Raw genomic sequence first — 57,671 nt, 5'->3', positions numbered from 1 at the left:
AATTCCATACGCTCAAGAATGATCTTGTTGTTAGGATCACACAGCGTGTCACCGGTCGTCACGTCTTTAAGACCAATCAATGCCGCGATATCACCCGCGCGCACTTCTTTGATCTCTTCACGGCTGTTTGAGTGCATTTGAACCATACGGCCCACGCGCTCTTTCTTGTTCTTAACTGGGTTAACAACACCGTCACCCTGGTTAAGGACACCCGAGTAAACACGAACGAACGTCAGTGTACCCACGAACGGGTCAGTTGCGATTTTAAACGCAAGCGCAGAGAATGGTTCTTCGTCAGATGACTTACGAACACCTTCAGACTCATCATCAAGGATACCAGTAATCGCTTTAACTTCAGTCGGCGACGGAAGATATTCGATAACTGCGTCAAGTACCGCTTGAACGCCTTTGTTTTTGAACGCTGAACCAGCTGCAACCAAGCAGATTTCGTTCGCCAATGTACGCGCACGAAGACCTTGTTTGATTTCTGCTTCAGTCAACTCACCTTCTTCAAGGTATTTGTTCATCAACTCTTCGTTGGCTTCAGCCGCAGCTTCTACCAAGTTGTTGTGATATTCCTCACACTCGTCAACCATGTCAGCAGGGATATCTTCATAAGTGAATGAAGTACCCATGTCTTCATCGTTCCAGTTGATGAATTTCATTTTGATCAAATCAACCACGCCGCGGAAGTTGTCTTCTGCGCCAACAGGCAGTTGCATAGGCACTGCTTCTGCTGCCAAGCGGGTTTTCATTTGATGAACAACTGACAAGAAGTCCGCGCCTGCACGGTCCATCTTGTTCACGAATACCATACGTGGTACTTCGTATTTGTTCGCCTGACGCCATACGGTTTCAGTCTGAGGCTGAACACCTGACGAAGCACACAATACAACGACTGCGCCGTCAAGAACACGCAATGAACGCTCTACCTCAATGGTAAAGTCAACGTGTCCTGGGGTGTCGATGATGTTGACACGGTGCTCAGGGAACTGCTTGTCCATACCTTGCCAGAAACATGTCGTTGCGGCAGAGGTGATGGTGATACCACGCTCCTGCTCCTGTTCCATCCAGTCCATGGTAGCTGCACCATCGTGCACCTCACCAATCTTGTGAGACAGACCAGTGTAGAACAACACACGTTCAGTAGTGGTTGTTTTACCAGCGTCTACGTGAGCGCAGATACCGATATTACGATAGCGCTCAATGGAAGTTTTACGAGCCACAATAAACTCCTTAGTCGGTTAACTGTGAAATTACCAGCGATAGTGAGCAAACGCTTTGTTTGCTTCAGCCATGCGGTGAACGTCTTCACGTTTCTTCACAGCAGACCCTTTGTTTTCAGATGCGTCTAGCATTTCTGCTGCCAAACGCTGCGACATTGATTTTTCACCACGGGTGCGCGCTGCATCAACCAACCAGCGCATTGCCAGTGCATTACGACGCACAGGACGAACTTCGACTGGAACCTGATAGGTAGAACCACCTACGCGACGAGATTTAACCTCGACCGTTGGGCGAACGTTATCAAGCGCATTTTCGAAGATGTCTAAGTGTTCTTTACCAGATTTCTCAGCAAGAATGTCTAGTGCACCGTAGATAATCTTTTCAGCGACTGCTTTTTTGCCGTCAACCATGACGACATTAATAAATTTGGCCAACAACTCTGATCCGAACTTAGGATCTGGAAGGATTTTACGTTGACCTATGACGCGTCTTCTTGGCATCTCAATATTCTCCGATTAATTCAGGGTATTACCCAAAACGTACAAACAGTTTGGCCTTACTAACGGAGAACCGTTAAGATTTAGGCCGCTTCGCGCCGTATTTAGAACGGCCTTGTTTACGATCGTTTACACCTGAACAGTCAAGTGCGCCACGAACGGTGTGATAACGAACACCTGGCAAGTCTTTTACACGACCGCCACGGATCAATACGACCGAGTGCTCTTGCAAGTTGTGGCCTTCACCGCCGATGTACGAAGATACTTCGTAACCGTTAGTAAGACGCACACGACACACTTTACGCATCGCCGAGTTCGGCTTCTTTGGGGTTGTTGTGTAAACACGGGTACAAACACCGCGTTTTTGTGGGCACGCTTCAAGAGCCGGAACGTTGCTTTTCACAACGGGCTTTTGACGGCCTTTACGCACCAGCTGGTTAACTGTTGCCATTAAATACTCCTAGTTTTGTTGATGTCGCTTACACCAGTGAAAAATCACTTGGTTTCTGACCAGTAAATGGACCAGATCCCGAAATTCGGGAGCGGGAATTTTAATGGTCATATTTTCACCTGTCAAGGTTATATAAGAAAGCCGGCACTCAATGAGCACCGGCTTAATCACTGAATTGTGGCTCAATCGAGTAAATTACTCAGATGTCGACCCACTATCACCACCCGCATTTAGCGCATCGGCTAATTGCTGTTCGGCTTCTTCAGCTGTCATCTTAGGTGTTGTGTCTTCAACGCCTTCAAGCTCAGCTTGGCGACGCTCCATGCGTTCTTTATGGTACGAGTAACCTGTACCGGCAGGGATCAGACGACCTACGATAACGTTTTCTTTCAGACCACGTAAGGTATCTTTACGTCCAGCAACGGCCGCTTCTGTAAGCACGCGTGTTGTTTCCTGGAACGATGCCGCTGAAATGAATGATTCAGTCGACAACGATGCCTTGGTAATACCCAATAGCTGACGCTCAAACGTAGCTGGCTGTTTGCCTTCAGCTTCTGCTTTCGCATTGGCTGCCAACACCTCGGCCATTTCTACCATTTCGCCTTCAAGCAAGTTGGTATCGTTAGCGCGCAAGATAAGCGCTTTACGTAGCATTTGACGAACGATAGTTTCAATGTGCTTATCGTTAATCTTAACACCTTGTAGACGGTAAACTTCTTGTACTTCGTTAACGATGTAGTTAGCGACTGCGCTAACGCCACGTAGACGCAAGATGTCATGCGGTGCTTCTGGACCATCGGCGATAACTTCACCTTTTTGGACCTGTTCACCTTCAAACACGTTCAACTGACGCCATTTCGGAATCATCTCTTCGTGCTGATCAGTACCGTCGTTTGGCGTGATAATCAGGCGACGTTTACCTTTAGTTTCTTTACCAAAGGATACGGTACCTGTCTTCTCTGCCAAAATTGCAGGTTCTTTCGGGCGACGAGCTTCGAACAAGTCTGCAACGCGTGGAAGACCACCCGTGATGTCGCGCGTTTTTGAACCTTCTTGTGGGATACGAGCAACCGTATCACCTACTCTAACTTCAGCGTTATCTTCAAGGTTAATGATCGCGTTACCTGGCAAGAAGTATTGCGCAGGGATGTCAGTGCCTACGATGTTGACATCGTTGCCCTGCTCATCGACCAATTTAACCATTGGACGCATGTCTTTACCGGCACTCGTACGTTGACCTGTTTCGAGAACAACGATGCTTGATAGACCGGTAAGTTCGTCGGTTTGACGGGTCATCGTTACGCCATCAATCAGGTCAACGAACTTCAAGCGACCTTCTACCTCGGTGATAATTGGGTGCGTATGCGGGTCCCAGTTTGCAACGGTTTCGCCGCCGTCAACACTGTCGCCTTCGCCTTTCTTCAACACCGCACCGTAAGGTACTTTATAACGCTCACGCTCACGACCAAACTCGTCGATTAGCGTTAACTCGGTTGAACGTGAAGTAATTACTGGACGATTGTCGCTGTTTACAACCCATTTAGCGTTGTGCAGCTTCAATGTACCCGGGTTCTTCACCTGAATATTGTTTTCTGCTGTCGCACGTGATGCCGCACCACCGATGTGGAAGGTACGCATGGTCAGCTGTGTACCCGGCTCACCGATTGACTGTGCCGCGATGACACCAACCGCTTCACCTTGGTTAACCATATGACCGCGTGCTAGGTCACGACCATAACAGTGTGCACAGACACCAAAGTCGGTATCACAGGTAATCACCGAGCGCACTTTAACTTCGTCGATTGAGTTTTCTTCAAGAACGTCACAGTTCTTTTCGTCAAGCAACGTGTTACGTGGCAATAGCACGTCTTTATCGCTGCCTGGCTGCATGACGTCTTCACACAGAACACGACCTAATACACGCTCGCGAAGTGGTTCTACAACATCACCACCTTCGATCAACGGCTTCATGTACAAGCCTTCGTGTGTACCACAGTCTTCTTCCATGATGACAACGTCTTGCGAAACGTCGACGAGACGGCGTGTCAGGTAACCTGAGTTCGCTGTCTTCAATGCGGTATCCGCCAAACCTTTACGCGCACCGTGAGTCGAAATGAAGTACTGAAGTACGTTCAAGCCTTCACGGAAGTTCGCAACGATTGGGGTTTCGATGATTGAACCATCCGGCTTAGCCATCAAGCCACGCATACCCGCCAACTGACGAATCTGTGCGGGGCTACCACGAGCGCCTGAGTCCGCCATCATAAAGATTGAGTTGAACGACGCTTGTTCTTCGTCTTCACCGTCTTTATTTTTAACGATCTCTTTCGATAAGTTTTCCATCATCGCTTTCGAGACTTTCTCGTTAGCGGTTGACCAGATATCGATGACTTTGTTGTATTTTTCACCAGCGGTGACGAGGCCTGATTCAAACTGTTCTTGAATCTCGGCGACTTCTTCTTCCGCAGCGGCTACGATTTCTTTCTTCGCATCAGGAATAACCATGTCGTTAATACCGACAGATGCACCTGAGATCATTGCGTAATGGAAACCGGTATACATGACTTGGTCAGCAAAGATAACCGTCTCTTTAAGGCCGATATCGCGATATGCTTGGTTAAGCATACGTGCGATAGGCTTCTTACCCATCGCTTGATCGATCAGTTCGAACGGCAAGCCTTCAGGCATGATTAACGACAAGATAGCGCGACCTACAGTCGTATCACGCAACATCAAACGCTTCTCGCGTGTGCCGTCTTCATGAATAATAGTGTCTGCAATACGTACTTTAATGCGTGTGTGCAATTCAACTGCACCATTGCGGTAGGCTTTCTCAACCTCTTTAGGGTTTTTGAACGCCATACCTTCGCCTTTGCCGTTAATCTTCTCTTTGGTCATGTAGTACAGACCTAAGACAACGTCTTGCGATGGAACGATGATCGGGTCACCGCTCGCAGGCGATAGTACGTTATTCGTTGACATCATCAACGCACGCGCTTCAAGCTGTGCTTCGAGCGTCAATGGTAAGTGAACCGCCATTTGGTCACCGTCAAAGTCAGCGTTATAAGCCGCACACACCAATGGGTGCAACTGAATCGCTTTACCTTCGATCAGTACCGGTTCGAATGCTTGAATACCCAATCGGTGAAGTGTTGGCGCACGGTTCAATAGTACCGGGTGCTCTTTGATTACTTCATCCAAGATATCCCAAACTTCTGAGGTCTCACGCTCAACCATCTTCTTAGCCGCTTTAATGGTGGTCGCTAAACCACGACGCTCAAGCTTACCGTAGATAAATGGTTTGAACAGTTCGAGTGCCATTTTCTTAGGCAGACCACACTGGTGCAAACGTAACTTAGGACCAACGGTGATAACCGAACGACCTGAGTAGTCAACACGTTTACCCAATAGGTTCTGACGGAAACGACCTTGCTTACCTTTGATCATGTCGGCAAGTGATTTAAGTGGACGTTTATTAGAACCCGTGATCGCACGACCGCGACGACCGTTATCCAACAGCGCATCAACGGCTTCTTGCAACATACGTTTTTCGTTGCGCACGATGATGTCAGGTGCGGCTAGGTCAAGTAGACGCTTAAGACGGTTGTTACGGTTGATGACACGACGGTATAGGTCGTTCAAGTCTGAGGTTGCAAAGCGACCGCCATCAAGTGGTACCAACGGACGCAAATCAGGTGGTAGCACAGGCAACACGCGCAAGATCATCCACTCAGGTTTGTTACCTGACATTTGGAACGACTCGAGCAATTTCAAACGTTTGCTAATCTTCTTACGCTTGGTTTCAGAATTTGTTTCTGGCAACTCTTCGCGTAACTGCTGAATGTCACCATCGATATCGATAGTGCGCAGCAGATCAAGTACACCTTCAGCACCCATCTTCGCATCGAACTCATCGCCGTGCTCTTCAAGTGCATCAAGGTACTCTTCTTCTGTCAGGATCTGGCTACGTTCAAGCGTAGTCAGACCTGGTTCTGTCACGACATATGATTCGAAGTACAACACGCGTTCGATATCACGCAATGTCATATCAAGCATCAAACCAATGCGTGACGGCAATGATTTCAAGAACCAAATGTGCGCCACTGGGCTTGCCAGTTCGATGTGGCCCATACGCTCACGACGTACTTTGGTTAACGTAACTTCTACGCCACACTTCTCACAGATAACACCACGGTGCTTCAAGCGCTTGTACTTGCCGCAAAGACACTCGTAGTCCTTCACTGGACCAAAGATACGCGCACAGAAAAGACCATCACGTTCAGGTTTGAACGTACGATAGTTAATGGTTTCCGGCTTTTTCACTTCACCATATGACCAACTACGGATCATGTCAGGTGATGCTAACGCAATACGAATTCCATCAAATTCTTCGGTTTGGTTAGCCGGCTTTAAAAACTTAAGCAAGTCTTTCACGATTTATCTCCTGTCGGAGTTCAACCACGGGGAGTGCGAGCACTCCCCAAATTCAATAACAAAAAGCTCGATTAGCCTTCTTCCAACTCGATATTAATACCGAGCGAACGGATTTCCTTCAGCAATACGTTGAAGGATTCAGGCATACCCGCTTCCATCTGCAAGTTGTTATCCACGATGTTCTTGTACATCTTCGTACGACCGTTTACGTCGTCCGACTTAACGGTCAACATCTCTTGCAAGGTGTAAGCTGCGCCATATGCTTCGAGTGCCCACACTTCCATCTCACCGAAGCGCTGACCACCGAACTGAGCTTTACCACCCAGCGGCTGTTGCGTAACCAAGCTATAAGAACCGGTTGAACGTGCGTGCATCTTATCGTCGACCAAGTGGTTCAATTTCAGCATGTACATGTAACCAACAGTTACATCACGCTCAAAACGTTCACCTGTACGACCATCAATCAACGGAATCTGACCTGATTCAGGGATATCCGCTAACTTAAGAAGCGCTTTAATTTCTTCTTCAATCGCACCGTCAAATGCCGGTGTTGCTGTCGGTAGACCTGCGCGCAAGTTACCTGCTAGACGAAGCACTTCGTCATCGCTGAACTCGGTCAAGTCAACTTTCTGGCGACCTTCACCCAAGTCGTAAACCTGCTGGATAAAGTCACGCAACTCCGCCATTGCACGTTGTGCTTTAAGCATCTTGTCGATCTTAGTACCAATTCCACGAGCCGCCATACCTAAGTGGGTCTCGAGAATCTGACCAATGTTCATCCGCGATGGTACACCCAATGGGTTAAGTACGATATCGACCGGATTACCCTCTTGGTCATGTGGCATATCTTCATTTGGGATGATAGTCGAGATAACACCTTTGTTACCGTGACGACCTGCCAATTTATCACCCGGTTGGATACGACGACGCACGGCGAGGTAAACCTTAACAATCTTAAGGACACCTGGTGCCAAGTCATCACCTTGGGTGATCTTACGGCGCTTCATCTCAAACTTCTGATCGAAGTCTTCGCGTGTCTGCTGGTATTGCTCAGCGATCTGCTCGAGCTGCTCTTGAGCACTCTCGTCAGTTAAGCCCTGAGTCAACCAGTTAGAACGATCCATGCTCGCAAGCTTGGCTTCGTCAAAACCGTTGTTTAACAGCAAGCTACGCGCACGTCCGAAGATGCCATCTTCAAGAATCTTAAATTCTTCGGTTAAATCTTTCTTAACCTTAGCTAATTGCATTTCTTCAATGGCAACTGCGCGTTTATCTTTCTCAACGCCATCACGTGTGAAGACTTGAACATCAATTACAGTACCGTTTACACCGTTAGGTACGCGCAACGAGCTGTCTTTTACGTCTGACGCTTTTTCACCGAAGATCGCACGCAAGAGCTTCTCTTCTGGTGTTAACTGGGTTTCGCCTTTCGGTGTAACTTTACCTACGAGGATATCGCCGCCTTTTACTTCGGCACCTACGTAAACTACACCGGCTTCATCCAATTTGCCTAATGCCGATTCACCAACGTTAGGAATATCGCTGGTAATCTCTTCAGCACCGAGCTTGGTATCACGAGCAACACAGTTCAACTCTTGAATGTGAATCGTGGTTAAACGATCTTCTTGCGCAACGCGCTCAGAAAGAAGAATCGAATCCTCAAAGTTGTAACCATTCCATGGCATGAACGCCACGCGAAGGTTTTGACCCAAGGCCAACTCACCTAAATCAGTCGATGGACCATCTGCTAATACATCACCGCGCATCACCGGCTCGCCTAAGCGAACGGTCGGCTTCTGGTTGATACAAGTATTCTGGTTCGAACGCTTGTACTTCGTTAAGTTGTAAATGTCGATGCCCGCTTCACCTGGGACCATTTCTTCTTCATTTACCTTAACAACGATACGTGCTGCATCAACGTAATCTACAACACCGCCGCGTTTAGCGACGATCGTTACGCCAGAGTCAACAGCGATAGTGCGTTCGATGCCCGTACCGACTAACGGCTTATCAGCGCGTAAAGTAGGTACTGCCTGACGTTGCATGTTCGAACCCATCAAGGCACGGTTAGCATCATCGTGTTCTAAGAACGGAATCATACTCGCAGCAATCGAAACGATCTGTTGCGGTGCAACGTCCATGAACTGAACTTGTTCACGGTTCATCAAGGTGAATTCGTTTTTATGACGGCACGGTACGAGATCGTCAACGAGCTCACCTTGGTCGTTCAATGCAACGTTTGCCTGAGCGATAACGTAGTTACCTTCTTCAATTGCAGAAAGGTATTCAACATCATCAGTCACAACGCCATTTTCGATACGACGGTAAGGCGTCTCAAGGAAACCATACTCATTGGTGCGCGCAAAGGTCGACAACGAGTTAATCAAACCGATGTTTGGACCTTCAGGCGTTTCGATTGGACATAAACGACCATAGTGGGTCGGATGTACGTCACGTACTTCGAAGCCCGCACGCTCACGTGTCAAACCACCTGGACCCAATGCAGAGATACGACGCTTGTGCGTAACCTCTGACAATGGGTTGTTTTGGTCCATGAACTGTGACAATTGGCTTGAACCAAAGAACTCTTTAACCGCTGCACTGATTGGCTTAGCGTTAATCAGGTCCTGTGGCATGGTGTTATCAAGATCACCCAGTGATAGGCGTTCTTTGACTGCACGCTCGACACGTACCAAACCAACACGGAACTGGTTCTCGGCCATTTCACCGACTGAACGAATACGACGGTTACCCAAGTGGTCGATATCATCGACTTCATCAAGACCGTTACGAATCTCGATAAGCTTCTTCATCACTTCGATAATGTCTTCATTTGTCAGCGTGTTAGCACCCGACAAATCATCACGACCCAAGCGACGATTGAATTTCATACGGCCCACAGTCGACAAATCATAACGTTCTTCGCTGAAGAACAAGTTGTCGAATAGTGCTTCTGCTGCTTCGCGTGTTGGTGGCTCACCTGGACGCATCATGCGGTAGATTTCAACAAGTGCCTCAAGGCGATTCGTTGTCGAGTCTACACGCAAGGTTTCGCTCATATACGGACCGTGGTCAAGATCGTTAACGAACAAGGTTTCGATCTTCTTCACGCCGGCTTCGCTTAACTTAGCGATCAGTTCAAGTGTGAGTTCGTCGTTAGCGTTCGCTACAACCTCACCGGTTTCCTTGCTGATATAATCTTTAGCAAGGACTTTACCGACCATGTATTCAACAGGTACTTCGAGCTCTTTCATCTCCGACTTTTCTAATTGACGGATATGACGAGCGGTTACGCGACGGCCTTTTTCAACAACAACTTCGCCGCTGCTGTCTTTAATATCGAACTTAGCAGTCTCACCACGTAGACGTTCTGGTACCAATTGCATTTTAACTTTGGTCTTCAGAATTTCGAAATACGTCGTTTCGAAGAACATCTCAAGGATTTCTTCGGTGGTGTACTCTAATGCACGCAGAATGATCGACGCAGGTAGTTTACGGCGACGGTCAATACGTACGAACACGTTGTCTTTAGGATCGAACTCAAAATCGAGCCAAGAACCACGGTAAGGAATAACACGCGCGTTATATAAAACTTTACCTGACGAGTGCGATTTACCTTTATCGTGGTCAAAGAACACGCCTGGCGAACGGTGCAACTGAGAAACAATTACACGCTCGGTACCATTGATGACAAAAGTACCGTTTTCTGTCATCAATGGGATCTCGCCCATATAGACTTCTTGTTCTTTAATGTCCTTGACTGTGCCAGCGGCCGCTTCCTTATCAAACAACACTAAGCGAAGTTTAACGCGCAGCGGTGCCGAATAAGTGATGCCACGGATTTGACATTCTTCAACATCGAAAGCCGGCTCACCTAAGTGGTAACTGACGTACTGCAGTTCCGCATTACCGGAATAGCTGGCAATCGGAAAGACCGAACGGAAAGCCGCTTCCAGACCATTATTAGCCTCTGGATCGACTTCAATAAATTTTTTGAATGAATCAAGCTGCATTGACAGCAAGTAAGGCACTTCTAAAACCTGAGGTCTTTTACCAAAGTCCTTACGAATACGTTTTTTCTCTGAGTAGGAGTACGCCATGGGGTTCCTCAGCTAGCTGATTGATGACCCTAACCAACGAGTGGTTCGATGGTTAAAAACAGATAAACAAAAATCTGTCGTTCCCGTTTTATTTTATTCACGCGACTGCAACGAAATACGGGCAAAAATCGTACAAGCGTTAAAGCGCGAAAAGGCTGGTGGTTATTTAACCACCAGCCTGCGGCCGTTAGGCCAGATTTCGTGCAACAGTTGAATTACTTAACTTCAACTTCCGCACCAGCTTCTTCAAGCTGCTTCTTCAACTCTTCAGCGTCGTCTTTGCTGATGCCTTCTTTAACAGCAACAGGTGCAGACTCAACCATAGCTTTAGCTTCTTTCAAGCCAAGGCCAGTTGCGCCGCGAACAGCTTTGATAGCTGCAACTTTGTTGCTACCAGCGCCTTTCAAGATAACGTCGAATTCAGTTTGCTCTTCAGCTGCTGCTTCGCCACCAGCCGCTGGGCCAGCTGCTACTGCTACTGCTGCAGATGCGTCAACGCCGAATTTTTCTTCAGCTGCTTCGATCAATTCAACCAGTTCCATTACTGGCATTTCAGCGATCGCGTTTAAGATATCTTCTTTAGTCAGAGCCATTACTCTAAACTCCTGGGTTGATAATTACAAAAAACGGTTTAAAAACCAACGAATTATTTAGCGTCTTTAATTGCTGCCAACGTACGCACGAACTTAGCAGGTACTTCGTTAACAGTTCTAACGAATTTGCTAACCGGTGCTTTGAAGGTGGCGAGCAATTTAGCCAATGCTTCATCACGAGTCGGAAGTGATGCAACTGCGTCCAATTTTTCAGGACCCATGATGCCATTACCGATAGATAGAGCAGTTACTTGCAAGTTCTTGTTTTCTTTTGCAAAATCTTTGAACAAGCGAGCAGATGCGCCCGGTGCGTCCAAAGAGAATCCATAAACAAGAGGTCCTTTAAGTGCTTCGCTCATATCCTCAAACTGCGTGCCCTCGAAAGCGCGTTTTGCAAGTGTGTTACGTACTACTTTAACAAACACACCTTGCTCACGTGCTTTTTTGCGCAACGCGGTCATATCGGCTACTTCGATGCCTCGATATTCAGCAACGGTGACGGCTAGCGCATTTGAAGCGACGTCGTTAACTTCTTTAACGATTGCTTTCTTTCCGGCTAAACCAATTGCCACTGATATCACCTCGTTTTCTTTTGGGGCCTAAGCCCCTCGTTACAATTAGGTGAGCCTAGACTCACCACGTTGTCACGGTGATTCTCTACCCAGAGAGCCTGAGTCGGATATCACCATCTGCGTAGGACATTAAGTGCCGCAAATTTCCTGCGGTACACCTACGGTCTTGGATGGGAGCCATGCTTCATGCCTTTTGAGCAATCGGCCGCAGCTCCAACCCACAAACCTTTATTAACCAGCGCTGACAGAACCCTGGTCAATCGCTACACCAGCACCCATCGTAGTTGAGAGGCTAATGCGCTTGATATATACGCCTTTAGCTGAAGAAGGCTTCGCTTTCTTCAACGCAGCTAACAACGCTTCTAAGTTTTCTTTCAACTTGTCGTTGTCAAAATCTACACGACCGATAGTCGCGTGGATGATGCCGTTTTTATCGTTACGGTAGCGAACCTGACCTGCTTTTGCATTCTTAACTGCAGTGGCAACGTCTGGTGTTACAGTACCCGTTTTAGGGTTAGGCATCAGACCACGTGGGCCCAAGATTTGGCCTAACTGACCAACAACGCGCATTGCATCAGGAGAAGCAACAACTACGTCGAAGTTCATTTCGCCTTTCTTAACTTGTGCAGCTAAGTCTTCCATACCAACGATGTCGGCACCTGCTTCTTTCGCTTTATCAGCGTTAGCGCCAGAGGTGAAGACAGCAACGCGAACGTCACGACCTGTACCGTTAGGCAATACAGTTGCGCCACGAACGTTTTGGTCCGATTTACGAGCATCAATGCCAAGGTTAACAGAAACATCAACACTTTCAGTAAATTTAGCAGTCGCCAATTCTTTCAATAGCGTGATCGCTTCGTTTACTTCGTAATCGCGGGCTTCTACTTTCTCACGGATAATGCGAGCGCGCTTAGTTAATTTAGCCATGTCTTAGCCCTCCACGTTCAAGCCCATCGCGCGAGCAGAGCCGGCGATAGTGCGTACAGCTGCGTCTAAGTCAGCAGCAGTTAGATCGGGTTCTTTAGTTTTCGCGATTTCTTCTAATTGCGCGCGAGTTACCGTGCCCACTTTTTCAGTGTTAGGACGGCCAGAACCACTCTTGATGCCAGCTGCTTTCTTCAATAAGAAAGATGCTGGTGGAGTTTTAGTGATGAACGTGAAAGAACGGTCTTCAAACACAGTGATTTCAACTGGAACAGGCGCGCCTTTTTCCAAGTTGTCAGTCTGTGCGTTGAACGCCTTACAGAATTCCATGATGTTCACACCATGTTGACCCAACGCAGGACCAACTGGCGGTGACGGGTTAGCTGAACCAGCAGCTACCTGCAATTTAATAATGGCTGATACTTTTTTCGCCATGATATTTACCTCTGTTGTGGGTTTAACGCCTCGTAACGTTTCAGAGTCACGTTACTCAATCGGCTTCCCGTTAAAAAAGGACGCGAATTATACGATAATTCGCGTACTCGATCAATCAATATTGCTGATTTTTTGATCAGGATTTTTCGATCTGGCTAAACTCAAGCTCGACAGGGGTCGCACGACCAAAAATCGAGACCGATACGGTTAAGCGGCTTTTCTCGTAATCCACTTCTTCGACAGTACCATTGAAGTCGGCAAATGGACCGTCGTTGACACGTACCACTTCGCCTGGCTCGAACAATGTTTTTGGTTTCGGCTTGTCTTGCGAATCTTGAAGTCTATCAAGAATAGCATCGGCTTCTTTCTTAGAAATCGGCGTAGGACGATCGCTGCTACCACCAATAAAGCCTAGTACACGCGGAACACTCTTAATCAAGTGCCACGTTTCGTCATCCATAACCATCTCAACGAGCACATAACCTGGGAAGAATTTACGTTCACTCTTGCGACGCTTTCCGCCACGCATTTCAACGACTTCTTCTTTAGGTACTAAGATCTCGCCGAATTTGTCTTCCATGCCATGCATCTTGACATGTTCTTTAAGAGATTCAGCTACGCGCGCCTCAAAACCGGAAAATGCTTGTACAACGTACCAACGTTTATTATCGCTCATGCGTTAAATCTCCAAACCGGTGATGAAGCTGACTAGTCTAACAAGAATTCCATCTAGACCCCAAAGAACTAAAGCAACGATGACGGTTGCTACTACAACGATAAGTGTAGTTTGAGTGGCTTCCTGACGCGATGGCCAAACCACTTTGCGCACTTCGGTACGGCTTTCTTTGGCGAATGATAAAAATCGTTTACCTTTAGCGGTCGCTGCAGCAGTAAAGCCAGCTAAAGCAACCAGTACTACCACGGCAATCGCGCGATACAGTACGGATACTTCTTCAGTGTAATAGTGGTTACCGATCACTGCTGCTGCAAGTAACAGAACCGTGACAATCCATTTTACACTATCGAATGAACTGCTTTGCGTATCTTTGTTTGCGCTCATTATTTATTCCCAATTTGCGATTGGCCATTTCGCTCTTACGAAACCATTTGAATTCGTTTGGCAGGGGTGGAGGGATTCGAACCCCCAACCGTCGGTTTTGGAGACCGCTGTTCTACCAATTGGAACTACACCCCTTTTGTCCTGGTGAGACGAACTCGACACAGGATTGGACGCGGTATTATACCTAAGACTGCGCTCGGCGCAAGCTCAGCGTTTATGGTTTTGGTGTGGATTGACAACAAAAAACCCGGCCGAAGCCGGGTTTTGTTAAACGTCTAAACGTTTAATTAGTCGATGATCTTAGATACAACGCCTGCACCTACAGTACGACCACCTTCACGGATTGCGAAACGCAAGCCTTCGTCCATTGCGATTGGAGCGATTAGCTCTACAACGAACTTCAAGTTGTCGCCTGGCATGACCATTTCTACGCCTTCTGGCAATTCTACAGCACCTGTTACGTCCGTTGTACGGAAGTAGAACTGTGGACGATAGCCTTTAAAGAATGGCGTGTGACGGCCACCTTCGTCTTTGCTCAGTACGTAGACTTCTGCTTCGAACTTAGTGTGCGGAGTGATTGTACCTGGCTTCGCCAATACTTGACCACGCTCTACTTCGTCACGCTTAGTACCACGCAACAAGGCACCGATGTTCTCACCTGCACGACCTTCGTCTAGCAACTTACGGAACATCTCTACACCGGTCACTGTGGTCTTCATGGTATCTTTCATACCTACGATTTCACACTCGTCACCTGTGCGAACGATACCACGCTCGACACGACCAGTTACTACTGTACCACGACCTGAAATCGAGAATACGTCTTCGATTGGCATGATGAACGGCTTATCGATATCACGCTCTGGCTCTGGGATGTAGTTGTCTAGCGCGTCAGCTAGTTCTACAATCTTCTTCGACCACTCTTCGTCGCCTTCTAGCGCTTTAAGTGCTGAACCTTGGATAACTGGCAAGTCGTCGCCTGGGAATTCGTATTCTGATAACAGTTCACGAACTTCCATTTCTACCAATTCCAACAACTCTTCATCGTCTACCATGTCACATTTGTTCATGAATACTACGATGAAAGGTACGCCTACCTGACGTGACAACAAGATGTGCTCACGCGTTTGTGGCATTGGGCCGTCTGTTGCCGCTACTACCAAGATCGCGCCGTCCATCTGAGCAGCACCAGTGATCATGTTTTTAACGTAGTCAGCGTGTCCAGGACAGTCGACGTGCGCGTAGTGACGAGTTGGGGTGTCATACTCAACGTGTGAAGTTGAGATGGTGATACCACGCTCTTTCTCTTCTGGCGCGTTATCGATGGCTGCGAAGTCTTTCGCCGCACCACCATAGACTTTAGCCAGAACTGTCGTAATAGCAGCGGTTAAGGTAGTTTTACCGTGGTCAACGTGACCAATGGTGCCGACGTTTACGTGCGGCTTAGAACGTTCAAATTTTTCTTTAGACATTGCAGCCTCTCTAACAAAATTCTGTTGGGTGTACCTAGCAACGATGTTGCATACCGGAAACGGTTAGAGAGTAGCCATTGATGACGTGGTGCTGATAGGCGGATTCGAACCGCCGACCTCACCCTTACCAAGGGTGCGCTCTACCAACTGAGCTATATCAGCACTGGATTGTTTGGAGCGGGTGGCGGGAATCGAACCCGCGTCATCAGCTTGGAAGGCTGAGGTAATAGCCACTATACGACACCCGCTGAAACATTGGGCCACCTCAAAACCAAGAATTGCGTGGTGGAGGGGGCAGGATTCGAACCTGCGAAGGCTGAGCCGTCAGATTTACAGTCTGATCCCTTTGACCGCTCGGGAACCCCTCCCAAAAAGTGCAATTTGAATTGGTGCCGGCAGAGAGAGTCGAACTCCCGACCTACTGATTACAAGTCAGTTGCTCTACCAGCTGAGCTATGCCGGCACCCCGGTTAGGTGGAGCGCATTCTATGGTACTAAATTTGATAGTGCAATAGCTTTGCGCGATTTTTTTTAAGTTTTTGATGTGATTGGTTAGTTTTTGCCTAATTCGACTGTTTTGTAACCAATATTTGGATAAGTTTGCCTTATTGCAGGCTTTTCTGCAACAAGGCAACGCCTATTTTATTTTGCGAACGGGTGACGCAAAACAATCGTTTCTTTACGATCAGGACCGGTCGAGATAATGTCGACTGGTACGCCAGTCAGCGCTTCTATACGAGCAATGTAAGCCAGTGCCTGCGGCGGTAATTGATTGTGCTCAGTCACACCTACGGTGCTCTGTTGCCAACCTGGCAGCGTCTCATACACAGGCTCTACTGCCTCGTAATCTTCAGCAGCCATCGGTGGATATTCACTGATGGTGCCGTCAGGCAGTTTGTAGCTAGTACAAATCTTCAATTCATCTAAACCATCGAGGACATCGAGTTTGGTTAAACAGAAGCCACTGACAGAGTTAATTTGCACTGCGCGACGCATCGCCACAGCATCTAACCAACCTGTACGACGTTTACGCCCCGTGGTCGCACCAAATTCATGGCCTTTAACGCCGAGGTGCTGACCCACTTCACAATCCAGTTCTGTTGGGAAAGGTCCACTACCGACACGAGTCGTATAGGCTTTCACAATACCCAATACGTAATCGATGTAACGCGGACCGAAGCCAGCGCCGGTAGCCACGCCACCTGCGGTAGTGTTAGATGAAGTCACGTAAGGGTAGGTACCATGGTCGATATCAAGCAAGGTACCTTGCGCGCCTTCAAACATGATCTCTTCACCGTTTTTACGTGCTTTATCAAGCAACGCCGGTACGTCAGCGACCATCGGCTTTAATAGTTCAGCGAACTCTTTGCACTGCTTTAACACAACGTCAAAATCAATCGCGGGTTCGTTATAGAGCTTGGTCAACGCAAAGTTATGGAAATCGGTCAACTCTTTTAACTTATCTTCCAAGCGTGCTGCATTGAATAAATCACCCACGCGCAAACCACGACGTGCGACTTTATCCTCATATGCAGGTCCGATACCTCGACCCGTAGTACCAATTGCCTCTTTGCCGCGAGCACGTTCACGTGCTTGGTCGAGTGCAATATGGAAAGGCAGGATAAGTGGGCAAGCCTCACTAATGCGAAGACGTTCTTTTACAGGCACGTTACGCGCCTCTAACATGTCCATTTCTTCCATTAAGGCTTCAGGTGACAGCACTACACCATTACCGATCACGCATTGTACGTTTGCGCGTAAAATGCCTGATGGAATTAAATGAAGTACGGTTTTTTCACCATCGATAACCAATGTATGACCGGCATTGTGACCCCCTTGATAACGCACCACCAATGCTGCCTTATCTGTCAGTAGATCGACAATCTTACCTTTACCCTCGTCACCCCATTGGGTGCCTAGAATCACGACGTTTTGACTCATGTTTGCCCCGCTTAAAAAAAATCGACGTAATTTTACCCTGTTGCGCTCGGTTTGTATATGGACATAAAAAAGCCCGCGATAACGCGGGCTTTTCTTAAGGTCGGCTTACTCTTTAGGTTCGCCTTGAATATCCTGTAGATAGCGGAAGAAATCGCTTTCCGCATCAAGTACGAGGACATCTGATCCCGAGCTGAATGATTCGCTGTATGCTTGCATGCTGCGAATAAATGCAAAGAACTCTGGGTCTTGCTGATACGAATCTGCGTAAATCTTCGCAGCTTGCGCATCACCCTCACCACGTAATTGGCGTGACTGACGTTTAGCATCGGCCAACATAACCGTGACACGTGCGTCGACATCTGCACGGATGATTTCAGCTTGCTCACGACCCTCTGAGCGATGCTCAGTTGCCACAGCTTGACGCTCAGCACGCATGCGTTGGTAGATTGACTGACTTACCTCATCAGGTAAGTTAATCTGCATCACACGCACGTCAACGACTTCAACGCCCAAATCTGATGCGCTTTCTGCACCTTTGATTAACGCTTCACGCATCAACTCATCACGTTCACCTGAGACGATGTCCGAGATCGTACGACTACCAAACTCGCTACGTAAACCGCTGTTAATACGGCGTGTCAGCAACGCTTCTGCCTGCATCTTGTTACCGCCATTAGTACTCAGGTAGAAGGTCGAGAAGTCATTGATACGCCACATCACGTAGGTATCAACGATCAAGTCTTTCTTCTCACTGGTAACAAAGCGATCAGGGTCACCGTCTAAGGTTTGTAAGCGCGCATCTAAGCGCTTTACTTGCTCAATAAACGGTATTTTAAAATGCAGACCCGGTTCAAAGACCATTGCCTCGCCTGTCTCGGCGTTACGCTCAACTTTACCAAACTGGATAAGAATGGCGCGCTCACCCTCTTTAACAACATAAAGAGACGACAGACCTAAGGCGACGAGCACTACTACAATAATTGCGATTAAATTTTTCATAATTATCGACCCCCGCCACGCGTATTTGTACGACCAGAATCAGTACCGCTGCTCGAGCTATTACCGCTGTTGCCTGATTGATTCATGTTTGAGTCGGTTGGTACACGCAAAGGCGATAGGTCATTGACCCTTCTTCCTTGCTTTTCAAGAATCTTGTCGAGGGGCAGGTACATCATGTTATTGCTGCCTTCAACATCGACCAACACTTTCGGTGTTTTAGCGTAGAGGTCTTGTAAGGTATCTAAGTAGATACGCTCACGAGTAACCTGCGGCGCGTTTTTGTACTGCGGTAACAGTTCGTTAAAGCGTGCAACCTCACCCTGTGCCTCTAGCGTAATCTGCTCTTTATAGGCTTGCGCTTCTTGCAACATACGACGCACTTGACCACGTGCTAGCGGCTCAACTTCGCGTGCATACGCCTCAGCTTCACGAATAAAGCGTTCTTCATCCTCTTGCGCGGCAATCGCATCATCAAAGGCTTCTTTTACCTCTTCTGGTGGACGCGCAGGAAGTAGGTTGATATCCACGATTTGCAGACCCATCGAATATGGGTCGATAGTACGCTCAAGTAAATCAAGCGTGCGTGCGCGAACGTCTTCACGTCCTCGTGTGAGAACCTCGTCCATCGTTGTGTGACCTACGACATAACGCAACGCACTGTCGGTTGCACGAGACAAGACTTGGTCCGCGTTATCGACGTTGAACAAGTAGTTGCGTGGGTCAACGATACGATACTGAACATCCAGTTGTACCACGACCACGTTCTCGTCCTGCGTTAACATGAACCCTTCGGTACTATCCGAACGAATGTTGTTAACGTCCACGTGCTCGACTGTATCGATAAACACTGGACGCCAGTGCAAGCCTGACTCCACCAGCGTGTGGAAGTTGCCGAAACGCAATACAACACCTCGGTCAGCTTCTTTGACTGTATAAAAACCAGCAATAAACCAGATAATAACAGCGAGTACAGCAATAATGCCGACACCCTTTGCGGGGATGCCTGACTTACCGCTACCGCCACTGCCTTTGTTTCCACCTAAACCCAACTTGGCGAAGAACTTGCGTAATGCCTCATCGAGATCGGGGGGACCTTGGTCATTGCCCCCTTGGTTTTTCCATGGGTCGCGGTCTTTGTTGCCGCCGTTCCCCGGTTGGTTCCATGCCATGGATGACTCCGTTAAAGTTAAAAAAATCGATTACTGAATATAGTTGTCGAGTCGGTTGTCGTATTCTTTCTGTAGCTTGTTCCAGTCCACTACCGACATTTTTACATCAAGCTCTAATGCACCTTGCTCATCAATACGTTCTGCCGAAACACTATTAAGTTGATACAGCGTACCACGCAGTTTACCCATAGATGGTGGCAATTTTAAGCTTAAATTGACCATTTGAGGACCCAGCCGCTCCTTCAGTGCCTCAAAAATCAGTTCAATGCCCACGTTTGCCTGAGCGGATACCCACACACGAATGGGCTTGCCATCATCATCTCTATCAATACGTGGTAAGGAATCCTCCAGTTTATCAATTTTGTTGCAAATCATTAACTGGGGCACTTCGCCCGCATCGATCTCTGTCAATACCTCAGTAACTTGCTCAATATTACTTTGCTGATGCTCGTCTGCGACATCTACCACATGCAACAGCAAGTCAGCTTCCTGTGTTTCTTGCAGCGTCGCTTTAAATGCAGCGACGAGATCGTGGGGTAAATGGCGAATAAACCCGACCGTGTCAGCTAGAATAATTCGACCTACGTCTTCGATTTCTAGCTTCCGTAATGTTGGATCAAGTGTCGCAAACAGTTGGTCAGCAGCATAAACCCCTGACTCAGTCATGGTATTAAATAACGTTGACTTACCCGCGTTAGTATAGCCGACTAAACTCACTGTTGGAATTTCAGCACGTTGGCGTGCGCGTCGACCCTGCTCGCGTTGTTTCTGGACTTTCTCAAGCCGGCGTAAAATGTTTTTTATTCGGCCGCGAATAAGACGTCGGTCGGTCTCGAGCTGTGTTTCACCGGGACCGCGCAAGCCGATACCACCCTTTTGTCGCTCTAAGTGCGTCCAACCGCGCACCAAGCGCGTCGAAATATGACGCAACTGAGCAAGCTCAACCTGCAGTTTACCCTCGTGCGTGCGAGCACGCTGCGCAAAGATATCCAGTATCAGACCCGTACGATCTAATACGCGACATTTGCAGATTTTCTCGAGGTTACGCTCTTGAGTGGGCGATAAGGCGTGGTTAAAAATGACAATATTGGCTTCTAACGCCTGCACTTGCTCGGCGATTTCTTCTGCTTTGCCACTCCCAACAAAGTATTTTGGGTTAGGCGCACTGCGCGAAGCCGTCACAACGCCCAGCGCTTCAACGCCTGCTGAGCTTGCTAATAAATGAAGTTCGGAGAGGTCTTCTCTATCGACTTCGGCGGGCAGGTCCATGTGAACCAATACGGCATAATCGCCACCTTCATATCTGTCGAACAACGTGTGTAGACCTCCTCACTCTGATTTATTCTTCAATGTCACCTTGGTTGTGTACGCCTTGCTGGGGCAGATAGTTTTGCGGAATACGTGCTGGCACAACAGTCGAAATGGCGTGCTTGTAAACCATTTGGCTTACGGTATTCTTCAATAACACAACAAACTGATCAAACGATTCAATTTGACCTTGTAGCTTAATGCCATTTACAAGATAAATTGAAACAGGTACTTTCTCGCGACGTAGCGCATTTAAAAACGGGTCTTGAAGCGTTTGCCCTTTCGCCATGGCGGATTCCTTTTTTTGTTATTAATATCCAAGTCAAATGAGTGGTCAGTTAACTGGTAGAACCTACTACTCACCCTAGACCAACGGTAAAATTTTGCAACTTAAACATGCCATAACATACGCTGCATACACAAACTTTGATCTTAGGGCGATTCTTTATTTTTCAATCTTTTATCGAAAACTTTTCAGTGGGCTGCAGCAGTCGCGCGCAGACTTGTTCGAGTTTATCATGCGCAAAGGTGTCCAACCAATGCACGCCTGGCCAGCCGCGTAACCACGTCAATTGCCGCTTAGCGAGCTGTCGCGTTGCGATAATGCCACGTTCTTTCATCTCATCATAACTCAATTCGCCAGCAAGGTATTGCCACATTTGCCGATAACCTACGCTACGTATTGATGGCAGGTCGGGGTGCAAATCGGAGCGTTCAAAGAGTTTCTCAACTTCCTGCTGAAAGCCCGCTGCTAACATCTGCTCATAACGCTGTGCGATACGCTCATGCAATACCGCCCGTTGCTCAGGCGCTACCGCAAATTGGTAAACGGGATATTTCAATGCACCTTGCCGCTGTTGCACTAACTCAGTCATGGGTTTTCCAGACAAGTGATAAATCTCCAGCGCGCGGAGTGTGCGTTGCGGATCATTTGGATGAATGCGTGCAGCCGCTTCGGGATCGACTTGAGCGAGGCGCTGATGAAGTGCGGCTAATCCCTCGTTGTCCAACTCAGCTTGTAATTGCCGGCGCGTATGCTCATCTGATTCGGGCAATGCCGACATTCCCTCAAGTAGCGCTTTAAAATAGAGCATCGTACCGCCAATCAGGATCGGCGTGCGTCCGCGCGCTAAAATGTCCTCGATAAGCGCGGTCGCATCGCGCTGAAACTCTGATGCCGAGTAAGACTCTGCAGGATCACAAATATCGATTAGGTGGTGCGGAACGCCTTGCCGTTCTGTTTGACTCGGTTTAGCGGTACCAATGTCCATACCGCGATAAATTAATGCCGAATCCACTGACACGACTTCACCGTTCACCTGCTGCGCAAGCGCTATTGAAAGCGCTGTTTTGCCAGCCGCTGTGGGGCCGTAGATGCAGATAACCGCTGGATGGGTATTAAGTTTCATTGATGTGCGGAACCTTAAGCGTGGATAGCAGATCGGGCGTGCTGTTAAGTTGCTTTTGCCATTGCTGACACCAGTGCTCAGCTTGTGCTTTAGATAAGGTTGATTCAGCAGCCGCATCCGCCAGCAACACGACAACCGCCTCCTCGCCTTGCTCACATGCGGCTAACAGCTGCAGTACACTGTGCGGAATATTTTTACGCCGCAACATCGAGGGCATTTGCTCGACAATGAGTGCCTGTCCTTGCCAATAAAATTTCACGCCACAATGCGCCAGTTGCTCAGCCAACGCGGATACGCGCTGTTTATTCCAATCGGTATCCGTGAGATTAATCTTTTGCTCAACCAATAACGGCTGACCTGCCATACCGTGCTGTAACTGCTGTTTGATTTGTGGTCTCAATAGTTGCTTCTGGACGCCTACCAGATCGAGCCAGGCAGGTTGTTCATCGCGGCGAATAATCGCAAAGCGGCCCTGAAACACATCCACGACACGCCATTGTCTCGCGTCACCATCGAGTTGGACGGCGTTCGGTAGAATCGAGGCACCCAAACCAACCCTGTTAGCCTGATTTGCATGCGCTTTTGGTTCACCTGTAGCAAGTCTCGATACGGGCGTTTGCACTGTTGAGGCACGATCCTGCTGATACTGATGGCCTGATGCGCGCGTATCGTTGGGGTATTGAGCGCGGCTTGATGTCGGCTCGCCACTCGGCTCAGCGGCGTCGTGATCAATTTGCGACTGGTTATGTGCAAATAACAACTGCTTGACTGTCTGTAATATAAAATCATGCACTTGGCGTTGCTGATGAAAGCGCACTTCGTGTTTAGCTGGGTGCACATTTACATCAACCTGGTCCGCAGGCAACTTCAGATAAATCGCAAATGTGGGGACACGCTCGGCGGTTAAAAATGATTCGTAAGCTTGTCTAATCGCATGATTAATTAGCTTATCTTTCATCATCCGGCCATTAACAAAGCTGTACTGCACATCCCCCTGGTAACGACATTGCTCTGGCGCGGCGAGCCAACCTTCAATCTGCATATCATGTGTCTGCTGTTGAAAATAAAGCGCATCTTGCGCAAACGACGAACCGCAGACCTTCGCTAACCGACGTCTTAAGTGTGCTTGCTGTTGTTCGCGAACGGCTGGATAGTGGCGCACACGCTTACCGTTATGGTTAACGGTGATATCCACATCCCAACGGCTCAACGCAATCCGCTTAATGACCTCGTCGATGTGACTAAACTCGGTTTTATCCGTGCGCAAGAATTTACGTCTGGCGGGGGTGTTATAAAAAACATCTTGGATATCGACGGTGGTACCGTCAGGGTGCGACGCAGGTTCGATGCGGACCTGCATATCCTTACCCTCTGCCCAAGCCTGCCATGCTTCGGGTTGTGTCGCGGGCTTAGAGACTAAACGAAGCCGTGATACCGAGCTAATACTAGCAAGTGCCTCGCCGCGAAATCCTAGGCTGGTAATCGCCTCTAAATCATCAATATCGGCTATCTTGCTGGTCGCATGTCGACTCAGCGCCAGCGCAAGCTCGTCGTGTGCAATACCTGAGCCGTTATCACGGATACGAATGCGCTTCGCGCCACCTGCATCGATATCGATGGTCAGTTGAGTGGCATTGGCATCCAGAGCGTTCTCGACGAGCTCTTTGACAATTGAAGCCGGTCGCTCGACCACTTCACCCGCTGCGATCTGGTTGGCTAGCTCGACCGGTAGCTGTTTAATCGGCATCAGTTTCTCGGAATTGTAAGCTTTTGACCAATGCGAACGACATCGCTGCGTAATTGATTTTCGCGTTTAATTGCTTTAACGGTCGTGCCGTAGCGTTCAGCAATTTCCGATAAAGAGTCGCCCGATTTGACCGTATACTCCATCGATGCCTGCTGTGCGAGCAGCGTGTTTTCAATGGGGTTGTTAATAAAATACCGTCTAATTCCGTTATAAATCGCGCGCGCCAGCTTTTGTTGATGGCTGTTACTTAACAATAATCGTTCTTCATGCGGATTCGAAATGAAGCCCGTCTCAACCAAAATAGAGGGTTTATCTGGCGATTTTAATACCGCCAAACTCGCCGCTTGCGGGGCTGTTTTGTGCATTTTAGTGACACTACTCATCTCATCGATAATATGCCGAGCCGCGCTATACGCTCCCGCAATTGAACGGTCCATCGACATATCCAACAAGGTTTGCGCCAAAAACGGTTCATGGCTATTACTCTGGATAATTGCTTCGGCGCCGCCGAGCAATTCTGATTGGCGTTCACGGGTTTCTAACCAACGACCAATTTCGGAATCCGCACGGCGTTTTGATAACACCCACACCGAGCCCCCGCGCGGCTGTGGCGTGCGAAATGCATCAGCATGAACCGAAACAAAAAAGTCAGCCTTAGCATCCCATGCCTTTTGTGGTCGGTCATTAAGACCCAAGTAATAGTCGCCCGTACGGACCAAGTAGGCTTGCATGCTAGGGTCATCATTGATCATCTTGGCTAGCGCTCGCGCAATATTCAGTACGACTGTTTTTTCATAAGTTCCGCTCGGACCTATTGAGCCTGGATCATCACCGCCGTGCCCCGCATCGACTGCAATGGTGATTTTTCGGTCTTTCAGTTCATCAATCGATTTCGCCGGACCGCTGCGCTCAATTGATTTACCTTTGATATCCACCACAAGACGGTCGTTATAACGTTCATTGGCGGGTAGCGGGAACACTTCAAATTCTGCGGTTTTGTTCAGTTCGATAACGATACGGGTTGATTGGGCATTCTTCGGTGTGCTGGTGCGCACTTTATTGACCAACAACGACTCGTTTGCCAAGTTTTTTAAGTCAGCGTTTAATCCCGTGCCGCTAAAATCAATCACAATACGATAAGGAGCGCTTTGGTAAAGCTTAAAGTAACTGTAATCAGGTGCTTGGCTTAAGTCGAAAACGATTCGCGTTTTGTCGGGCGATGGCCAAACGCGCACACTTTCGATGGCATTCTGGATCGCCCACACAGGGCTTACCAAGAATACGAAAAAGAGAGCAGTTATCGAACGGTATAACGTTTTCATCATTATATTAGTTGTGCAACGATTTGTTCACCCACAGGTGTCTGGGCAATACACTCAAGCGCACGCCCTTGGTCTTTATACTCTAGGTTAATCACAATATCCGCCGGCGGCAACCATCCATCACCTCGTTCGGGCCATTCTACAAGGCTTATACTGCGCTCCGAGAAATAATCACGAATACCCATAAATTCGAGCTCTTCGGGATCAGCCAAACGGTATAGATCAAAATGGTATACCGCAACAGCGCCCAATTCATAAGGCTCAACTAAGGTATAGGTCGGGCTTTTCACTGCCCCCGCATGACCCAATGCTTGAATAAAGCCACGACTGATTGCCGTCTTTCCAGCACCTAACGGCCCGTTTAAAAATATCACTAATGGTGCCTTAGCGTGCTGGGCTAACTGCGTTGCCCAAGCTTGGGTGGCTGTTTCATCAGCTAAAAAGTGTTTTACTCGTTTGTTCATTTGCTACGACTACTCCGGCATCCAACCGTTCACTAATTTACGAATAATTGGCATTAAATCACTCGCGAGTGTTCCCCGTACGCCCTCTGCGCCCGCTTCCTCGCCTGCGACTGCATGCCAATACACACCTGCAGTCAGTGCTTGTGCAGGTGCTAGCCCCTGCGCCACCAGAGCACCGATCAGCCCGGCCAGACAGTCGCCCATGCCTCCGGAAGCCATCGCCGGTGAGCCCCTATCGACAAGCCAGTTGCCTCGCGAGGAGCTAATCAAGCTGCCAGCGCCCTTTAACACAACCTGTGCATGATACTGATTGTGCAATGATAACGCATGTGCAAAACGATCTTTTTCAATATCTTGCGTTCGACACTTTAATAAACGCGCGGCCTCACCAGGGTGCGGTGTTAAAATCAATTGTGAGCTTTGCACAGGGTCGTGCGCCAGCCAATACAACGCATCCGCGTCAATCACTTTGCAGGTGTTAACCGCCATACACGCCCGATAGATATTAAACGCCCATTCATCACGCCCAAGCCCCGGCCCCACTACGATTGCTGATGCCGCATCAAGTAAACTCGTCAACTGCTCCGGTTGTTCAATCCCATGAACCATCGCCTCAGGCTGTTGGCTTGCAATAATACTCACATTGCTTGGATGGCAGGCGACCGATACTTTTCCCGCACCTGCACGCAACGCCGCTAACATCGCAAGCACCGACGCGCCTGGCATTCCAGGCCCCGCGCCAACAATCAAGACATGACCGTTATCACCTTTATGGGCACCAATAGGGCGCTCACCTAACCACGGATATGGATTATCTGTGACCCTGCGCCAGTCAGACTTTTCTAATTGCACAAAGTGCTGACCCACACCTAAGTCCGCTAACACTAAGTGCCCTACGTGGTTCCGACTTGCCCCGGTAAACAGCCCGCGCTTGTACGCAATCATTGTCACCGTGGTTTCAGCGATAACCGCTTCACCCATGACAGTCCCAGTATCCGCGTCAATCCCCGAAGGAATATCCACTGCCAGTACGGGCACTCGCGATTGCTTCAGTTTTCTGACCCACTCGGCCAGTTCACCCTCAAGCGGACGGCTCAGGCCAATACCAAATACCGCATCGATGACAAGGTCGGGGGAACACGACAAACAGTCGAGCAAGGGCTGCTCGGTAAGACCGAGCTCACGACATGCCTGACGAGCTTGTAAAGCAGGTTCATTACCCGTGTGATCGAGTTTCGTATTGGCCTTAAGTGCATAGACATCGACTTTGTAGCCTGCTTGATGGGCCAAGCGAGCGACAATATAACCATCTCCCCCGTTATTACCCTCGCCGCAGCAAATTGCAATACGAGCGCCCGCACCAACGCGATGTTGTAATTGCTCAAACACCGCGCGTCCGGCCAACGACATCAATTGTGCTAAGCTATATCCTGCCGCCTCCCCAGCACGGGCTTCACTGCGCTGGAGCTGTTCGGCACAGTATAAACTCTGTGCTAGACTAGTGGTCTGTGACGTTTCCATGTTTAAGCTCCCAACACCATGTCGAATTCTTCAATGCATTCTAAATTGTCCCAGTCAGAACTTGAACAATTAGCCCAAAAAATCAAGCAATGGGGCCAAGAACTGGGCTTCCAAAAAGTCGGCATCACTGACTTAGATTTACAAAAGCATGAAGCTACTTTACAGAAATGGTTAGATAAAGGCTATCACGGTGAAATGGGCTTTATGGAACGCCATGGAATGCTACGTGCACGGCCCGCCGAATTGCATCCAGGGTCTGTGCGTGCCATTTCGGTTAGGATGAACTATTTACCTGCTGAAGCCGGTTTTGCCAAGACACTCAATAACGACCGACTCGGGTATATATCACGTTACGCCTTAGGTCGTGATTATCACAAACTGCTACGTAAGCGTCTTAAACAATTGGGCGATAGAATCAAAGCCGAATTTGATGATGCTGACTTTCGTCCATTTGTTGACTCTGCCCCAATTTTAGAGCGACCGCTTGCCGAGAAAGCGGGTTTAGGATGGACCGGCAAACACACCCTGATCTTAGATAAAGACAGCGGTTCTTGGTTTTTCCTGGGTGAGCTGCTTATCAATTTACCGTTACCCACAGACAAACCCGTACAAGAAGCCTGCGGTAGCTGCTCAGCATGTATGACAATTTGCCCAACGCAAGCTATTGTGGCGCCCTATGAACTTGATGCGCGACGCTGTATTTCGTATTTAACGATAGAATTAAAAGGCAGCATTCCGGAAGATCTTCGCCCCTTGATGGGCAATCGAATCTACGGATGTGATGATTGCCAACTGATTTGCCCGTGGAACCGCTACGCACAACTCACCGACGAGGCGGACTTTAATCCCCGCCATTATTTGCATACGCCCGAGTTACTCTCGTTATGGCAATGGGATGAGGACACCTTTAACGAACGCTTGCAAGGTTCACCGATTCGTCGCATCGGTCACGAATGTTGGTTGCGCAACATTGCAGTCGCACTGGGTAACGCGCAGGCAGACGCAACGGTTATTGAGGCTCTTGAATGGCGGAGCGGTGAGGTCTCTGCAATGGTGCAAGAACACATAGACTGGGCGTTAGAACGGCAACGCAGCGGTGCCGCTCAGGTTACACAACAGTTAAAACGCCTCGTGCGAGCAGTCAGCAAAGGACTCCCCCGCGACGCATAAATCACTCAGGTTTAAACACCCCGATGACTTGGTCGAACTCCCGCTCGCTGCCAGTGCCTTGCTGTTTGGGTTCGCTAAAGCGGTGTTTGCATTTCACGCACTCGACTTGCTCTACATCGTTTTCGATGAACAGCATTAAGGTGTCCATACTGTCGCACTTGGGACAGGTCGCACCGGCAATAAATCGTTTCTTTTGACGTGCCACGACAGCTCCTATGTCATAAACTACTCCGTCAATGTTACCATAGATGTATCCGTCAGCCCATGTAATTGGCAGACGCCCATACACGCTCGCAGTCGAGGATTAAATAAGCATTAATCATGATAAAAGCCAATCAAATTTCATTGATGCGCGGCGGCAAGACGCTGCTTTCGGATACCAGTTTTACGATTTTCCCTCAACACCGGATCGGTTTGATTGGTAAAAATGGCTGTGGCAAATCATCGCTTTTTGCCCTGTTTCGTGGCGAACTCCAACTTGAGCAAGGCGAATTGCAGCTGCCAAGTGAGTGGCGCATCGCAAGCGTTGCACAGGAAACGCCCGCATTGTCGCGTTCGGCAATTGATTATGTAATGGACGGCGACCAAGGTTTTCGCAAAGCTGAGAGCGCACTGAATGAAGCCGAGGCGTCGGGAGATGGTCACGCCATCGCCCACAGTCACGAGCAACTTGCTCAGTTAGGCGCGTACGACATTCGCTCTCGCGCGGCCATGTTACTTGATGGGTTAGGGTTTTTACCTGAGCAAATTGAACAGCCTGTCAGCGCATTCTCAGGTGGCTGGCGGATGCGTCTAAACTTAGCCCAGGCGTTGATTGCGCCCTCCGATCTCATGTTACTCGATGAGCCGACTAACCACTTAGACGTTGATGCTATCTTTTGGCTCGAGTCTTGGCTAAAAAGTTACTCAGGCACACTGGTCATTATTTCCCACGACCGTGACTTCCTCGATAATGTGGCAACCGATATTTTACATGTCGAGAATCAGGTAATTTCAAGCTACACCGGCAACTATTCACAATTTGAACACCAGCGTGCCGAGCACCTGATGCAACAGCAAAGTGAGTACGAAAAAGCACAAGCCATTAAAAAGCACATGCAGGCATATGTTGACCGGTTTCGTTACAAAGCCAGTAAAGCCAAACAGGCACAAAGCCGTTTAAAAGCTATTGAAAAACTATCAGTGCAAGCCCCTTTGCAAGCCGAACGGGGTATCGACTTTGAGTTCTTACCTCCCGCCAAATTACCTAACCCTTTGATCAACATGCGCGAGGTCAAGGCAGGTTATGGCGATACGGTAATCCTTGAGGATATTAAGCTCAATTTGGTGCCCGGCACGCGCATGGGGTTATTGGGACGTAACGGCGCCGGTAAGTCAACATTGATTAAGACCTTGTCAGGATCGCTCGATCTCCTCGCTGGCGAACGTACTGTGAGTCAAGGCGTTTCTGTGGGTTACTTCGCTCAGCATCAGTTAGAAGCACTTGATCCCGAGGCATCACCCTTACTGCATTTACAACGTTTGGACGGTCGTGCTTCGGAACAGCAATTACGTGATTTTATTGGTGGATTTGGCTTTTCGGGCGATCAAGCCTTGGCACCAGTAGCGCCTATGTCAGGCGGTGAAAAAGCCCGCTTGGCGTTAGCACTCATTATTTACCAAAAGCCCAACCTGTTATTACTGGATGAGCCAACTAACCATCTCGACATTGGCTTACGTGATGCGCTTGTGAATGCCTTGCAAGCGTTTGAAGGCGCACTCATCGTTGTCTCGCACGATCGCCACCTTTTGCGCACAACGGTCGACGAGTTTTATCGTGTCCATGAGGGACGTGTTGAGCCATTCCCCGGCGATTTAGACCAATATCACGATTGGCTCGAGCAACAAGCTAAACAACGTCGTGAAAAATCGGGCAGCAGCCCCGCGCAGGGAAAAGACACCAAGGTTGACCGAAAAGAGCAGAAACGCCGTGAAGCCGAGTTCCGGAAGGCGACTAAACCGCTGCGTGACACAATTGCGCATTGCGAAAAACAATTGGAAAAAATTGCCAAAGCGCTCGAAGTTGTGCACCAAGGACTTGCCGATAGCAGTATTTATGATGCCGAGAACAAAGAAAAACTGAATCAGTTACTGGCAGACCAACGGCGTCTTCAAGCCGACCAAGAAGAGCAAGAAACCCAATGGATGGAGGCCGAAGAAGCATTGGCCGAGATGACCGAAACGTTCGAACAGGATACATCTGCATGAATGACAACGATGTATTTATCCCACAACCTTGGTTACGTGCGGCGCACCTGCAAACCTTGTTGCCACGGATGGTGTATCGTAAACGACAGTGGTATGGCGAGTGGGAGGTGTTTGCTTTAGACGACGGCGACTTTATCGAGTTGTGTTGGTATCGAACACCATCGCCGGATAGTCATCGCCCATTAGTCGTGTTGTTTCACGGCCTCGAAGGCTCGGTCGATTCACCTTATATATGGCAAACGATGGACGCTTTGGCGAATCAGGGTATCGACTCCGTGGTCATGCACTTTCGAGGCTGCGGTAAAACACCCATTAATCGATTAGCTCGCGCGTATCACTCAGGCGACATCGGCGACCCAACTGCCGTTATCAATGCACTGAACCAACGCTACCCCAATCGTAAGCTTCACGCAATTGGGTTTAGTTTAGGCGGCAATATGCTCGCACAATTGATGAGTCACGACATTGCTCAGTCGATAAGCAGCGCAGCGATATGTTGTGCGCCGCTTGACTTGATGAGCTGTTCACAGCGCATTGACCATGGGTTTTCGAAGTTATATCGGCGGTATCTACTCACACCGCTTAAACAAAAGTTCACCACTAAACAAAAACGCGGTCTCTTCAGTGACAGTGATGTGCTTGCAGATATTAATGTGGCCTCGATGGAAAGCTTTTTGCAGTTCGATGATAAGGTAACAGCCCCCCTCCATGGTTTTAAAGACGTCCATGACTACTACCAACGTGCCAGCGGCAAGCAGTTTCTTAACCGTATCAAACAACCTACACTGATTGTGCATGCCGCCGATGACCCATTCTTAGGTCCTGATGTCGTGCCTCAAACCGATGAGATGAATAGCTATGTGCGTTATGAACAGCATCCCCATGGCGGTCATATGGGCTTTATCGACTATCGACGCGGTTTTCACAGCTGGCTACCACAACGCTTAGTAAACTGGGTCACTGAACAGGAGACAGCACAGGCATGATCATACCTTGGCAAGAACTCGATGCAGAGACGCTGAATAATATTATTGAAGCTGTCATATTGCGGGAAGGAACCGATTATGGTGAACGCGAACTCAGCTTAGAAACAAAAGCTGAGCAATTGCGCGCGCGACTAAAGGACGGTCAGGCGGTGTTGGTATACTCCGAGTTACACGAGACTGTTGATATCGTTGACAAAGACTCGGTTACGGGTGATATCAGCGAAAGTTAGGTGGGTGTGCCACAAATACCTGTTGCCAATCAACTTGCGGGTCACCTAATACGAAAAAATTCGGATTCAACAAACTTTCGGTTTCGTTGTAGGTGATCGGCTCAAAATTCTCATTTAATAAACTGCCCCCCGCCTCGGTCACGATCACTTGTGATGCGGCGGTATCCCACTCACCCGTGGGTCCTAAACGCAGAAAGCAATCGGCTTTCCCTTCCGCGATGAAACACGCTTTGAGTGAACAACTCCCCGTTGGCAACGGATGAATGTCGCGTTCAGTTTGAATGCGTGCCATCACCTTTTGCCGCGGTTGGCGACGACTAATGGCGAGAATCAACGGGTCATGTCGAGGATCTTCAAGCTTACGAACTGAAATCGGCGTTTTCTCGCCTAAAGCGTATTTAAATGCGCCCTGCTCACGGATCGCCGAATACAGTGTCTCGCCAGGAGGCCAATAAATCACACCAATTGCAGGCTGTCGCTGCTCCACATAAGCAATGTTTACGGCAAAATCACCCGAACGCGCAATGAACTCCTGAGTACCGTCGATAGGATCGATCAAAAAATATGATGACCATTGAGCACGGGTACTCAACGCTTCGTGGCTGCTCTCCTCCGACAATACCGGAATATCGGGAAAGGCGTTTTGTAATTCGTTAATAATGAATTCACTCGCCTTAATATCGGCGGTAGTCACGGGTGAGTCATCTGCCTTTTCGGTGGTGGCAAAGGCTCCACTGTCATAAAGCGCCATGATGAGGTTACCTGCCTCGCGTGCCACCTCAGCCAGTTTGTCGGCGATCTCATTTAAACTAAACTGCACAGCTTACACCTTCTATTTTTCGAGTTGACGTAAGGTCATTAGTAACGCTGCGACACTGCGTGCTTCTGTAAAATCGGGCTGTGCCAAAAGTTCATCGACCTTATCCAAGGGCCAAACAACTTGTTCAAGAGGTTCGGGCTCATCGCCTACAAGCTTTTCAGGAAAGAGCGATCGCGCGGTAAATAACGTCATTTTTGCGGAAAAAAACTGCGGCGCCATTGTCACTTCTGATAGCCGATTTAGCTGCTCACAACCAAATCCAATTTCTTCCTTCAGCTCACGCTGAGCTGCCTGCTCAGGCGTCTCTCCGGGATCAATCAATCCTTTTGGGAAGCCCAGTTGGTAATCATGTAACCCTGCGGCGTATTCACGTATTAGCATAATATGTTTGTCGTCAACAAAGGGGACAACCATAACAGCACCGCGGCCACTGCCTTGCATGCGTTCAAACTGACGTTGTTCGCCATTACTGAACTTGAGGTCAACCGCCTCAATACGCAACAAGCGACTTTGCGCCACTACTTCGCGTTTAAGTACTTTAGGAACTTGTCGTGATGCCATGTACTGCTCCTCCTATTCTCACCCTACTATAACGCGTCAAAGCGCTAAAGCCAGTGCTAAACATGACAAAAATATTCGCATTAGGCGCATAACTGCCGCTAATGTTATGATACTACGAGCATTTAAAGCAGGGTCAGGAGTGAGGTGAAAGGTGACTAAGCATAAAGCAACCGAAGCAAATTTTGATGTTGCCGTCATAGGGACGGGGCCCGGCGGTGAAGGCGCCGCTATGCAACTTGCCAAAAACGGCAAAAAAGTCGCGGTCATTGAGCGACATGATTCCATCGGCGGTGGTTGTACGCATTGGGGCACGATTCCGTCAAAAGCTTTACGCCATTCGGTGAGTCGTCTGATTGAATACAATAACAGTCCTCTGTTTACCGGTGTGGGCTGGCAAAGCGGTATGACATTCTCGCAAATCCTGCATTATGCATCGGGTGTCATCCGTAAACAGGTGAAGTTGCGTTCATCTTTTTATGACCGCAATCACGTGACCGTGATTCATGGAAACGCTTCGTTTATCGATCAAAATCGTTTAAAAGTCACTAAAAGTGACGGCTCGTTTGATTTTCTAAATGTCGATCAGATTGTGATTGCTACCGGCTCTCGACCGTATCACCCTGACGATGTTGATTTTGATCATCCGCGCATTTATGACTCTGACACCGTGTTGAGTCTTAACCATGACCCTAAAAACATTCTGATTTACGGTGCAGGTGTAATTGGTAGTGAATATGCGAGTATTTTCCGTGGTATGGGCGTTAAGGTTGATCTAATTAACCAACGTGAGCGCTTACTTTCGTTTCTTGACGCGGAAATATCTGATGCTTTGAGTTATCACTTACGCAACAACGGTGTTGTGATTCGCCATAATGAAGAATATGAGAGTATCCGTGGTTACGATGACAAAGTCGTATTAAAAACCAAATCGGGCAAAGTGATGCAGGCTGACTGCTTACTTTTTGCTAATGGTCGCTCGGGCAACATTGAGTCACTTAACTGCGAAGCCGTCGGCTTAAAACCGAATTATCGCGGTCAGCTTGAAGTCGATGAAAACTATCGCACACAAGTGGATAATATCTACGCAGTGGGCGATATCATCGGGTACCCAAGCCTCGCGAGCGCGGCCTACGATCAAGGTCGAATTTGTGCCACAGCGTTGCTGCACGGAAACTGCGATAAAGCCTTGATTTCGAATATTCCAACGGGCATTTATACGATTCCGGAGATCAGCTCAGTCGGCAAATCTGAAGAGGAACTGACTGAAGCCAAAGTGCCTTATGAAGTCGGTCGTGCGCAATTCAAACACCTTGCTCGGGCGCAGATATCTGGCAACGATGTGGGCTGTTTAAAGATCCTCTTTCATCGTGAGTCACGTGAAATTCTGGGGTTACATTGCTTTGGCGAACGCGCTTCAGAGATTATTCACATTGGACAAGCCATCATGGAACAGAAGAACGGCGGTAATACCGTAGATTACTTCGTCAATACCACCTTCAACTACCCGACCATGGCTGAGGCTTACCGCGTTGCCGCGTTAAACGGCATTAATCGGCTCGGTAATTAACTCGCGAGGGCTTTGCGAAGCGGCAAATCAATACGCACGCAAAGCCCGCCTTCGGCTTGATTTCGCAATGTAATACGGCCGTTATGACGATCCACAATCCGTTTGATGATCGCCAAACCTAAACCTGAACCAACGCCTCCTCGTGCTTTATCACCCTGAGTGAACGGTTGAAACAGGTTCTGCTGCTGCTCTTCAGGGATGCCTGGGCCATCATCGGAGACCGAGAACCAGACTGTTTTCCGCTGCTTATCGTATCCTGAACGCACACACGCCTTACTGTGTCCGTAACGCTCTGCATTTTCTAACAGATTAATCACCACACGTTTAATCGATAACGGACGGACCCAAACTAACGGGCAATCACCCAGATCCGCGCTAAAGGTTTTTTCCCAACTATCCGGTAAGTTAGCGAGGGTTTGTTCGAGTAGTTCGTTAAGCGACTCGCGTGAGGCTTTCTCTTGCTGATCGAGACGCACGTAGTCAATAAACTGATCGATAATATCGTTCATATCATCAACATCCTCGATAATGCCTTGCGCTAAATAATCTTCTGATGTTGGCATCATCTCGGCGGCCAAACGAATCCGCGTCAGTGGTGTTCTTAGGTCGTGAGATACGCCGGCCATTAACAGATTGCGGTCGTTCTCAAGTTCCTTGATACCACGCGACATCTGATTAAAAGCCTTGGTTACAGACATAATCTCACTGGCGCCTCGTTCGCTCAACTGCTCAGGAAACTCGCCTCGACCGACTTGTTGGGCAGCCGTTTCCAACGCTTTGAGCGGACGATTAAGCCAGTTTGCAAACATAATCCCACCCAGGACACTTAATACACCGATGACAATAAGGTAAACGATAAGCGGCGAAAACTCGCCAGAATGAATACTTTCTAAGGGAACTCGCACCCAATAACGAGGAGCTTGTGGAGGTTTCACCCAAATATAGAATGCCTGTCCTTGCGAGACGCGCACTTCGGCAACACCATCAAGGTGCTTGGACATTAAACTCGACAGATAACCGTAGTAAGTTGTTTTCTCGAGCCCCTCATCCTGCGCTTGCTCATCGGAGAAAACACGAATGCCGGTAGCATTATAAAACGCCACTGCAAGTGACTCGTTCTGGTTGGACAGCACACGATCACTAATGAACATGGTGCGGATTTGCTTAGCAACCAATTGTGACATCTGCTCGATGGATGGCTTCACAACATAGTTGCTCACCATCAGATAAGACACCATTTGGTTAAGTAATAAAACGAGCGCCAGCAAACCTACCGTGCGAGCAAACGCCGATTTGGGAAACAGTTTCATTAATTTTTAAGTTTTCCGTCCGGGACAAATACGTAGCCTAACCCCCAGACCGTTTGAATATAGCGCGGTTTTGCTGGATCGGTTTCAAGCATACGGCGCAAACGTGATACTTGCACATCAATTGAACGTTCAAGCGCGCTGTAGTCTCGCCCCCGCGCCAAGTTCATCAACTTGTCACGTGATAAAGGTTCGCGAGGGTGGCTCACCAAAGCCTTGAGTACAGCAAACTCACCGCTGGTTAGCGGCATGGGTGTATCACCGTCAAACATTTCGCGGGTTCCGAGGTTCAGTCGGTACGTACCAAAGGTTATTTCTTGGTCATCCTGCGATGGCGCACCCGGTGCTTCGACGCCACGACGACGCAGCACCGCTCGAATACGCGCCAACAGTTCGCGTGGGTTGAACGGCTTTGCCAGATAGTCATCGGCACCCAGTTCAAGGCCAATGATTCGGTCGACTTCATCGCCTTTGGCAGTCAACATAATGACAGGGATGGTGTTGTTAGACTGTCGTAACCGCTTACAAATTGATAATCCGTCTTCACCAGGTAACATTAAGTCGAGTACCAGCAAATGATAGTTTTCTCGCGTTAACAGTCGATCCATCTGTTCGCCATCCGATGCCACCCGCACTTGAAAACCTTGCTCGTGTAAATAGCGCTCTAAAAGACTACGCAAACGCGCGTCGTCATCGACGACAAGTATTTTAAACGTTTCCTGACCCATGATGTTCCCTGACTTAGCTTTTTCCTATGCTGTTAAGATAGCGCGAGATCCAAAACATATGAAGCCCGCGTGTGTTAACAAATGTGTCAATCTTGAGCTAACGAGCGACTATCTGCAAGCCATGGAAATAACGCATAATAAAGTAATGGAACCACCAGTAGCGTCAGTAGCGTCGATACCGCCAATCCAAAAATCAATGAGATGGCGAGCCCATTAAAGATAGGGTCGCTTAGAATAAAGTAAGCGCCGACCATGGCTGATACGGCTGTTAACGCTATCGGCTTTAAGCGCACCGCACCGGCTAATATCACCGCCTGCTCGAGCGCCATGCCACGAGCAATACGTTGACGAATGAACACCACAATCAGTATCGAGTTACGCACGATAATGCCAGCTAGCGCGATCATGCCAATCATCGAGGTTGCGGTGAATTCCTTATCTAACAACCAATGACCCGGCAAAATACCCACTAACGTAAGCGGGATAGGCGACATAATGATGAGCGGCATGAGATACGAACGAAATTGAGCTACAAGCAAAACAAAAATCATAAAAATGCCGACACTGTAGGCAATACCCATATCGCGGAAGGTCTCGTAGGTGATTTGCCACTCTCCCTCCCACTTAATCGCGACCGGGTCCTCAGCACTTGGCTCGTTAATGAAGTATTGCTGTGGCGCATCTGGCATCGCTGCAATCTTGTCCACCAGCGCAAGCATACCGTAAATGGGCGAATCCATGTCGCCTGCCATATTCGCCTGTACATAAGTCACCGGGCGCAGATCTTTGTGATAAACACTCCCCTGCCACTGGTGTTGTTCAAACTGCGCGAAATGACTCAAGGGTATCGAAGTGCCGTTATTACTTAATATCGGGAGGCTCAGCCAATCATTTTGGCTTGCCTTCATTTCTGCCGGTAGTTGCAACCAAATTGGCACAGCGTACTTGGCATGGGGGTCGTTTAAATAACCGAAAGGCGATCCCCCACTGAGCGTATTAATGGCTTGGACAGCATCCGCCTGGGTAACACCCGCCTTCGCCGCCGCAACCCGATCGATATTGAGCTGCCACTTGGGTGTGGCGGCGACAACCGAGCTGTCGACATCAACAAGACCTGGCTCTTCACTCATAAGTTGTTTGAGCTTTTGCGCCAAAGCGGCCTGCGCCGCAAGCGTGCCGCCATAAATCTCGGCGACGATAGGCGCAAACACGGGCGGTCCAGGTGGTACCTCAACCACTTTGACTCGACCCCCGTTGCGTGCTGCGATGTCAGTTAATGGCGCCCGAATCGCTCGAGCGATGGTATGCGAATCACGCTCACGCGCTGACTTATGTTTCAGTTGAACTTGAATGTCGCCTTGGTAAGGCGCGCTTCGTAAATAGTATTGCCTTACCAAGCCATTAAAATTGATCGGACTGGCGGTGCCTGCATACCGCTGCCACCCCTCAACCTCATCAACACGGTTTAAATAATCGGTCATCTCGCCGAGGACTCGCTGGGTTTCGAGTACCGACGTCGACTCAGGCATATCCAAGACGATCTGCAATTCCGACTTATTATCGAACGGCAACATTTTTAGAATCACCGCCTGATTAGCGGGTAACCATAAGCTGCCCAACAATACGGCAACTATGCCAAGTCCGAGTAGCATCCGGCGCGTGCGGTATTGGGCACCAATAAAGGCACCTAATACTCGATTAAATACAGCCATCACACGCGCTGGAGCACCATCTTCTTGCTCAGAAGTGGGCGACGCATGTGGCTCTCGCTTAAGCAGTCGTAACGCTAACCATGGCGCGACAATAAATGCCATCAGCTGAGAGAAAACCATGCCCGCAGACGCATTAATTGGAATCGGACTCATATAAGGACCCATAAGCCCCGTGACAAACGCCATCGGTAGTAATGCCGCAATAATGGTCAGTGTCGCCATAATGGTTGGCGATCCCACTTCGTCTACGGCTTGTGGAATCAGCGATTTAGCGGGTCGGTTTGATAACGATAAGCGGCGATGAATATTTTCGGTAATCACAATTCCGTCATCGACTAAAATGCCGATAGAGAAAATAAGTGCGAACAGCGAGACACGGTTCAGTGTAAATCCCCAAGCCCAACTAAATACCAATGTAAACAGTAAAGTGACCAACACGACGACACCCACGATCAGTGATTGTCGCCAGCCCATGGTCAGTAGTACCAAAATGATAACCGAGACTGTCGCCGAAATAAGATCGGTGATTAATTTAGTGGATTTTTCGGCGGCGGTTTGACCGTAGTTACGCGTGACTTGCACCTCAACATCAGCAGGTATCAACTGGTTCTGCCAGGTTTCTAGTTTTCGCTTCACCGACTCCGCCACATCAATGGCATTCTCGCCTGGCTTTTTCGCAATGCTGATGGTCACCGCGGGTGCATCAGACTGGTCACCTGAACTAAGCACCGAATGGTTCACTTGCACGTCGGCATAACTCAGCTCGACGACATCCTGTAAATACACCGGCGCATTGTCGTAGACCGCCACAACGACACGACGTAAATCGTCTATCGAGCTCAGCGGCGTACCCACTTGCAAAGGAATAGACTGCCCGTCGCTCACAACGCGTTGCTCCGTGCTCACCCAATTACTCTGCGTTAGTGCCTGTTGAAGTGCAGCTACGGATAAGCCGTAACGCGCCAAGGCGCTGGGTTTAATCGTGAGATTAATGGACCGCGGCACACTACCTAGCGTGCGAATATCTCGTGTGCCTGGGATTTGCTTGAGCGCAGTTTCCAAACGATGGGCTACTGACGTGAGTGATTGTGCGTTATTAACCGAGTCCTTACCGCGCAAGGTCAACGTCATAATCGGCACATCATCGATGCCTTTCGGCTTAACAATGGGCGAAGCGATACCCAATTGCGCAGGAAACCAGTCCGCGTTGGACTGCACTTTGTTATAAAGTCGGACAAGCGCCTGTTGCCGCGCCAGCCCCACTTCAAATTGCACCGTTATAATACCTAAACCAGGTTGGGCGACCGAATAGACATGCTCAACATCAGACATTTCGCTGAGTACTTGCTCGCCCGGCACCGTTATCAGACTCTCGACTTGTTGTCGACTCGCCCCTGGAAACGCCACCATTACATCCGCCATGGTGACATCAATTTGAGGCTCTTCTTCTTTGGGCGTCACCCACACTGCAATCACACCTAAGACGAGCGCCAACAAAACAATCAACGGCGTTAATTGAGAATGCTGAAAAATCCGCGCAATATGACCAGACGGACCCAATGATTCCGGCTTACTCATCGTCTTTATGACTCCAGTCTTTAAGCACAATCTCCCCGGGCTTGAGACCCGCTAATATCTCAACCTGATCGGGCGTTACGCGACCTGTATACACCTGTCTCAGTTGCGGTGTGTCATTGTCATCAACAACATAAACGGCTCGCAATTCGCCATCGATCCGCAGTGCGGAACGGGGTATCTGGATAACCGACACATCACCTATTTTGAGCTGAACATCAACCGCCGAACCTGGTAATAAACGTAAGCCGTCTGACGGCACTGTCATGCGTAACTTGAAGCTATGACTCGGCTGCTGGGCATAAGGAAAGAAGGTAAGCTCCGTTGCCGGTAGCGACGTTCCGCTATCCAGTTGAATGTTCGCCGTGGCAAAATCACGTGCGCGCGCGTTAAATTGCTGTGGAACGTCGGCAACCACCCGCAATTGCTCGAGTGACAGGCCCGTGATGAGACGCTGTCCGGGTTGAACCGACTCGCCAAGTTCAACCCAGCGGTCAGTGACAATACCTGCGTAAGGCGCTGTTACACGGGTATACGATAATTGTTTCTGCGCTTCTTCTAACGCTGCGCGGGCTTGTTTGACGGCCGAACGTGCGCGATTATACGCAGCTTCTGCTTGATCCCGTTCAGAGCTTGATGCTGCATTTTGTTCAAACAGTTGTTGAACACGCTGATACTGCTTCTGGGTTTGCACTAGAGATGCCTCGGCACTCGCCACTTCAGCCTGGCGTTGTTCAACACGCGACGCTTGCTCAGAGTTATCCAAACCGACTATCAACGCCCCTTGCGGTACCGTGTCATCTACATCAAAAGGAAGTTCGACCACCGTGCCTGTCGTTTGAGCAGACACCGTTGAGCGTTGAGTGGCTTCCACCACGCCATTTAAGGTTAACCACTCGGGCTGTTGCTCTACGGTGACTTTAACAACGTCCTGAGCGTAGCTGCTTACACTTAACGACAGTACCAATACAACAAAGAGGAAACCTAGGGTTTTCATTCTAACCTCTTACAATATGTTTTTATATATAATGATAATATCAGTGTTTTTGCCAGTGCGCCAGCGGTTCAGGACGACCTAAATAAAACCCCTGTAATTGATAACAGCCTAATTTAACTAAACGGTGCTGCTGTTCTTCTGTTTCTACACCCTCTGCGATCGTTTCAAGACCTAAACCATTCGCTAAGGCAATGACGGTTTTTACAATCGCTTCATCACTGCGGTCGTTCAGTAAATCCCTTACAAACCCTTGATCGATTTTTAATCGTCGGAACGGCAGCAACTTAAGATAAATCAGCGACGAATAGCCAGTACCAAAATCGTCCAGGGCAAACTGAATCCCCATCGATGACACTTCTCTCATCAGCTTTGCAACCGCATCGATATCATCGATCAGCACGCTTTCGGTAATCTCCAACTCAAGGTGCTGAGCCAGACGAGGTTCTGCTTCCACGCGTTGTTTAAGATCACGCAAAAAGTCATCCGCTTTGATTTGACTCGCACTGACGTTAATCGCTACCACCCAATTATCATCTGAAAAACACTCAGACAATGCATCAATATCGTTCATAACTTGTTCCATCACGAACCGATTCAACTTGGGCATTAAACCATTAGACTCCGCAAGTGGAATGAAATCACCAGGCGATATGTAACCCTTTTCTTCATCAACCCAGCGCAACAGAGCTTCAAAGCCAATACGTTTTGTCTCACTAGTCGCGTCTGTGCAAAATTGTGGCTGATAAGCGAGACTCAACTGATTCATTGAAATAGCAGACTTAAGCGCGTCGAGCAGTACTTGCCGGTGGTTAAACTCTTCTTGCATCTGTTCATTAAAAAAGCGGATACAACGACCACCCGCCACTTTTGCTTGTTGAACTGAAAGATCGGCTGCTTTCATCGCTTCAATGTAATCTTTACAATCAAACAAACTCACCACCCCTACACTAAAGGAGACTGACAGCTGTTCACCTGCAATCAAAAACGGCTTTTCAAGCTTGACCATCAGTTGGTTTAACCACTCTTTTAAATCACTAGAGCTTGCCGTTTGAAAGCTTACTTGGCTTAAACAATAAAATTCATCTGCACCGAGGCGACCTACAAACTCATCATCTTTACAGTGCGATTTTATGCGCTCGCCCACCTGTGAGAGAAGCTGATCACCCACGTCGTGACCGTATCGATCATTCAAGGTTTTGAACTGGTCAATATCGATGAACATCAGCCAATCGGATGAGCCAAAGGCTTTTTCACCGTATCGTTCTGCCAATCTATCAATCAGTGTGCGCCGATTCCCAAGGTTAGTCAGTGGGTCAAAGTTCGCTAATTTCTGAACTTCTGACTTGAGTGCTTCGTATTCAGAAACATCCGTAGCAATACCACAAATACCAATTAATCTTCCGTCCGGCGCGGTAAGAGGCACCTTGACTGACCAAAAGAGTCTCTCCTCACCTGTTTCAGCATCAGTGTGCTGTTCTTGATAGGCAAGACGTTTACCCGTGCTCAGCACATAGCGATCTTTTTCGTTAAGGAAGGCAGCCATAGGCTGTGAAAAAAGTTCCTGATCGTTATAACCCGTGATTTGCTCTACGGGTAAACGTAATAAGTCAGCACAACGTTGATTTGCGTATTGATAGTTCAGGTCGCAATCCTTTATAAAAATGCACGCATCAACGCTGTTGAGGATGACTTCTAGACGCTTTTCGCTCACTTCTAATTGATGTGTTTTTTCGGCGACACGGCGAGTCAACATGCGATTAAATACGACAAATCCGATGGTCAATAGCACCAACGCACTCATCACGTACCATATCCATTTCGGTAATCTAATGGTGTTATTCACCGGCATGTAGCGCTCTAGAACCTCGAAATAGACCGAGTTGCTATTCGCTTTTAATGACTTTAGTGCAACATCAATGGCTTTTAATACGTCCTTATGGGTACCCTTTGCCACCCCGTAGTAAAGCTCGGTCGGCATGAATACAATCGGCGTACTTTCGAGTGGCTTTCCAACCAAGAAGTTATCACCGAAAAACTGATTGCTCGCGACCGCATCGACTTTTTCATCTAATAGCCGTTTAAAGCCGTCTTCGAAGCTCGGTACAGGTACTAACAACAGCGGTGTGTCAAAACCGGTCGCAATATCGATTAAGTAACTTTGTTGAACAGAGCCATCAACCACTGCGATGCGCTTATTCTCTAAATCAAAAATATCGCGAATTTTACTGTCTCTACGGGCATAGATTTTTGACCAGCTCAGTAATGCGGGTTCTGTGTGAACGGATAAAAACTCCGCTCGTACCTGTGTCATCGCCACATCGGGCAAAATATCAATTTCACCTTGTCGCAATAAATCTAAGCACTCAGCGAACTCACAAGGCACGGGCTGTAATTGCCATCCCTCCTGTTCACTAATTTGAACTAATAGGTCCCCCAAAATACCTGATAGTTCACCTTGGTCCGACAACATCAACTTAGGCGGGTTGCTATACACCCCAACTTTCAGATGCTTTACGGAATCAGCAAAGACATCGCTGGCGGGAACGTATAAACTGAGGCCAATTAAAAACGTAAGTATTATGCGCAAGTGACAGATACCTTTGCTTAGCATCACTATTGATGGAGAAAAATCACGCTTATGTTGCAATCGTGCATACTTATTAATCTATATATAACATTCATTAAAGCATTATGAAAACGAATCTTATCACTCGCAGTGGCTTTGAGAAGTTGCAGCAAGAACTGAATCATCTATGGCGCGTTGAACGGCGCGAAACCGTAGATAAAGTATCTTGGGCAGCCAGCCTCGGCGACCGTAGTGAGAATGCTGATTATAAATACAATAAGCAAAAATTACGTCGAATCGACAGTCGCATTCGCTATTTGAGTAAGCGACTCGACCAGCTCAAGGTGGTTGATTATTCTCCTCAACAAGATGGCCAAGTATTTTTTGGCGCATTTGTTGAGATAGAGGACGAGCACGGTACAATTCGTCGTTTTCAGATTGTTGGACCCGATGAGATTTACGACTCTAAAGACGTCGTCTCTATCGATGCGCCGATGGCAAGAGCACTTTTAAAGAAACATGTCGATGATGAAGTTAGCGTTGTGACTCCGAAAGGAGAGCAATGTTGGTTCATTAATAAAATACAGTACCACGCCTTTAGCGAAACGGATCGCGGTGACGCAGAGACCGAACAATAAAGGCGCGTTGGATTTAGAAGTAGAGCACCCTATGGAACGAATTAGTCAGCAAATCGCGCAAGAACTCAGTGTACAAGAGAAGCAAATAACAGCCGTTATTAAACTACTGGGTGAAGGTGCAACCATTCCGTTTATTGCCCGTTACCGTAAAGAACTAACGGGCGGTCTTGATGACACCCAATTGCGGCAAGCGCATCAACGACTGAACTACCTTACAGAGCTTGAAGAACGCCGCGGTGTTATTTTACGGTCTATCGAGGAGCAAGGAAAACTGAGTGATGAACTCGCGGCCAAGATTAATAAAGCCGATACGAAAACTGAACTCGAAGATCTTTACTTACCTTACAAACCCAAACGTCGTACAAAAGGCCAGATCGCTATTGAGGCGGGTCTCGAGCCGCTAGCTGATGCGCTATGGCAAAATCCAGACTTAACGCCTGAGGATGTCGCAGCCGACTACCTCAATACCGAACATAAAGTGACCGAGCCGAAAGATGCTCTTGACGGCGCACGCGCTATTTTAATGGAGCGCTTCGCGGAACAAGCGGAGTTACTCAAACAATTAAGAAACCACTTGTGGACACATGCTCATTTACGTGCGCAAGTCGTTAAAGGCAAGGAGACCGAGGGCAGCAAATTCCGTGACTATTTTGAATTCGCTGAAGCCTTCAACCGCATTCCATCACATCGCGCGCTTGCCCTCTTTCGAGGACGTAATGAGGGCGTTCTGCAACTCTCACTGGATCCGGCGCCAGCACTCGAAGCGCAAAAGGACGCCGAAGTCGAGCAAATGATTGCTGACTTTGTTGGCTTTACCGATCAACGACGTCCCGCCGACGCCTGGCGCTCTCAGGTTGTGCAGTGGACTTGGAAAGTTAAACTATCGCTCCACTTAGAAACAGAACTCATGGCGCGTGTACGTGAACAAGCTGAAACCGCAGCGATACAAGTGTTCGCAAATAACTTGGCGGACCTATTAATGGCGGCGCCCGCCGGCGCCAAACGCACAATGGGTCTCGACCCAGGCGTACGTACAGGTGTCAAAGTTGCGGTCATTGACGAAACAGGTAAGGTACTCGGCACCAACACGGTGTTCCCGTTCCAGCCGCAAAACCAAAAAGATAAGGCGATGCGAACCTTGGCGGGCCTGTGCAAACAACACAAGGTTGAATTAATCAGTATCGGTAACGGCACCCACTCGCGTGAAACCGACAGCCTCGTTGCCGAAATGCTCAAAGCAAATGCGGACGTTAAGGCGACCAAAGTGATGGTTAACGAAGCCGGCGCTTCGGTTTACTCGGCATCAGAGTTAGCCGCACAAGAATTTCCTCAAATGGATGTTGCGTTGCGCGGTGCTGTTTCAATCGCGCGTCGTCTACAAGATCCATTGGCTGAGCTTGTCAAAATTGAACCTAAGTCAATTGGTGTGGGTCAGTATCAACACGACGTAAGTCAGGCGCAACTGGCACAAAGCCTTGATGCCGTGGTGGAAGACTGCGTTAACGCCGTTGGTGTTGATGTGAACCGCGCTTCAGCCGCGTTACTTCAACGCGTCGCGGGCTTATCTAAAACGCTTGCAAAAAATATTGTCGATTATCGCGATACGCATGGCGCATTTTCAGCACGTAAAACGTTAATGGATGTACCGCGTATGGGTCCTAAAGCTTATGAGCAGAGTGCCGGCTTCTTGCGTATCAACGAAGGTCAACATCCACTTGATGCGTCTGCCGTTCACCCTGAGTCATATCATATTGTCGAGGCAATGGCCGATAAGGCGGGAATTGCCTTGAATGAGTTAATAGGCAATAAATCTGCTATCGATAAGTTGGATTTAAACGCTTTCGTAACTGAAACCGTCGGTTTACCAACGCTCCGTGATATCGCACGTGAACTTGAAAAGCCTGGTCGTGACCCGCGCCCCGAGTTTAAAACTGCACAGTTTAAAGAAGGCGTAGAAAAGGTTGCGGATTTGGAGCCCGGTATGATGCTTGAAGGCGTTGTAACCAACGTCGCTAACTTTGGCGCCTTTGTTGATATTGGTGTGCATCAAGACGGTCTCGTGCATATATCCGCTCTGGCAGACACCTTCGTTAGCGATCCGCGCGAAGTGGTCAAGGCGGGCGATATCGTTAAGGTGCGTGTTGTTGAAGTTGATATTGATAGAAAACGTATCGGCCTCAGCATGCGTAAGAACGATGACGCGGCACCGGCCAAAAAGCCAAGCGGTAACAGTAAACCAGCGCCCGCTAAAGCTAAGAAAAAACCTGTCGATAATGCATCTTCGGCAATGGGTAGTGCATTCGCTGATGCGTTTGCCAAAGCGAAAAAGGATTAAGCAAACGCCCTAAAGCCCGGGTCAGCACTCGGGCTTACCGCTTTACTATAACGTTGACCTACAACATTCGCGCTCGACGTTTCAGGGCTCCGACTCGCCTGATTTGACCCTTCGCTTCGAGCAGGGTCGCCCTGTGTTTGTTCAACTCGTGAGGGATTCATGTTCTGTTGAGCGAGCTCAGCTCGGGCGGCGGATGCTTTTTGATTAGCCTCTGAAGCGATGGCTCGATCGGCACCCGAGGGTTCGGCAGGCGCTAAAGCAGCTCGTTTCACGATGGTCATCTTCTCGATGGTAGCCTGAGGGTCGCCCTCCACTTCACTCACATCAATCTGGACTTCACCGCCAACAGCATATGACTTGCCATCACTGCCACGCTCATATTCATAACTTGGCGCACTCGCGTAGCGACCACCCACTGCCGCATGCGCTTGTTCATGCAACCGCACTTCTCTATCACGTTGTTTTAGCCTCTGCAGCTCTTTAGCTTCTTCAGAATTAGGCTGCTTCGCTTCCCGATCTTCGGATTTCGGTGCTTTATCGTCGCTATTTGACTGTTTAGATTGAGGAGTCTGCTCGCCTTCTGCCGAGCTTGGTTGTCTGACCGCAGGTCGCAGACGATTATCACCTGCTAATTGTTCACTAGCAGGTGGTGTAATCGTGGGGTAAGGAGGCAGTGCAGGCGTGATGTTCAAAGATAATCACACCTTTGTGTCGATCAGCGTACCCAACACCTCATCAGCCGTTTCGACGCTACGAGTATTCGCTTCAAACGTTTGCTCACCCTGCGCCAAAGAAACTAATGAATCGGTGGCCGTGTTGGCGGGTACACTATTCAAGGTTTCGCTTGCGGTTTCCGAGCCATTGACTGACTCGGTCTGTGCTTGCTGCCAACGCGCATTGCTTTGTTGCGGGTTGGCGAGCTCTGCGCTTGCCTCGGTTACTTGCTGGCTTGCCCGTTGCATGCCCTGCACACCCGCTGCCAGTGCATTACTGATATCCATGAGCACTCCTCGATTTATTCAAGTCTGTGCTCATTATTGTTGATTTTTTACGCAGATTCAAGCGTAACGTTTAATCTCCGACAGCAACGACTGCCAATGCCGCTGTTGTTCCTCAAGGTTTTCTTTGAGCTCGTCGATACGTTCCTGCAAACCTTCAAAATGCACTTGCTCTTTCAACTGTTTTGCTTTGGCATCTAACAGCTTTTTCCGGGTCTGATAGTACTCACGTAAGCATGTCGCCATTTGTTGATAGTGTTCATGAGCACTATCAATCAGCACTTGCGGCGCCGACTTAGCCTTTCTCGACACACGAGTTAACTGCATCGTCAGCTTAGCGCGCTCGATTTGGTAGCCCGACGTGCGTTTTAAGTCACGCGTTAATCCAATGTACGACAGACCACGAATTAGCCACTTGGTTGGATCAAATTGATACCAACGGATGCCATTTCGGTAATCGGCTGAAAAAATATGGTGATAATTATGATAGCCTTCGCCAAAGGTTAAAAAAGCTAACACACCATTGTCGCGCGCTGTGTTTTTATCGGTATAAGGCTGCGAACCCCAGATGTGGGCGAGCGAGTTGATAAAAAACGTTGTGTGGTGGTTCAGCACTAAGCGCAACACGCCGACCACCAATAGACCACCTAAAATATCACCGACTAACCAACCAAACAGCAATGGCCATCCGAAGTTGGTAAGTAACGTAAGCAACAAGTAGTGCTTATGCTGCCACATAACAATGGGATCGTCTTGCAGATCTTTGACATTGTTATAGTCGCTGTAACGACTCGCCTGATACTCACGGAGCATCCAACCAATGTGCGAGTACCAAAAACCACGTTTCGCTGAATACGGGTCTTTGTCGTTATCATCGACATGGGTATGGTGCACACGGTGATCACTCGCCCAGTGCAGCACGCTGTTTTGCAGTGCAACGGCTCCGCCGATTGCAAATAGGAAACGCACAATTGGATGTGCTTTATACGCTTTGTGGGACCATAAACGGTGGTAACCGGCGGTAATAGAAATACCCGCAAAACAGGCGGTTCCTATCATTGCCCACCAAAGACTGGAATCAATACCATATACATAGGCATAAACGGGTACACCGATCGCTGCGATAGCGAAGGTGATTGCGAACACCCAAACGTTTAACCAGATGATTGGGGGTTTTGCATTAATCGAATTCATTCGTAACTCACATTTAGTTAATTCTTACCACGCCAAGTGGTTGCCGATCATCATCGCAGATCAGCTAACACCTGTACGCTGAATTCTACTTCTTTAATAAAAAAACTCAAGCAATGATTGTCTTTTAAGCTATGTTATTATTCTTTATAAGATATGAAGCACAGTTTTGGATACTATTTTGGCAAAATCCTCATCGCTCGGCGTAAGAGCGCAACAAAAAGAAAAAACCAGACGCGCTCTAATTAATGCTGCAATGAATCAGCTCAGTGCAGAAATAGGTTTCTCCAGCTTGAGTCTTCGCGAAGTCGCTCGCGAAGCAGGTATTGCGCCGACCTCGTTCTATCGTCACTTTCGTAACATGGATGAACTCGGGCTCACCCTCGTCGATGAATGTGGTTTAACACTGCGACAACTGCTTCGACAAGCTCGCCAACGCATCGACAAAGGCGGTTCAATCATTCGTGTGTCTATCGAAACCTTCATGCAGTTCGTCGCCGACAACACGGCTATATTCCGACTGCTGCTGCAAGAGCGCACTGGACGTTCGCGTGAGTTCCGTAAGGCGGTTGAAAGGGAGCTTGAGCATTTTAAAGCTGAACTCATTGAGTATTTGCGTGATGAACAAGGTTTTAGTGCACCGCTTGCCGATTTGCAGTCAGATGCCATCGTCAAAATTGTATTCAGTGCCGGTGCCGATTGCTTTGATGTCGACGACACGCAACGAGCACAGATTGCTGAACAAACGATACAACAGGTTCGTCTCGTTGCACGCGGTGCAGAAGCAACTCGACGTGCTAAAGTAGAATAAATTAAAACAACCTCAAATGGAGTATACCATGATAGCGAGAACGCTCGGAGCTGTCAGTTTGTTGGGCTTAGCCGTAACCGGCCAAGCACGCGAAATGACACTCATGGAAACCGTTACTACACAATCCGTAGCTGACGTTAATCTGTCACCTAATGGCCAATTCACTGCAATTACCAAATACTATCCTGCGCGTCCTTACGCAGACAAAGATGATCGCGGTAAAACCGAGTTGGTGATTCGCAACGCTCAGGGTAAAGAAACCGTTTACTTAAGCAAAGACGAGTCGTTTTCTGACGTTGAGTTTGGTCCTAACAGCGAATACGTTTACTTTACTGCAAAGCGCGATGGCGATGAGTATAGTGAGCTATATCGCATTCCTCTTGCGGGCGGCGGTATTCAATCGGTATACGAGTTTGATGGTTCTATCACCTCGTACGACTTAAGCTCAGACGGTCAGTCGCTGGTCTTTTTATCGACGGGTAGCCGCGATAAAGAGGCTAAAAAAGTCGCGGAATATGGTTTCAAAGCCGAAGTCTATGAAGAAGATCTGACCTACCGTCATTTATATCACGTTGACCTGAGCCAAGCCGAGGCGGAAGCAAAGCAGGTAACAGCCGACGACGTTCAAGTGATCTCAGCACAGTGGAGCCCGAGTGACGAGCAACTCCTCGTTCGCACCGCCCCGACGCCATTGATTGATGACTACTATATGAGTAGCCAGTATCACATTATGGCGTTAGACGGCAGTACAGTCGCAAGCATCCCTACCGAGGGTAAACTCGGTAAAGCGGCTTTTTCCCCCAATGGTCAATACGTTGCAGTAATCAGCGCGGCTGACTATAACGACCCATCAGCCAGTGTCTTAAATGTGTTTAATACTCAGGACGCTACTATTCGTCGTGTGTTACCAGACTATCAGGGTGCCATCCGCGACTTTACCTGGCGTACTGAACAGGAGTTAGTTTGGTTAGGTCATCGGGGTACTGAGTCAGAAGTTAAAGCATTGACGTTACAGTTTTTAGAGAACCGCGACTTGATCGATGCAGGCGAAGCTATCTTCACAGGTTTAGATGGCGCAGCAGGGGTTGATAAAATTGTTTTACGCGGTAACCGCCCTGCTCACCCTAATGAAGCTTTTGAGTTCACTTCTAGCGGTTTGAATCGTTTAACGGTGTCGAACCCTTGGTTAGATGAAGTAACGTTACCGAAACAGGAAACGATCACCTATAAAGCCCGTGATGGTTTGGAGCTTGAGGGTGTCTTGGTTTACCCAACGGATTACCAAGAAGGTGAGCAGTACCCATTAATCATGGTCATTCACGGCGGCCCAGAATCACATTACTCAAATGGCTGGTTAGACGGTTATTCATCACCCGTTAAACACGCAGCAGCAAAAGGTTACGCGCTGTTTTTCCCGAATTATCGCGGTAGTACCGGTCGTGGCGTAGCGTTTTCTAAACTGAGCCAAAATGACTACGCCGGCAAAGAGTTCGACGATATCGTTGATGGCAAACAGCACCTTGTCGATATGGGCTTGGTTGATGAATCGCGTGTCGGCATCACCGGCGGTTCTTACGGTGGCTATGCCTCCGCATGGGGCGCAACCGCGCAAACAGAACATTTCGCAGCCAGCGTCATGTTTGTCGGTATCAGCAACAACTTATCTAAGTTTGGCACAACTGACATTGCAAAAGAGATGAATGCAGTACACGCACGCAGTTACCCTTGGGATAAGTGGCAGTGGTACTTAGAGCGTTCGCCAATCTATCATGCAGAAAAGGCACGCACGCCTATCTTAATTATGCACGGTAAGGAAGATACGCGCGTACACCCGTCTCAATCGATGGAACTCTACCGTTACTTGAAAACCCACGGCAACGTTCCTGTTCGTCTCGTATTTTATCCGGGTGAAGGACATGGTAATCGCCACATGGCGGCTCAACTCGACTATGGCATCCGCTTAATGCGCTGGATGGATACCTTCTTAGTTGAACAAGCAAAAGAAAAACCATCGTTTGCTATCGATCACGCTGACCAAATCAAATAATGATTGGAAGTAAATAAAAAAACGCCGCAGTTTTGCGGCGTTTTTTATTTATCGTATTAACCTCGAATGGCATGCCAAATATCTTTCCAACTTGGCTCCTTACCGTAGAATTGGATACCCATTGCGAACAAACGCGCAGCCACGTTTCTCATCCAAACTAAACTCACCACTAACAGCGCCAAACTCAGGCCAATTTGCCACCATGCAACATCGGTTTGGGCTAACCGTGCAGGCATCATCATAAAGGATGAGACCGGCAGGATACTCATGATTTGCGCCAGCGTACCATCGGGGCTATCAACGACGCTAAAGCACAAGAATATCGGTAATAAAGGAATAAACATAAATGAGCTACGTGATGAATGGTTTGGGTCATCGATAGTCGCCGAAAAGCCAGCGAGCATCGCGTTAATCATCAACAAACCAAGCATCACGAACACGAACGATGCAACAAGAACAAACAGATCGATTGTAAAACTCACGGAACCTTCATCACTAAAGCTTGCGGCCAGTAATGCAATAGCACCAAAGAACAGCCCGATGAAAAGCATTGCCTTTAGGCTGTGTAAGGTGATACCGACGATCTTTCCATCCATCCACTCCCGTGGTGAAATAATCGTTAATAGCTGCTCGGTGACTCGCTGCTGTTTTTCCGCGGTTATCGACATCATCATTAGACCAAAGCCTGTGAACACGCCAACGGAGATTCCAATGCCCAAAAACATGCCGAGCTCACTACTCCCCTCATCTTCTGCTGCCGTCTCATCGGTGTTCACTTGAGCGATATCAAGTGCAACGTCCGGCTTAGAGTCGAGTGTAGTGCGTTGCTCATCGGTGAGGTCTAACGCCGCAACACGTAACTGTTGTAGATAGCTTTGTAGCGAATCGGTGAGCTCGTCTTGCCAGTCATCCCGCTTGTGAACACGAAGTGTCGCAGTGTTATCTGGATGCACCATGACGACTACATCGAGGTCTTCCGGCAGCTTTGTCTTCCACTTTTCAATCTCCATCGAGCCAGCATCGCGTAAGGTAATGTCTTTTGGCGCTTCGTACTCTCCAGGGTTAGCACGCTGCTCAAAATATATCGCGCCCGTGTATTGCTCTTCGAATACAGCACTTATAGCGCCCCACCCTGTACTGACAGCCATAATCACAACAAGTAGACCAATAGAGATCAGTTCTTGCTTCCATTTAAAAAAGCGGCGGAATTCCCACCAAGCAATTTTTGATACTTTGCTATTAAGCAAGCTCATGCTGAATATCCTTTGATTTGTTGTTATTTTGCTCAATCGTGTTGAGATACATCTCATGTAACCCAAGTTGCAATGGGGAGAAACTGCGCATCGGTACTTGCTGATTGAGTTGTGGCCACAACTGTTCAACATCGACATAAGGGTCGACGATGACATGGACGACATCGTTATCTATCTCTGTCACATCGACAATGCCATCATGTTGATGCCAATGTGCTTGCGCCATCTGAGCATTACACTCAATTCGATAAACGCGCTGTGGCTGCAAAGTAGCGCGTATTTCAGCCAACGTCCCTTGCGCTAGCGCCCGTCCGTGAGACATCAACAACATTTTATCCGCAAGACGCTCCACCAGTGCCATTTGGTGTGCGCTTAACAATACGGTTTTACCACGCTGCTTGAGCTCGGTTAACACATTCATGACATGTTCTTGGTTAACCGGATCCAGACCGGAAAAGGGCTCATCGAGAATGACAAGGTCAGGATCATGCAATAACGTGGCTATCAGTTGCACTTTCTGCTGGTTACCTTTAGATAACTGTCGCATGGGCTCTTTTTTTCGCTCTGATAAATCAAAGTACTCGAGCCACTGCTCAATACGCTGCTGCGCTAGCGACTTATCTAAACCACGCAGCTCAGCAATAAAGCCCAAGTTATCTAAAATGGTACGATCCTGATATAAGCCACGGTCTTCAGGTAAGTAAGCAAAGTCTTCGGGACTGAGCTGCGGTCGCGGTCCGTTACTATTGGAGATTTCGATACTGCCCTCGTCCGCCTGCGTGAGACCGACGAGCATACGTACCAAAGAGGATTTCCCCGCGCCATTAGGACCGAGTAATGCGTAGATTTCGCCAGAATTGACCGTAAGCGATATATTATCAACCGCGGTGACAGTCTTATAACGCTTGGTTAAGTTTGTTATTTGTATATTCATGATTCTCGCAGCGTTTAGATAGATGTAAAAAATACGTAGTTAACTTGAGTGTATCTTACAGAGCAAAAAAAACCCGCAACAGGCGTTGCGGGTTTTTATTTTGTTTCAATTTGTAAGCTAACAGTTTAGACGCTCGGACCCGCCGCAACTAATGCTTTACCGTTTTCAGTATCGGTGAACTTCTCAAAGTTCGCGACAAAGCGTTGTGCAAGATCTTTCGCCTTCAACGTCCAGTCTTCAACATCGTCATAGGTGTTGCGTGGATCAAGAATTTCACTGTCCTCTACACCAGGCAATGCAGTAGGCATTGCCAAATTGAAGTATGGCAACTGATGGAATTCCGCATCTTCAATCGAACCATCAAGAATGGCATCGATAATGGCGCGCGTTGCTTTGATCGAGATTCGCTTACCTGAGCCGTTCCAGCCGGTGTTAACCAAGTAGGCTTCAGCACCTGCGGCTTCCATACGCTTCACTAATACTTCAGCGTATTGAGTTGGGTGCAAGGTTAAGAACGCCGCACCAAAACAACTTGAGAAGGTCGGTGTAGGCTCAGTCACACCACGCTCTGTACCAGCGAGCTTGGCAGTGAAACCTGACAAGAAGTGGTACTGGGCTTGTTCTTTCGTCAGCTTGGATACCGGGGGTAGAACACCAAATGCGTCAGCCGTTAAGAAAATTACCTTTTTAGCGTGACCTGCTTTTGATACCGGCTTAACGATATTATCAATATGGTAAATCGGATAAGAAACGCGCGTATTTTCTGTTTTGCTATTGTCATCAAAATCAACGCTGCCATCTTCGCGCACGGTGACGTTTTCTAATAGCGCATCACGACGGATAGCGTTGTAAATATCAGGTTCGGCTTCTTTGGACAGGTTAATTGTTTTAGCGTAGCAACCGCCTTCAAAGTTAAACACGCCATCGTCATCCCAGCCATGCTCGTCATCACCGATGAGCGCACGTTTAGGATCGGTCGACAATGTTGTTTTGCCAGTTCCAGACAAACCGAAGAATACCGCAACATCACCCTCTTTACCTACGTTAGCCGAGCAGTGCATTGATGCCATGCCTTTGAGCGGTAAAAAGTAGTTCATCATTGAGAACATACCTTTCTTCATTTCACCGCCGTACCAAGTACCGCCGATTAACTGAATTTTTTCGGTCAGGTTAAACGCAACGAAGTTTTCTGAGTTTAAGCCTTGTTCTTGCCAATTTGGGTTGATGCACTTTGCACCGTTCATCACGACAAAATCAGGTTCAAAGGTTTCTAGTTCTTCGCCTGATGGACGGATGAACATGTTCTTAACAAAATGTGCTTGCCAAGCAACCTCAGTAATAAAGCGCACAGCTAAGCGAGTATCTTCGTTTGCGCCGCAATAAGTATCAACAACAAACAAACGCTTGTTGGACAGTTGCTGGGTCACGAAGCCTTTAAGCTCTGTCCAAGTTTCTTGTGACATCGCTTTGTTGTCATTTTTACCTTGGTCGGCCCACCAGACGGTGTCGCGCGTTGTGTCATCTTTTACGATGTATTTATCTTTAGGTGAACGACCGGTAAAAATACCAGTATCTACCGCAACAGCACCGAGCTTGGTCACGGTTCCTTTTTCAAAACCATGCAGGTCGTTACGAGTTTCTTCCTCAAACAACACATCATAAGAGGGGTTATGAACAACTTCTTGGACATCATTGATGCCGTAGCGGCTCAGATCCAAATTTGGCATGACAAGGGCTCCTGAGATACGGTCTTGCATTAAACGAACGTTATTTCTTGCGACGTTAACTAAAATCCATTTATGTCTAAATCACAAGGATAAAATTTGGTCGCGAATGTTACCTTTTATTGACAAAAAAAGATAGGGCAAAATTTTCTCAGTCCGTTAGAATGCCACCTCTTTTACTTAATCTTTAACTAAAGTTGTTTTGTCCTTATGCGTGACTCATTTAAGTCAAGAATTGGTTTCGTCCTCGCGGCCGCGGGTTCAGCCGTTGGTTTAGGTAATATTTGGGGGTTCCCTACCCAAGTAGCAAACCATGGTGGCGGTGCCTTTTTGCTCGTTTACTTGTGCGTTATTTTTGTGCTGGCAATACCGGCGCTTTATAGCGAAATGTTGATTGGTCATCATGCTCAAGCAAACCCTGTCCGCTCATTAAAACAACTTAGCGAAGGTCGCATGCGCCCTGTTGGGGCCACCATGGGCTTACTCAATGTCATTGGCTCTTGTTTAATGCTGAGCTTTTACCACATTGTCGCTGGATGGATGCTGGTTCACGCACTCGGCTATTTGGCGACCGCCATTGGACTATCGGGTGTCGCCGAGTTTCTGTTAACAGGCAGCATGGTGCGGGACTTAGTATTCACCTCAGTGTTTTTGATACTGACTGCGTCAGTCGTACTCAAAGGAGTCGAGCAAGGCATTGAGTTATGGTCGAAGCGTTTGATGCCGCTGCTGGTTATTCTGCTTGTAGGCCTGATCTTATATATCGCGAGCCTGCCCGGAGCGGCGGAAGGCTTCAAAACTTATCTGGTGCCACAAGTCGAGCAGTTTACCGATCCCGATATTTATATTGCCGCGATGGGGCAGGCATTTTTCTCGCTATCGATTGGGCTTGGCGGGATGATGATTTATGGCTCTTATCTGCGCCCAGGGGCACAGTTAGGCCGTTTAAGCCTCTCTGTCGCAGCGTTAGATACGTTGGTTGCATTTCTTGCCGGTTTGCTCATTATTCCGGCGCTATTTGTCGCAATCAAACTCGGCGTTTCCGTCGAGCAAGGCGATCAATTTATTGGCGAAGGCCAATTGATATTTGCGGTATTGCCTGAACTGTTCGGAAGCATGGGTTTTGCTGGCTTTTGGGTCGGGTTTGGCTTTTTCATCTTGTTAAGTATCGCTGCTTTAACATCGACAATGGCACAAGCCGAAGTACCGGTTTCCTATTTATTGGAAGAGCACGACCTTCCACGTCCGGTCGCCGTCGCGATTGCAATGCTGGTGATTGCCCTGCTTGCACTGTCGCTTGTACTTTGGTTTGAGCCATTGTTCGGCTGGGTCGTCACTGCTGTGACACAGTTCCAACTGCCGTTATCTGGGTTATTCTATCTACTCGTGGTGGGTTGGCTGTGGAAGCGCAGTAATCATGTCGCAGCATTGGCAGCGCAGGGCTTGCGCTACCGATTATTGCGTTGGCACTTGCGCTATATTTGTCCCGTTTTAATGGGACTGGTTTTTTACCAAAGCGCCATCGCCTAACTCACTCGCCTATTTAATTAGGGGCGCTTGCCAGCAAATTTCTGTTGCAGCGCCTCAGCAACTCGCGCATCAACAAATTCGGTAACATCGCCACCGTGC

The 57,671-nt window shown here is 48.4% G+C and carries 47 protein-coding genes and 5 tRNA genes (2 of these 52 only partly in view); 10 read left to right on the top strand and 42 right to left on the bottom strand.

Going from position 1 to position 57,671, the window contains the following annotated elements; genetic code table 11:
- The 27 genes from fusA to DFP83_RS10060 form a co-directional block, all read right to left on the bottom strand.
- On the bottom strand, window positions 1–1,226 hold the 5' portion of the coding sequence (gene fusA, locus DFP83_RS10190) for an elongation factor G (RefSeq protein ID WP_110575366.1). 898 nt of this gene lie to the left of the window's left edge; only the first 1,226 of its 2,124 coding nucleotides appear in the window; the start codon lies at window positions 1,224–1,226; its stop codon lies beyond the left edge, outside the window.
- Window positions 1,227–1,256: 30 nt separating this feature from the next.
- The gene (gene rpsG, locus DFP83_RS10185; RefSeq protein WP_071464290.1) at window positions 1,257–1,727 is read right to left on the bottom strand and encodes a 30S ribosomal protein S7; all 471 of its coding nucleotides are present in this window, start codon (window positions 1,725–1,727) and stop codon (window positions 1,257–1,259) included.
- 73 nt (window positions 1,728–1,800) lie between these two features.
- Window positions 1,801–2,175: a 30S ribosomal protein S12 gene (gene rpsL / locus DFP83_RS10180; RefSeq protein ID WP_006956845.1), complete on the bottom strand. Its 375-nt coding sequence runs from the start codon at window positions 2,173–2,175 to the stop codon at window positions 1,801–1,803.
- A gap of 195 nt (window positions 2,176–2,370) precedes the next feature.
- Complete coding sequence (gene rpoC / locus DFP83_RS10175) at window positions 2,371–6,609, bottom strand: DNA-directed RNA polymerase subunit beta' (protein WP_110575364.1); 4,239 nt, start codon at window positions 6,607–6,609, stop codon at window positions 2,371–2,373.
- A 71-nt stretch (window positions 6,610–6,680) separates the two neighbouring features.
- Window positions 6,681–10,709 (bottom strand): DNA-directed RNA polymerase subunit beta, encoded by a 4,029-nt coding sequence (rpoB, locus tag DFP83_RS10170; protein ID WP_110575362.1) that lies wholly within the window; start codon window positions 10,707–10,709, stop codon window positions 6,681–6,683.
- A gap of 215 nt (window positions 10,710–10,924) precedes the next feature.
- Complete coding sequence (gene rplL, locus DFP83_RS10165; RefSeq protein ID WP_006956848.1) at window positions 10,925–11,302, bottom strand: 50S ribosomal protein L7/L12; 378 nt, start codon at window positions 11,300–11,302, stop codon at window positions 10,925–10,927.
- A gap of 53 nt (window positions 11,303–11,355) precedes the next feature.
- Window positions 11,356–11,874 carry a 50S ribosomal protein L10 gene (gene rplJ, locus DFP83_RS10160; protein WP_110575360.1) on the bottom strand — a complete coding sequence of 173 codons (519 nt, stop codon included), beginning with the start codon at window positions 11,872–11,874 and terminating at the stop codon, window positions 11,356–11,358.
- Window positions 11,875–12,105: 231 nt separating this feature from the next.
- Window positions 12,106–12,801, bottom strand: coding sequence for a 50S ribosomal protein L1 (gene rplA / locus DFP83_RS10155; protein WP_110575358.1), 696 nt, complete (start codon window positions 12,799–12,801; stop codon window positions 12,106–12,108).
- Between the two features lie 3 nt (window positions 12,802–12,804).
- On the bottom strand, window positions 12,805–13,233 hold the full coding sequence (gene rplK / locus DFP83_RS10150) for a 50S ribosomal protein L11 (RefSeq protein ID WP_110575356.1): 429 nt from the start codon (window positions 13,231–13,233) through the stop codon (window positions 12,805–12,807).
- A 136-nt stretch (window positions 13,234–13,369) separates the two neighbouring features.
- On the bottom strand, window positions 13,370–13,909 hold the full coding sequence (nusG, locus tag DFP83_RS10145) for a transcription termination/antitermination protein NusG (RefSeq protein ID WP_071464294.1): 540 nt from the start codon (window positions 13,907–13,909) through the stop codon (window positions 13,370–13,372).
- Between the two features lie 3 nt (window positions 13,910–13,912).
- Window positions 13,913–14,293 (bottom strand): preprotein translocase subunit SecE, encoded by a 381-nt coding sequence (gene secE, locus DFP83_RS10140; RefSeq protein WP_110575354.1) that lies wholly within the window; start codon window positions 14,291–14,293, stop codon window positions 13,913–13,915.
- 58 nt (window positions 14,294–14,351) lie between these two features.
- Window positions 14,352–14,428, bottom strand: a tRNA-Trp gene (locus tag DFP83_RS10135).
- Between the two features lie 152 nt (window positions 14,429–14,580).
- Entirely contained in the window at window positions 14,581–15,765 is a 1,185-nt protein-coding gene (gene tuf / locus DFP83_RS10130; RefSeq protein ID WP_110575352.1) for an elongation factor Tu, read from the bottom strand.
- Window positions 15,766–15,851: 86 nt separating this feature from the next.
- Window positions 15,852–15,927: transfer RNA gene (locus tag DFP83_RS10125), tRNA-Thr, on the bottom strand.
- A gap of 11 nt (window positions 15,928–15,938) precedes the next feature.
- A tRNA-Gly gene (locus tag DFP83_RS10120) sits at window positions 15,939–16,013 on the bottom strand.
- Between the two features lie 35 nt (window positions 16,014–16,048).
- Window positions 16,049–16,133, bottom strand: a tRNA-Tyr gene (locus tag DFP83_RS10115).
- A gap of 19 nt (window positions 16,134–16,152) precedes the next feature.
- Window positions 16,153–16,228 (bottom strand) — tRNA-Thr (locus DFP83_RS10110).
- 179 nt (window positions 16,229–16,407) lie between these two features.
- The gene (locus DFP83_RS10105; protein WP_110575350.1) at window positions 16,408–17,706 is read right to left on the bottom strand and encodes an adenylosuccinate synthase; all 1,299 of its coding nucleotides are present in this window, start codon (window positions 17,704–17,706) and stop codon (window positions 16,408–16,410) included.
- A 105-nt stretch (window positions 17,707–17,811) separates the two neighbouring features.
- Window positions 17,812–18,705 (bottom strand): protease modulator HflC, encoded by an 894-nt coding sequence (hflC, locus tag DFP83_RS10100; protein WP_110575348.1) that lies wholly within the window; start codon window positions 18,703–18,705, stop codon window positions 17,812–17,814.
- A gap of 2 nt (window positions 18,706–18,707) precedes the next feature.
- Window positions 18,708–19,874 (bottom strand): FtsH protease activity modulator HflK, encoded by a 1,167-nt coding sequence (gene hflK, locus DFP83_RS10095; RefSeq protein ID WP_110575346.1) that lies wholly within the window; start codon window positions 19,872–19,874, stop codon window positions 18,708–18,710.
- A 30-nt stretch (window positions 19,875–19,904) separates the two neighbouring features.
- Window positions 19,905–21,188, bottom strand: coding sequence for a ribosome rescue GTPase HflX (gene hflX, locus DFP83_RS10090; protein ID WP_110575344.1), 1,284 nt, complete (start codon window positions 21,186–21,188; stop codon window positions 19,905–19,907).
- 25 nt (window positions 21,189–21,213) lie between these two features.
- Complete coding sequence (gene hfq / locus DFP83_RS10085; protein WP_110575341.1) at window positions 21,214–21,471, bottom strand: RNA chaperone Hfq; 258 nt, start codon at window positions 21,469–21,471, stop codon at window positions 21,214–21,216.
- A 163-nt stretch (window positions 21,472–21,634) separates the two neighbouring features.
- Window positions 21,635–22,591 (bottom strand): tRNA (adenosine(37)-N6)-dimethylallyltransferase MiaA, encoded by a 957-nt coding sequence (miaA, locus tag DFP83_RS10080; protein WP_110575339.1) that lies wholly within the window; start codon window positions 22,589–22,591, stop codon window positions 21,635–21,637.
- Complete coding sequence (gene mutL / locus DFP83_RS10075; protein ID WP_110575337.1) at window positions 22,581–24,338, bottom strand: DNA mismatch repair endonuclease MutL; 1,758 nt, start codon at window positions 24,336–24,338, stop codon at window positions 22,581–22,583. Before mutL ends, miaA begins: the two co-directional genes overlap by 11 nt.
- The gene (locus DFP83_RS10070; RefSeq protein ID WP_110575335.1) at window positions 24,338–25,663 is read right to left on the bottom strand and encodes an N-acetylmuramoyl-L-alanine amidase; all 1,326 of its coding nucleotides are present in this window, start codon (window positions 25,661–25,663) and stop codon (window positions 24,338–24,340) included. The genes mutL and DFP83_RS10070 overlap by 1 nt, the downstream gene beginning before the upstream one ends.
- A complete protein-coding gene (gene tsaE, locus DFP83_RS10065; RefSeq protein ID WP_110575333.1) occupies window positions 25,663–26,124 on the bottom strand; it encodes a tRNA (adenosine(37)-N6)-threonylcarbamoyltransferase complex ATPase subunit type 1 TsaE in 462 nt (153 codons plus the stop codon). The genes DFP83_RS10070 and tsaE overlap by 1 nt, the downstream gene beginning before the upstream one ends.
- Before the next feature lie 9 nt (window positions 26,125–26,133).
- A complete protein-coding gene (locus DFP83_RS10060) occupies window positions 26,134–27,645 on the bottom strand; it encodes an NAD(P)H-hydrate dehydratase (RefSeq protein WP_110575331.1) in 1,512 nt (503 codons plus the stop codon).
- Window positions 27,646–27,663: 18 nt separating this feature from the next.
- On the opposite strand from DFP83_RS10060, the gene queG reads away from it, so the two are divergent.
- Complete coding sequence (queG, locus tag DFP83_RS10055) at window positions 27,664–28,815, top strand: tRNA epoxyqueuosine(34) reductase QueG (protein WP_241971623.1); 1,152 nt, start codon at window positions 27,664–27,666, stop codon at window positions 28,813–28,815.
- A gap of 1 nt (window position 28,816) precedes the next feature.
- On the opposite strand, the gene DFP83_RS10050 is transcribed toward queG, so the two are convergent.
- The gene (locus DFP83_RS10050) at window positions 28,817–29,020 is read right to left on the bottom strand and encodes a YheV family putative zinc ribbon protein (RefSeq protein ID WP_040487456.1); all 204 of its coding nucleotides are present in this window, start codon (window positions 29,018–29,020) and stop codon (window positions 28,817–28,819) included.
- Window positions 29,021–29,136: 116 nt separating this feature from the next.
- On the opposite strand from DFP83_RS10050, the gene DFP83_RS10045 reads away from it, so the two are divergent.
- The 3 genes from DFP83_RS10045 to DFP83_RS10035 are packed head-to-tail and all read left to right on the top strand — an operon-like array spanning window position 29,137 to window position 32,278.
- On the top strand, window positions 29,137–31,062 hold the full coding sequence (locus tag DFP83_RS10045; protein ID WP_181416404.1) for an ATP-binding cassette domain-containing protein: 1,926 nt from the start codon (window positions 29,137–29,139) through the stop codon (window positions 31,060–31,062).
- On the top strand, window positions 31,059–32,048 hold the full coding sequence (locus DFP83_RS10040) for a hydrolase (protein WP_110575327.1): 990 nt from the start codon (window positions 31,059–31,061) through the stop codon (window positions 32,046–32,048). The genes DFP83_RS10045 and DFP83_RS10040 overlap by 4 nt, the downstream gene beginning before the upstream one ends.
- A complete protein-coding gene (locus tag DFP83_RS10035; RefSeq protein WP_110575325.1) occupies window positions 32,045–32,278 on the top strand; it encodes a YheU family protein in 234 nt (77 codons plus the stop codon). Before DFP83_RS10040 ends, DFP83_RS10035 begins: the two co-directional genes overlap by 4 nt.
- On the opposite strand, the gene cysQ is transcribed toward DFP83_RS10035, so the two are convergent.
- On the bottom strand, window positions 32,265–33,098 hold the full coding sequence (gene cysQ / locus DFP83_RS10030) for a 3'(2'),5'-bisphosphate nucleotidase CysQ (protein ID WP_110575323.1): 834 nt from the start codon (window positions 33,096–33,098) through the stop codon (window positions 32,265–32,267). The genes DFP83_RS10035 and cysQ overlap by 14 nt on opposite strands.
- Window positions 33,099–33,110: 12 nt before the next feature.
- Window positions 33,111–33,659: an ADP compounds hydrolase NudE gene (gene nudE / locus DFP83_RS10025; protein ID WP_110575321.1), complete on the bottom strand. Its 549-nt coding sequence runs from the start codon at window positions 33,657–33,659 to the stop codon at window positions 33,111–33,113.
- A 151-nt stretch (window positions 33,660–33,810) separates the two neighbouring features.
- On the opposite strand from nudE, the gene sthA reads away from it, so the two are divergent.
- Window positions 33,811–35,226 carry a Si-specific NAD(P)(+) transhydrogenase gene (gene sthA / locus DFP83_RS10020; RefSeq protein WP_110575319.1) on the top strand — a complete coding sequence of 472 codons (1,416 nt, stop codon included), beginning with the start codon at window positions 33,811–33,813 and terminating at the stop codon, window positions 35,224–35,226.
- On the opposite strand, the gene envZ is transcribed toward sthA, so the two are convergent.
- The 5 genes from envZ to DFP83_RS09995 form a co-directional block, all read right to left on the bottom strand.
- Window positions 35,223–36,536, bottom strand: coding sequence for a two-component system sensor histidine kinase EnvZ (gene envZ / locus DFP83_RS10015; RefSeq protein ID WP_110575317.1), 1,314 nt, complete (start codon window positions 36,534–36,536; stop codon window positions 35,223–35,225). The genes sthA and envZ overlap by 4 nt on opposite strands.
- Window positions 36,536–37,261: an osmolarity response regulator transcription factor OmpR gene (ompR, locus tag DFP83_RS10010; RefSeq protein WP_110575315.1), complete on the bottom strand. Its 726-nt coding sequence runs from the start codon at window positions 37,259–37,261 to the stop codon at window positions 36,536–36,538. Before ompR ends, envZ begins: the two co-directional genes overlap by 1 nt.
- Window positions 37,262–37,347: 86 nt before the next feature.
- Complete coding sequence (locus tag DFP83_RS10005; RefSeq protein WP_110575313.1) at window positions 37,348–40,551, bottom strand: efflux RND transporter permease subunit; 3,204 nt, start codon at window positions 40,549–40,551, stop codon at window positions 37,348–37,350.
- Window positions 40,544–41,545, bottom strand: coding sequence for an efflux RND transporter periplasmic adaptor subunit (locus tag DFP83_RS10000; RefSeq protein WP_110575311.1), 1,002 nt, complete (start codon window positions 41,543–41,545; stop codon window positions 40,544–40,546). Before DFP83_RS10000 ends, DFP83_RS10005 begins: the two co-directional genes overlap by 8 nt.
- Before the next feature lie 40 nt (window positions 41,546–41,585).
- Window positions 41,586–44,132 (bottom strand): EAL domain-containing protein, encoded by a 2,547-nt coding sequence (locus tag DFP83_RS09995; protein ID WP_181416403.1) that lies wholly within the window; start codon window positions 44,130–44,132, stop codon window positions 41,586–41,588.
- A gap of 104 nt (window positions 44,133–44,236) precedes the next feature.
- On the opposite strand from DFP83_RS09995, the gene greB reads away from it, so the two are divergent.
- On the top strand, window positions 44,237–44,749 hold the full coding sequence (greB, locus tag DFP83_RS09990; protein ID WP_110575307.1) for a transcription elongation factor GreB: 513 nt from the start codon (window positions 44,237–44,239) through the stop codon (window positions 44,747–44,749).
- A 31-nt stretch (window positions 44,750–44,780) separates the two neighbouring features.
- Window positions 44,781–47,084 (top strand): Tex family protein, encoded by a 2,304-nt coding sequence (locus tag DFP83_RS09985; protein ID WP_110575305.1) that lies wholly within the window; start codon window positions 44,781–44,783, stop codon window positions 47,082–47,084.
- Here the strand turns inward: DFP83_RS09985 and DFP83_RS09980 are convergent.
- The 3 genes from DFP83_RS09980 to DFP83_RS09970 are packed head-to-tail and all read right to left on the bottom strand — an operon-like array spanning window position 47,081 to window position 49,276.
- The gene (locus DFP83_RS09980) at window positions 47,081–47,776 is read right to left on the bottom strand and encodes a putative metalloprotease CJM1_0395 family protein (RefSeq protein WP_110575303.1); all 696 of its coding nucleotides are present in this window, start codon (window positions 47,774–47,776) and stop codon (window positions 47,081–47,083) included. The genes DFP83_RS09985 and DFP83_RS09980 overlap by 4 nt on opposite strands.
- 6 nt (window positions 47,777–47,782) lie before the next feature.
- Entirely contained in the window at window positions 47,783–48,085 is a 303-nt protein-coding gene (locus DFP83_RS09975; RefSeq protein WP_110575301.1) for a hypothetical protein, read from the bottom strand.
- A gap of 57 nt (window positions 48,086–48,142) precedes the next feature.
- Window positions 48,143–49,276 carry a fatty acid desaturase gene (locus DFP83_RS09970; protein WP_110575299.1) on the bottom strand — a complete coding sequence of 378 codons (1,134 nt, stop codon included), beginning with the start codon at window positions 49,274–49,276 and terminating at the stop codon, window positions 48,143–48,145.
- 178 nt (window positions 49,277–49,454) lie between these two features.
- On the opposite strand from DFP83_RS09970, the gene fabR reads away from it, so the two are divergent.
- Together fabR and DFP83_RS09960 are read left to right on the top strand one after the other, a co-directional pair.
- The gene (gene fabR / locus DFP83_RS09965; RefSeq protein WP_275540965.1) at window positions 49,455–50,084 is read left to right on the top strand and encodes an HTH-type transcriptional repressor FabR; all 630 of its coding nucleotides are present in this window, start codon (window positions 49,455–49,457) and stop codon (window positions 50,082–50,084) included.
- 28 nt (window positions 50,085–50,112) lie between these two features.
- Window positions 50,113–52,131 (top strand): S9 family peptidase, encoded by a 2,019-nt coding sequence (locus tag DFP83_RS09960; protein ID WP_110575295.1) that lies wholly within the window; start codon window positions 50,113–50,115, stop codon window positions 52,129–52,131.
- A gap of 56 nt (window positions 52,132–52,187) precedes the next feature.
- On the opposite strand, the gene DFP83_RS09955 is transcribed toward DFP83_RS09960, so the two are convergent.
- From DFP83_RS09955 to pckA, 3 genes are all read right to left on the bottom strand, one after another.
- Complete coding sequence (locus DFP83_RS09955; RefSeq protein ID WP_110575294.1) at window positions 52,188–53,384, bottom strand: ABC transporter permease; 1,197 nt, start codon at window positions 53,382–53,384, stop codon at window positions 52,188–52,190.
- A complete protein-coding gene (locus DFP83_RS09950) occupies window positions 53,371–54,318 on the bottom strand; it encodes an ABC transporter ATP-binding protein (RefSeq protein ID WP_110575292.1) in 948 nt (315 codons plus the stop codon). Before DFP83_RS09950 ends, DFP83_RS09955 begins: the two co-directional genes overlap by 14 nt.
- A 125-nt stretch (window positions 54,319–54,443) precedes the next feature.
- The gene (gene pckA / locus DFP83_RS09945) at window positions 54,444–56,045 is read right to left on the bottom strand and encodes a phosphoenolpyruvate carboxykinase (ATP) (RefSeq protein WP_110575290.1); all 1,602 of its coding nucleotides are present in this window, start codon (window positions 56,043–56,045) and stop codon (window positions 54,444–54,446) included.
- Between the two features lie 207 nt (window positions 56,046–56,252).
- Between pckA and DFP83_RS09940 the strand changes: the two genes are divergently transcribed.
- Window positions 56,253–57,572, top strand: a complete 1,320-nt coding sequence (locus DFP83_RS09940) for a sodium-dependent transporter (protein ID WP_110575288.1) — start codon at window positions 56,253–56,255, stop codon at window positions 57,570–57,572.
- Window positions 57,573–57,589: 17 nt separating this feature from the next.
- Here DFP83_RS09940 and coaD read toward each other — a convergent pair whose 3' ends face one another.
- Window positions 57,590–57,671: the final stretch of a pantetheine-phosphate adenylyltransferase gene (gene coaD / locus DFP83_RS09935; RefSeq protein WP_110575286.1), read on the bottom strand. Its footprint extends 410 nt past the window's final position; 82 of the gene's 492 nt are visible here — the last part of the coding sequence; the start codon falls outside the window, past its right edge; it ends in the stop codon at window positions 57,590–57,592.

It is taken from the genome of Idiomarina fontislapidosi (assembly GCF_003226255.1).
GTDB lineage: Bacteria > Pseudomonadota > Gammaproteobacteria > Enterobacterales > Alteromonadaceae > Idiomarina > Idiomarina fontislapidosi.
Note: the sequence above shows the minus strand (reverse complement) of the source record. Positions and strands in the feature narration are given on the sequence as shown.

Excerpts from the sequence above, each read along its gene's own strand:
- hflK (WP_110575346.1), bottom strand. The coding sequence starts at position 19,874 with ATGGCATGGAACCAACCGGGGAACGGCGGCAACAAAGACCGCGACCCA.
- rplK (WP_110575356.1), bottom strand. The coding sequence starts at position 13,233 with ATGGCGAAAAAAGTATCAGCCATTATTAAATTGCAGGTAGCTGCTGGT.
- hflC (WP_110575348.1), bottom strand. The coding sequence starts at position 18,705 with ATGAAAAATTTAATCGCAATTATTGTAGTAGTGCTCGTCGCCTTAGGT.
- DFP83_RS09985 (WP_110575305.1), top strand. The coding sequence starts at position 44,781 with ATGGAACGAATTAGTCAGCAAATCGCGCAAGAACTCAGTGTACAAGAG.
- DFP83_RS09940 (WP_110575288.1), top strand. The coding sequence starts at position 56,253 with ATGCGTGACTCATTTAAGTCAAGAATTGGTTTCGTCCTCGCGGCCGCG.
- DFP83_RS10105 (WP_110575350.1), bottom strand. The coding sequence starts at position 17,706 with ATGAGTCAAAACGTCGTGATTCTAGGCACCCAATGGGGTGACGAGGGT.
- secE (WP_110575354.1), bottom strand. The coding sequence starts at position 14,293 with ATGAGCGCAAACAAAGATACGCAAAGCAGTTCATTCGATAGTGTAAAA.
- DFP83_RS09950 (WP_110575292.1), bottom strand. The coding sequence starts at position 54,318 with ATGAATATACAAATAACAAACTTAACCAAGCGTTATAAGACTGTCACC.
- nudE (WP_110575321.1), bottom strand. The coding sequence starts at position 33,659 with ATGGCATCACGACAAGTTCCTAAAGTACTTAAACGCGAAGTAGTGGCG.
- DFP83_RS10005 (WP_110575313.1), bottom strand. The coding sequence starts at position 40,551 with ATGAGTAAGCCGGAATCATTGGGTCCGTCTGGTCATATTGCGCGGATT.
- rpoB (WP_110575362.1), bottom strand. The coding sequence starts at position 10,709 with ATGGCGTACTCCTACTCAGAGAAAAAACGTATTCGTAAGGACTTTGGT.
- envZ (WP_110575317.1), bottom strand. The coding sequence starts at position 36,536 with ATGAAACTGTTTCCCAAATCGGCGTTTGCTCGCACGGTAGGTTTGCTG.
- mutL (WP_110575337.1), bottom strand. The coding sequence starts at position 24,338 with ATGCCGATTAAACAGCTACCGGTCGAGCTAGCCAACCAGATCGCAGCG.
- hfq (WP_110575341.1), bottom strand. The coding sequence starts at position 21,471 with ATGGCGAAAGGGCAAACGCTTCAAGACCCGTTTTTAAATGCGCTACGT.
- pckA (WP_110575290.1), bottom strand. The coding sequence starts at position 56,045 with ATGCCAAATTTGGATCTGAGCCGCTACGGCATCAATGATGTCCAAGAA.
- DFP83_RS09960 (WP_110575295.1), top strand. The coding sequence starts at position 50,113 with ATGATAGCGAGAACGCTCGGAGCTGTCAGTTTGTTGGGCTTAGCCGTA.
- DFP83_RS10070 (WP_110575335.1), bottom strand. The coding sequence starts at position 25,663 with ATGATGAAAACGTTATACCGTTCGATAACTGCTCTCTTTTTCGTATTC.
- DFP83_RS10045 (WP_181416404.1), top strand. The coding sequence starts at position 29,137 with ATGATAAAAGCCAATCAAATTTCATTGATGCGCGGCGGCAAGACGCTG.
- greB (WP_110575307.1), top strand. The coding sequence starts at position 44,237 with ATGAAAACGAATCTTATCACTCGCAGTGGCTTTGAGAAGTTGCAGCAA.
- DFP83_RS09955 (WP_110575294.1), bottom strand. The coding sequence starts at position 53,384 with ATGAGCTTGCTTAATAGCAAAGTATCAAAAATTGCTTGGTGGGAATTC.
- DFP83_RS10035 (WP_110575325.1), top strand. The coding sequence starts at position 32,045 with ATGATCATACCTTGGCAAGAACTCGATGCAGAGACGCTGAATAATATT.
- tsaE (WP_110575333.1), bottom strand. The coding sequence starts at position 26,124 with ATGAACAAACGAGTAAAACACTTTTTAGCTGATGAAACAGCCACCCAA.
- rpsG (WP_071464290.1), bottom strand. The coding sequence starts at position 1,727 with ATGCCAAGAAGACGCGTCATAGGTCAACGTAAAATCCTTCCAGATCCT.
- rplA (WP_110575358.1), bottom strand. The coding sequence starts at position 12,801 with ATGGCTAAATTAACTAAGCGCGCTCGCATTATCCGTGAGAAAGTAGAA.
- tuf (WP_110575352.1), bottom strand. The coding sequence starts at position 15,765 with ATGTCTAAAGAAAAATTTGAACGTTCTAAGCCGCACGTAAACGTCGGC.
- rplL (WP_006956848.1), bottom strand. The coding sequence starts at position 11,302 with ATGGCTCTGACTAAAGAAGATATCTTAAACGCGATCGCTGAAATGCCA.
- DFP83_RS10040 (WP_110575327.1), top strand. The coding sequence starts at position 31,059 with ATGAATGACAACGATGTATTTATCCCACAACCTTGGTTACGTGCGGCG.
- rpsL (WP_006956845.1), bottom strand. The coding sequence starts at position 2,175 with ATGGCAACAGTTAACCAGCTGGTGCGTAAAGGCCGTCAAAAGCCCGTT.
- nusG (WP_071464294.1), bottom strand. The coding sequence starts at position 13,909 with ATGAGCGATAATAAACGTTGGTACGTTGTACAAGCATTTTCCGGTTTT.
- DFP83_RS10060 (WP_110575331.1), bottom strand. The coding sequence starts at position 27,645 with ATGGAAACGTCACAGACCACTAGTCTAGCACAGAGTTTATACTGTGCC.
- DFP83_RS10000 (WP_110575311.1), bottom strand. The coding sequence starts at position 41,545 with ATGAAAACCCTAGGTTTCCTCTTTGTTGTATTGGTACTGTCGTTAAGT.
- queG (WP_241971623.1), top strand. The coding sequence starts at position 27,664 with ATGTCGAATTCTTCAATGCATTCTAAATTGTCCCAGTCAGAACTTGAA.
- DFP83_RS09975 (WP_110575301.1), bottom strand. The coding sequence starts at position 48,085 with ATGGATATCAGTAATGCACTGGCAGCGGGTGTGCAGGGCATGCAACGG.
- miaA (WP_110575339.1), bottom strand. The coding sequence starts at position 22,591 with ATGAAACTTAATACCCATCCAGCGGTTATCTGCATCTACGGCCCCACA.
- ompR (WP_110575315.1), bottom strand. The coding sequence starts at position 37,261 with ATGGGTCAGGAAACGTTTAAAATACTTGTCGTCGATGACGACGCGCGT.
- DFP83_RS09970 (WP_110575299.1), bottom strand. The coding sequence starts at position 49,276 with ATGAATTCGATTAATGCAAAACCCCCAATCATCTGGTTAAACGTTTGG.